Raw genomic sequence first — 42,778 nt, 5'->3', positions numbered from 1 at the left:
CAATGGCGACCTCTACCTGCAGATCAGCGTCCAGCCCAGCCAACGGTTCACCATGAAGGACAGGGATTTGGTCATGATCCTGCCGGTGACGGTAGCCGAAGCGGCTCTGGGGGCCAAGGTCCAGGCCCGGGACATCGATGACCAGATCGTCACCTTCAAGATTCCGGCTGGCTCCTCCAGCGGCGACGAGATTCGTATCGCCGGCAAGGGGGTTCAGGACCGGCGTGGCAAGGGCGACCTGGTGGGGCGCCTTGAGATCCGCATGCCCGGTCGGCTCGGCATGGCCCAGAAGAAGGCCATGCGCGACTTTGCCAAGGCAAGCGGTGACTTCGACGAGCAGATCGCCGGGGAGCGCATGAAGATATGACGATCCGGATGCCGGATCAAGTCGGAACGAGCAGCGGAAAGGAGTGATGATCATGGTCAGGGTGGATCCCGAGACCAGGCGGATTTATTTGGCCTGCGCTCGCGGTCTGGTGGCCGGGCACATCAGCCTGGATGCTGCTGACGATGCCGGTTTGGACATCGAGCTGCCGGTCTTCAGCGTTGGTCAGGTTGGGCAGTTGGCCAACATCCATCCGCAGACCCTGCGCCAATATGACAGGCTGGGTCTGATTGTGCCGGAACGGACCGAGGGGGGTGCGCGCCGATACTCCCTGCGTGATCTGGATCGGCTTGGTCAGGCTCAGCATCTGAGCCAGGACGAGTCCATCAACCTGGCCGGGGTGACCAGGATTCTGGCCCTGGCCGAGGAGAATCGTCAGTTGAGACGCCAGCTGCGTCGCTCCCACCAGTCACAGGGATCCAGCATGTTCGCAGCCGCTGCCGACGGCCGGGTCGTCGAGGTCAGGCGTTCCAGCAGGGCCCGGCTCTGGCGGCAGGACACAACGCATGACGAGGCCGACCCCACGGAGTCCAAATCGCTGATCGTCTGGAGCGTACGCTCCTGATATGGGTGAGGGGCCTGTGCTATGGTGTACAGGTTGGCCGCTTGCCCATGAGCGGCGGCTGATCGTCGCCTGAATGCTTTGAGTACGGGGAAACCGCTTGCGCGAAATTCGTCATTCTCTGCTTTGCACGCGGCCTGCGAACTGTCGACCGACAGTACCGTTTTCTTCCCTGTTGTGAAAGGTCATTGTGACTGCTTCATCCATGCCCGATTCCAATCCGTCCAATTCCGGCCAATCTGCCGTAGAACCTGTGACTTTCGATCAACTGGGGGTGCCTGAGCCCTTGGTCCGAGTCCTGCGCAAGGACGGCAAGACCAGCGCCTTCCCCATCCAACGGGACACCCTGCCTGATGCCCTGGCTGGCCGTGACATCCTGGGACGGGGGCGGACCGGTTCCGGCAAGACCTTGGCCTTCAGCATCCCCCTGGTGGCTCGACTAGCTGCCGGCGAAGGAGGACGGGCCCGTCATGGCCGCGGTGGTGCCGCCGGTTCAGGCAGTCTGCCACGCCCGAGCGGTCTTGTACTGGCTCCCACCCGAGAGCTGGCCAACCAGATCGACGAGGTTCTCAACCCCCTGGCTCAGGCCTACGGCATGCGGACCTGCACAATCTACGGAGGTGTTGGCCAGGGCCGTCAGGTCGATGCCCTTCGGCGCGGGGCCATGATTGTGGTGGCCTGCCCGGGTCGCTTGGAGGATTTGCTCCGCCAGCGCAAGCTCAGTCTGGAGGACGTGGAGATTGCCGTGCTGGACGAGGCTGACGAGATGGCCGACATGGGTTTCTTGCCCGCTGTGGAGCGGATTCTGGCCCAGGTTCGTCCGGGTGGTCAGCGCATGCTCTTCTCGGCCACCCTGGATCACGGTGTGGATGCCGTGGTCAAGCGCTTCCTCAAGGACCCCAAGATTCACGAGGTGGATTCGGCCACCCAGCATGTGGATCTGATGACCCACCACATCTTCCGGACTACCCAGGCTGCCAAGCACGATCTGGTGCGCAGGCTGGCCTCGGGCGCAGGACGCCGAATTCTCTTCACCCGGACCAAGTTCCAGGCCAAGAAGCTGGCCAAGAACCTGATTGACAATGGCATCCCGGCTGCACAGCTGCACGGAAACCTTTCCCAAAACCAGCGCGATCGCAACCTGGGGGCCTTCTCTCGAGGCGAAGTGAAAGTCCTGGTGGCTACCGACGTGGCCGCCCGCGGCGTGGACATTAGTGACGTAGACCTAGTAGTCCAGGTGGATCCACCAGCCGATCCCAAGTCTTTCCTGCACCGGTCTGGGCGTACGGCCCGGGCTGGCCTCTCCGGCGATGTGGTCACCCTGGTTCTTCCCGACCAGTGGCGTGACACCAGGCGGATGCTGCACATGGCCCATATCGATGCCAAGCCGGTTCAGGTGACTGCCGATTCGCCCGAGGTTACCGAGCTCGTAGGACCCGTGGCCAAGCCAATCTATGGCTGGTCCTTGCAGATTGCACAGCCGCAGGCCTCCGGTGGTCGTCCTGCTCGTGGCGGCCGCAGCGGACAACGGGGCCGTTCCCGCGCAGACAGGCGCTTTGATCGTGGTGGCCAGGGCCGGACTGCAGGCCGGGATCGGAATCATAGACCTTCCCGTTCCCAGCGACTCTCAGAGGACCAACCGGCATTCGATCGCGAGGATGGCCTTTTGGACGGCCGGACCAGAGGTCACCGTCATACTGGCAGCAGCGAGCGGACCGACCGTCATGGTCACGGTCATGGCCGTGGTCGAGCTGGCTCTCGTTTTGATGCCGACCGTCATGGATCCCGTCGTGGTTATCGCCGCCATCGTCGTGATAACAACCCCTTCCGCTCTGCATCCAGGCGCTGATTAATTGATGGGCGCATTTGCATAATGCGCCCATCTTGGTTATCGAAGCCGATTGTGATCGAATCTGCTTTGTCTTAGCCGCCGGAATGACAATGATATCTCGGTAGCTCAGTCGCGCGGCAACCCATCACAGTGGCAAAAAGATCCTTATATCAAGGTATTTTCTGAACTGCCGGTTTAGGGTCATGATTGCTGCAGACACAGCTGCAAGAGTGGAAGGATGTCGACGGGGGGGGGATCCGGCCGTTCAGACCGATTTGACAGCTAATCGTAGGGTTTCCTTTCGCTCCTGTAAATGCACAGTTAGGGCAGGTGTTCTGGTGATACAGTGTCAGTGGTCTCAATCAGCGGATGGAAGTCAAACGAATGTTGAGGATGGCTCCAATCGGAAGGTCAAGTCCATCGCAGTTACCGCTGAATCACAAGCAGTGTGAGCTCGGCAAGCCCTCACGTACCTCTGGTTATGGGTGGACAGCAATTGTTTGCGCAAAAAGTCTAGAACATCGTCCGGCACACACCGATTGAAGATAATTAGGCGATTGTTTTTTAGACATGCTGCCAATCAGCTGCGGAATGTTGCTGGTCTTTCCAAATATGTCGATGCTTATGAATAATATGCGTCTCTGAAGTCAGGATTCCAGATTGCATTCCTCTTCACTTCGTTGAAGTACAGAGGGTCGGAGCTGTCTTCCTGACTGTGCGGAGGGTTATTTGTGATGTTGCCGGAATCCTTGCTCATGAGTCCGAAGCCGCTGAACTGATAAAGCTAATCTTTGTCCGGCAGAAAGACGCCTAGTGTTTGACGCTCTACTTAGCAAGACGATTGGGGTCCCCATTAGAGAGATAGCCGAGCAGATTTGCTGTTTTTGAGACGTTTTCTTTCGTTTCCACTCACACCATGCTCAGAGTGCATCACACCCTGAAAAGGATAACTATGACCGGTCCGGTGTCTTGCCTGGCAGCATATGGTTGCTTGGCCATTCGACACCTGTTGGCCGATGGTTTCAACAGGTTGCCATGGCATCAGTTCTAAGTTCAAGATCGACGTTTCAATCGGTTCTAATAGTAGGCAGTACGATTCATCTCGCCGGCAATAACAGGGATCAAGCAGACATGCCCCTTCTTGTTCGTTACATCGATTTTGACATGCAAAGTCAGAATTAGTTCATAATGGTGCAGTCATGGAGAGCAAAGTTTACGTAGGCAGAAGTTTCAAGTTATGGTGAAATAATTATTCACTCGTACTATTGTAAAGTATAGACCATTTTAGTCAGCGGATCATCTGTTCCAGCGCATCCATATTCTGATGCAAGTCAAATCCAGAGTTTGGCACTTGAGCGTGCAGAATTGAAGTCTATAGCGACTTGTGCTAAGTGTGTTGACCCCCTTAGTCAGAGGGAATGGTGATAATAAGCTAGCTGTATGTGGCATATATATATACTTTGGTTTTATCTAGGATAGAGCAGCTTGTTAGACATATAAGAGTCGGCTTCAAAATCTATCTACCGGCTGTACTCTTGATCAAATGAATAAATGGTTAAAGCCTGTCTTAAACGTTACATAAATATTCAATCACATTAGCTCCCAATACGCTATGAGAGCGGCTTTTAGTATCCTTCGAGAAACATTGCATGCCTGGTACGCAGGTATAAGATCGCATTTTGAGGGCGAATCCATATTTTCGACAGCTTCCGCATAAAGAGATGGGTGGCAAAGCAGTAATTTATTAAGGACAATGGTATGTAAAAAATGAAGTCGAACAGTGCTTCAACGATGGCTTGGCGGCGATTTCAGCAGGGAAGTGCTCGGTTCTGGAACTGTTTTTCATGTGCTTCATCAGACTAAGCTATTGCCATAATATGGCAGTGAGTCAGAACCGTTATTCATAATGCGATTTGAGATCAGTAATTACGAAACAATCACAATCCGGACAGTAGATTTGTGTAGTTTTACTGAAATAAAGTAAATTTGCTAACTGTTTCTAAGTTGATTCAAAATTAGTTTTGCATTAAAAGCGTAGCAAAAGTATAATGCTATTACTTGTAGTAGTGCCGTGTTGCTTTTTGTTGATGAGGGGCGTAACCGTGTATATATCCCGGCTTTATTTGACTCATTTCCTTTGCCATCGTAATCTGGAGTTAAACCTATCTCAAGGAATCAATTTTTTTGTAGGGAATAATAACTCTGGTAAAACCAGCATATTGCGTGCTGTATCTTTTTTGCGGTCAGGGCTGGGGAGAGGACAGAATGCGTCTGACATTATCTTTCGAAGCAACGAGCCATGTTCTAACGCAGAATGCTGTGTAATGGCTATTATCACCTTTTCTCCGGGGGAAGTGACAGTAAATGATGACGAGAATCAGGGCCTGACGAATAAAACGATTTTGAATGATCATGCTTTTGATAAGCTCGGAAATTATCTATTCAAGAAAAATTCTTCTAATGTAAAAGAGCCGATCTACGAACTGAAAATTAAAAGGACGGCATCTGATTCCAAAAAAATATTAATATGCAAACCAGGATCAGAAAATGAACAAGCGGAATCAAAAGAAGAACAGACTTGGGAAAATCCGACAGGTATACCAGCACTCGTTCAAAGACTACTCGACCCGGTTTTCGTTTGGGCGGAGGACACCCCAGAAACTGTAGCTGACTTCTCTCCCAATAAGGCACTAGGCAAATTAATCGGTCAGCAGTTAGAGAGACTCAAACAGGGTAATCTGTGGCAAGAATTTCAAGTTGCCCATAAGAATCTTTTTGATAAGAATGATGATGAACATCCTGAAGAACAGAATTTTGCTGATTTGGTTGAAGACACTTTAACTGCTTTGAAAAACAAACTCGATGAGCAATATGGTGGAAATAATAGCGTTCGTTTCCAGTTTGATCCACCGTCGGTTGAGAGTTTTACCAAACAAGGAACAGTAATCCTAAGAGAAGAAAACGGTATTGAAACAGGTCTGGAGGAAAAAGGTACAGGTATGCAGCGGGCATTTGCGCTTGCTGTAATTGAGTTACTGGCAGATCAGACAACTGGCACGGGGAAAAATGAATTGTTTTGCCTGGATGAGCCCACCACCTACCTTCATCCAAGGGCACAGATTAAACTAGCCGCTGCTCTAGAGCACCTGAGCACCGAAAGGAACCAGCTGCTGATTACCACCCATTCTCCGTATATGATTAGGGGTATCAGCAAATATCGGGATACGCTTTTCATGTTAAGAGCTCATGACGAATTTACCAAGGTAATTATGCCTGAAAAGAGAGATGATAGACCCAGATCTTTATCTGAAATCACCTATTTTGCTTTTGACATACCAACTATTGAATACCATATAGAGCTTTTTGGGGATATTTATGAAATTCTCAATCGCCGTGAAGCTGCTAAAAGGCCCAAGGATGCAACGCCTAAGGATATGACTATTAAGGCCTGCGGCGACAAGATGGAGGAGATAGTTACCCAGAAGCTATCACTCCCGACCGAATATATAGGTCGATATGATGATAGAATCACTCAAAAACGTCGAGTGACAGAATTCCTACCTTTAGGCATACGTAATATGATTGATCATCCTCATAGAGATGATGATCCTCATAAGGACAATAAGTTTACAGATAATCAGTTAAAAAGCTCAATTGAGATAATGATCAATATACTGGTGTATCTGCAGCAAAATCCTGATACAAACTAATTTTAAAGATGAGAATCGCCTGAGCACTAAAAAATAGATTGCTGTTCTAAGGATAGTGAATGCGTCGTTTTATCTTCGATTCAGACCAGTGTTAATGGATATAGATTTATTGTGAGGCCCATCGGTATCATAACTAGGAAAAATAGCGGAGTGAAAGGTTGTTGAAAATTACCTGTTGAAATATGGGTGGACGCTGGTGGATTCTGAGTTTCGCCAGCATGAAGTTAGGATTGTTGCAGTTGCGCACTGTGCTCTGGAAGCTAACGGTCAAGATGGGATGTCAAATGTTGTAGCTTCTTTGAGTGTGGGGATAATAAATTGAATATAGACACAGTAAACGAATGTGACTCTCATGGTGTATGCATCGATTTCTATACATCTTAGACAAACAGAACGCAGAATGTGCTCAATAGCCAATTAATTAAGCGAAGAATATCGATAATCCGGCTATAGTCACGTGTAAATACACTGTTGCTATAACAAATAGGTATAGATTATTGAAAATATTCCGCATTATTGAGTGTGGAGTTTTTATGCGTAGGTGAGTGTTGCTAATCAGCGATCGGTATTTGGACTCTCAGGAGTTACATATAAGTATAAGCTGGAGTAATTTATTTATATTGCAAGAAGTGCTCGTTAAACAACCCGAGGTATTGAGAAGGTTGGTGTTGAATTCAATAAGGCGGTGTTGTTAACTTTCAAGAAAGGTCTTTTCTTCACTCCGATGGTATTCCACGATAAAGGGAAACATTTCTTCGATCAAAGAAATTCATTATTTGGTGCCTGCACGTAGGGTGATGAACAACGGTTGGCGATCAGCATTAGTCGGATCGGCATTGGTGGCACGGGTAAGGAAGCGCGCCAAAGCTTACTATTAGGGTTGACAAGTTATTGCATTCAAAACCACTATATTTAGATTCTTAAGGAGAGCTACAATATTATGAATATTTGGTAATTAAAGGATGTCAAATCTTAGCAGTAGATGGGACTCGAGTTCATTGGAGTTGAATTGTACAAACACATGGTTCAAATGAACATCGTGATGAGAACTACTACAGCTCACAGTTAGTCTCAAGGGGGTCGACACCACTGCTTTTGTATGGTGGCAAGCTAAAACGTGGATTTGGTTGAGGCAACGACCGCATGTGACTCGGTTTCCTTAATCTCGACCGTAGTAAACGCTTGTTGAATTGATAGATTGGTGCTGATTGAAGCCACTATCCGTTTATGCATAGAGTCTGCTATTGCTGGATCTGAGACTCTTCCTAAGAATTGCTGTGTAATCGTTGCGTACGTGTGAAATTTATAAGATGTAAGAATAGTTGCCAATTCAGACACATCTACTTCAGAGCGCTGCCTTATTGAGCTGGTATTCTCTTCAGATTGCAAAATTCGCGCCAACTTGTAGAGAGCTTTAAACGGAGAAAGCAAGATAGGAGTCTTAAGATATCCGGACTTGGAATCTGTCAGCTGTTCGTTGATACCAACATAGAAATAAAATTGAAAGGAAGATAGTTCTATGAGTATCCCCTCAACACTGTGGAGCTGAGGGTAGTCGAAACCCCGACCTCTTCGATGCGAACGAAGCGCTCTACCAACTGAGCTACAGCCCCATTCGTTGCCCGACCGTAGCCGAACAACAGACTGTACTGTATCGCAGGGTGGGCACAAACGCAATTTGGACGGTCTGTGCCATGACTCCGTGTTACGACCCATGGTTCGGTTTTTGCGGATGCCGGATGGGTTGTCATATTCAGTCGCTGAGGTTCTCGTCCTGGTCAGCGGCTACCTGAGCGGATTCGGCCCTTCTGCCCCTGCCTGCCCTGGCCTTGATCAGGCCGATGACGGTCGGCATGACGGATATGAGCAGAATAAGGATGATGACCAGTTCGAAATGCTCTTGGACGGCCGGGATACCGCCGAAGAAGTAACCCAGGAGGGTGAAGAGGGTGGACCAGACCAGGCCCCCCAGAACACTGAAGGGTGTGAACCGGGTCCACTTCATCCCCGAGATCCCCGAGATGAAAGGCATGAAGGTCCTGATGAAGGGGAAGAAGCGGCCTAGGAAAACAGCCAAGGGGCCCCACTTGTCTATCATTCCCTCTGTTTTGGCCAGCCGCTCCGGGGTCAAGGCCTTCACCCTGCCTGACCTGATGATGGCCCGTCCGAAAAAGTGCCCTATGAAGTAGTTGCTCTGGTCGCCGAGGATCGGAGCCAGGCAGACGACCGGCAGGAGGATGTCCAATGCCATCCCGCTGGTGGGGTCGTGTGCGAAGACGCCGGCCGCGAATAAGAGGGAGTCACCGGGCAGAAAGGGCATGAAGACCACGCCCGTCTCGATGAAGATGATCAGGAAGATGAATGCATATGTGGGCACCAGTCCCATGGCAATCCACCCCGCGATAGCGCTGCGCGGATCTTTGAGTAGGTTGATGAGCCAGTGTATGAATCCCATTTGTCAAAGACCGTCCTGTTATGTTGAAACACGAACCGCTTCAAACTGTAACAAGTCTGGTTCACGGCAGGTTGGCCTTCACCAGACCCTTGCGAGGAAGACACAACCGCCAGCCTCCGGCACAGGTCCTGTGCGAGGGAGGTAAATTGTTCCTATGGTGACTTAATTCGAAGGGTAACGGCTGGTGTCCATGGTCAAAGCCGTCATCAATGACTCCAGTCCAGCCAGCCGTCAGGTCCGCCTGATGGCCAGGTGGAAGGCGGTGGTCTGTCATGGGCTCCCGAGGCCTATCTGCGGATGCCGTACCTGACGGACTCCCTGATAGGGATAGCAAGAGGCGTTTCCTATTTGCGATTATTGGGATTCCCCTGCTAGTCTAATTGACATAAGAGGAATTGTTAATTTAATATCCTATTTATAGGGCTTTGGTAAAACCAAAGCGAAAATACATGGCTGTATTCCATTTGACCATGTACCGCATTCGAAGAAGCGAAGTGGCTGACCGAAGGAGGAAGGGTGCAGGTTAATCATCAAGATGCGAACGTCGTTTTGGATCGGGCCGTCGGGTCTCCCGCGTCCGAAGCGACGCTGTCTCATAGTGCGCGAGCGTCCGCGCCGAAAAGGAAAAGACGGTTTTCAGGGAAGGTAGAATCCTCCAAGCGCCACGGTTTCAATCTTTGGCTCCTCATCGTTCCCCTTCTCATTTTCGTAGTTCTCTTTAGTTATCTCCCTCTGTTCGGGTGGGTTTACGCCTTCTTCGACTACCAGCCCCCTATCCCTCTGTCGAAGAGCAAATTCGTGGGCCTCCAATGGTTCGAGATGATGATTCAGAACCCCGCTCAGCTCCGCGCGGTCTGGCAAGTGCTCATCAACACTTTCGGCATTAGCGGCCTGGGCATTCTGACCAGCATGTTCCCCCTCTTCTTCGCCATCGCTCTCAACGAGATCAGGGCCCGTTGGTTCAAGAACGTCGTTCAGACATTGACCACCCTGCCCAACTTCATCAGCTGGGTCCTGGTCTACGCCGTGGCATTCGCCATGTTCTCCTCCTCCGGAATGGTCAACGAGACCCTGATGGATCTCCATTTGATCACAGACCCCATCAAGTTCCTCGATTCCGACTCGCACACCTGGCTGAAGATGATGGCCTGGGGCTTGTGGAAGGGACTGGGCTGGGGGTCGATCATGTACCTGGCAGGTATCGCCGGCATTGATCCGGAGCTTTATGAGGCCGCCGAGGTGGATGGGGCCAACCGATTCCAGCAGATCATCCATGTGACGATTCCGCAGTTGATGCCCACCTACTTCGTGCTCCTGCTCCTGTCGGTCTCCAACTTCCTGAACAACGGGATGGATCAGTACTTCGTCTTCCAGAACGCCTTCAACCTCAAGCACATCCAGGTGCTTGACCTCTACGTCTACAACGTGGGCATGGGCCAGAACAGCCTCTCTCTCGCCACGGCCATATCCATGCTGAAATCCCTAGTCAGCGTGGTCCTCTTACTGAGTGTCAACGCACTGTCCAAACGTGTGCGCGGCGAGTCGATCATCTGAGGTCCCGAGCGGAAAAGGAGAGCTTAAATATGAGTGACGCCATCGACACATCTGCCGGGACATTGGACGGGTCCCACCTGATTCGCAGATCAAAAGGGGAGAAGGTCTACAATGTTTTTAACATCGCTTTCTTCGTCCTCTTTGCCTTCATCTGTACATATCCCTTCTACTACCTGATCATCAACAGCATCTCCGACAATGATGCGAGTGCGGCTGGTGATGTCAACTGGTTCCCCCAAGGTTTCCACCTGGAGAATTACAAGGCCGTCTTCAAACTGGAGGGTCTGGGGGATGCTGCCATGGTCTCCCTGGGTCGTACCGTGATCGGCACGGCCCTGACCGTCATGGCCAGCGCCTTCCTGGGCTTTATGTTCACTCAGAAGAAGATGTGGCACCGGTCCTTCTGGTATCGGTTCGTCATCATCACCATGTACTTCAATGCTGGTCTGATCCCTATGTTCATCACAATGAAGAACCTGGGTCTGACCAACAACTTCTGGGTGTACATCCTTCCGGCCATCGTGCAGCCTTTCAACATCATCCTGGTGAAGACCTACATCGAGTCCATCCCCTCCTCCCTTCAGGAGGCGGCCGAGGTGGACGGCGCTGGCACAATGACTGTTTTCAGAAAGATAATACTGCCTATGTGCACGCCGATCCTGGCCACGGTGGCTATCTTCTCGGCCGTAGGGCAGTGGAACTCTTTCCAGGACACCCTGCTTTACATGTCGGATTCCAAGCTCTACTCCCTGCAGTACGTGCTCTACCTCTACATCAACCAGGCGGCTGCCCTGGCCTCCTCGGTCAAGGCTAGCGGTACGGGTAGCGCTCTGAATGCGGCCGCCATGGCCACCCAGCAGACCCCGACATCAATTCGCATGACTGTTGCCGTGATCGTGGTGCTGCCCATCCTCTTCGTCTATCCCTTCTTCCAGCGCTACTTTGTCAAGGGTATGATGCTTGGCGCCGTCAAGGGGTGAACCGTATCCCCTTCCGCAAATCGGCATCCGGCCGGAAGGGAATTCGGTCGGACCTGCCTGTGGGAGGTGACGTTAACGAGGCAGATGGTTCCGGCCAATAAAGAAGGAAAAACAGAAAGGGAGAGCCGACTGGGGGGTGTCGACTTCCGGTCTTCCCCCGGGGGGCGGACCGCTCTGGAAGAACTAAATAATAAGAATCAAAAGTAGAAGAAAAAGGAGGAACAATGTCCCTCAAGAAGAAGGCATCAATGGCGATGGCCTTGATCCTGTCCTCGGCCATGGCCCTTGCAGGCTGCGGCGGTGAGAGCAGCAGCGAGGGTGCTGACGACAAAGGCCTGATGAATGTGGAGATGTTCTCCATGTCCGCCACCGCCCAGGGAGAGCAGAAGGGCTGGTTCGCCAAGATACTCAAGGACAAGTTCAATATGAAGATGAAGGTGGTTGCGCCTGCTCAGACGGGTAACGCGGAGACCATCTTCCAGACCAGGGCGGCCACTGGCAACCTGGGTGACCTGATTCTGACCAACACGGACAACGGTCGTCTGCAGAAGCTGGTCGATTCCAACCTGATTGCCGACATGACCCCTTACATGAAGAATGAGAAGAATCTAAAGAAGTTCCAGGGTGCCCTGGACAGGGTCACCAAGGTGGCGGGTAAGGATGGCGTCTGGGGGGCCCCGTCCGATGTGGCCACGCAGTCGCCCTCCAAGCCTTCCGCTGGTGACGAGCCTGGCACAGCCCCCCACATCCGCTGGGATTACTACCGCGAGGTGGGCTACCCCAAGATTAACAATCTGGATGACTTCCTCGACGTTCTCAAGCTCATGCAGGACAAGGCCCGTGAAGACACCGGGAAAAAGGACATCTATGCCCTCAGTCTCTTCAAGGACTGGGACCAGGAGATGATGAAGTACCCGATGGATATGGCCTCCTGGTACGGGTACAATCCCATGAACACGGTCCTTACCCGGGCCGACGGGAAGGACGACCAGCCTGTTACCAAGGAGGGTGGCATCTACGAGCAGATGCTGCGTTTCCTCAACAAGGCCTCCAGGATGGGCCTGGTGGATCCGGATTCCTCCACCCAGACCTGGGACAACATTTCCCAGAAGGTCCACCAGGGCAAGGTCCTGGCAGACATTTGGAGCTGGCTGGGCCAGCCAGCCGTCAATACCGTGGGCAACAAGGCCAAGGGGGTTGGATTCATGCTGGCCCCAGTACCCGGCCTGAAGGTCTACGCGGACGGGTTTATGCCCGACGGTCATGACCCGGTCATCGCCGTGGGTGCCAAGGCCAAGAACAAGCAGCGCCTGGTCGACTTCATCGACTGGCTCTACTCGCCCGAGGGTGTCTATGCCACGGCTACCGGTGCTATGGGACAGGCCTGCCCGGAGAAGATGTGCTGGGAGCGGACCAAGGACGGCAACAAGATGACCGACCTGGGTATCAGGGTCATGTTCGGGACTGATGAGGAAGATCCGAACAATACTCAACCGGTGCCTGCCAAGTTCGGCGGCGGTCAGTACGGCAAGGGAGTGTCGATGATGCACTTCACCGGCGTCCACAAGAACGACATCGACCCGACCACCAAGGAGACCTATAACCCCCAGCTGTGGAAATCTGAGCTGGCCAAGCCTGACGCCCTCAGGGATGACTGGTCCGCCCATATGGACGGTGCAAAGACCGCTCTTGAGTGGCTGCAGAAGCACGACGAGGCCATGGTTGCCGTCGGGGCAGGCTTCGTAGCTCCGACCGAGGACTCCTCCATCAAGGCCCTGCGTGGCCAGGTCAAGTCCGAGATCGTCTCCCAGTCCTGGAAGGCGGTCTATGCCAAGGATGACAACGAGTTTGACACCATCCTGAAGACCATGAGAGACAACCTGAAGGGGCTTGGATACGAGCAGGTCGAGAAGATCGACATGGCCAACGCCAAGGCCCAGACCAAGGCCCGTCAGAAGATCGTCAAGGAATGGGAGGAACAGCACGGCAAGTGATCCGGTCCGCTGAAAGATGGCCCGGGTTCTGACGGGGGCTGTACAGGCCCCCGTACGGCCGCGATGACCTCCCCGGTCCGACCAAGAAAATCCGATACAGATTTTCTTGGCCGGACCGGGGAGGTTGGACGGCGGTAAGAGACGCCACGGGTTGGGTGGCGGATGACAAAGAAGGAAGATAATCGATGAACCTCAAGAAGAAGGCAATGGCGGCGATCGCCGTCGCCATCACCGGTGCCATGTCCTTGGCGGGCTGTGGTGGCGGTGCTAATTCAAGCGATGGCCCGGACGACCACTCTGAAATGACCGTTGAGATGTTCTCCCAGGACGCCACGGCCCAGGGTATGCAGAAGGGCTGGTTTGCCAAGCTGATCAAGGACAAGTTCAACATCAAGCTCAAGGTCATCGCACCGGGTGTCACCGGCAACAGCGAGACTCTCTTCGAGACCCGTTCGGCAGCCGGGAACCTGGGCGACTTGATTCTGACCCACACCGGCAATGGCCGCCTGCAGAAGCTGGTTAAGGCCGATCTGATTACTGATCTGACCCCCTACATCAAGAACGAGAAGTACTTGAAGAAGTACAAAGGCGCCCTGGACAGGGTGACCAAGGTGGCGGGTAAGGATGGCGTCTGGGGTATCCCCGGAAACGTGTCCTCCCAGTCCCCGCTCAAGTCGAACGCTGGAGATGAGCCCGGCACGGCTCCCCACATCCGTTGGGACTACTATCGTGAGGTCGGTTACCCGGAGATTAAGAACCTGGATGACTTCCTCAACGTTATGAAGCTCATGCAGGACAAGGCCCGGGCCGACACCGGCCAGAAGGACATCTACGCTCTCAGCCTCTTCAAGGACTGGGATGGGGAGATGATGAAGTTCCCCATGGATATGGCCTCCTGGTATGGGTACAACACGATGAACTCGGTCCTGACCAAGGCTGACGGCTCCGATGACCAGACCCCCATCCAGGAGGGCGGCATCTACGAGAAGCTCCTGCGCTTCCTCAACAAGGCCCAGAGGATGGGCCTGATTGATCCGGATTCTTCCACTCAGACCTGGGACAACATCACCGCCAAGACCAGCCAGGGCAAGATGCTGGTAGACATCTGGTGCTGGCTGGGCCAACCCCGCATCAACTCTGCTGCCAACAAGGCCAAGGGAATCGGGTTCATGCTGGCGCCCCTGCAGGACATGGACATTTATTCAGACGGCTTCGCCCCCGATGGGGTGGATCCCATCCTGGCAATCGGTGCCAAGGCCAAGAACAAGCAGCGCCTGGTTGACTTCCTCAACTGGCTTTACTCGCCTGAGGGTGTCTATGCCACGGCCCAGAACGCCGGTGGCCCCGTCTGCCCAGAAAAGCTCTGCTGGACCAGGAGCTCTGAAGGCAACAAGATGACCGATTTCGGCCTCAAGGCCATGAATGAGGCCGACGGACTGAAGGTCCCCGCAGAGTTCGGCGGCGGTGACTACAACAAGGGCATCTCCATGATGCACTTCCAGGGGCTGAACCAGAACGACATCGACCCGACCACCAAGGAGACCTACAATCCGGCTCTGTGGAAGACCGAACTGGCCAAGCCCAATGCCCTCAGGGATGACTGGTCCGCTCATATGGACGGTGCCAAGACGGCCCTGGAGTATCTGGAGAAGCACAAGCAGATTGTGGTCGCCCCCGGCTCAGGATACATCCCGCCCGAGGAGGACTCCCAGATCACCGCAGTTCGCGGCCAGGTCAAGTCCGAGATCGTCTCCGAGTCCTGGAAGGCGGTCTATGCCAAGGATGACAACGAGTTCGACACCATCCTGAAGACCATGCGCAACAACGTGAAGGGGTTGGGCTACGAGAAGATCGAGAAGATCGACATGGCCAACGCCAAGGCTCAAACCAAGGCACGCCAGGACATTGTGAAGGAGTATGAGAACAGGACCAAGTGATTCCACGATTCCGGCCTGCCTGGCGGTCCATGATCCGCCAGTAGAGCCGGGGTCCTATCGGTAAGCGATGGGGCGGTGTCCGCCAGGTTTGGGGCCGGCGGACACCGCCTTTTTTGTACCCTATATGCCACTCTTGGCAATCTGGATGCAACTGCGGTTCATGCGAGCGACTTATGCCCTGTCAACCACGCGAAATGTGACGGCACCGCCTTGGTCACAGAGAACCGTTCTTATAGGTGGTCGTTGTATCTCCCTTGGCACCACGCTCGAAACGGTCGAAGGCCCGTAGATAGATCAGTGACTTGGCGTATGCCAGCCAGGAGAAGCCGAAGATTATGGCCATGACCCGCAGGAAGGGCACATAGTAGACGAGGAAGGCGAAGGCCACGTCGATGGCCAGGAGACAGATGGCGTAGAGGGGGATCCCCATGGGAACACCGACGGAGAGTTTGAAGAAACCCCAGACCGTATTGGTGTAGCGGGATTGCAGGGGGTAGAAGAACTCGTATGAGAGGACGAGCAGGACGGTTCCGATGATCAGGACAATGAGGGCGAGATAGGTCATTGCCCCCTTCATGCTCAGCCAGAAGGCCAGCGAATAAATGACGATGGCACCCAGCGCGACGTGGATGATGAAAGCGATTATGGACTGCTTGAACTCCCGGATGAAGCGTTGCAGGTACTGTCGGCAGAGGGGGATGTCGTCGTGGTCGTCATAGGCGAAAATCGTGCCATAGAGGGCGCTGCGGGCGGGCCCTATCGTGACCAGGGGTATGCAGGTGACGACGAAGAGCAGGTTCAGAGCTGTGAATCTGAGCAGGGTGTTCACGAACTGCCAGAAGGGGCTTTCGAGGTTGAAGTGCATAATCCGCCTTTCCTCTTTGACTCTACCTGTCAGTGCACCCGGCGGGGGCGGCGGCACGCGGGCAGGAGACTGGGTGCGGCCATCCTGTTGTTCTGTCTTCTGCTCCGTCGGCTACAGGAACAGCTGTCGGACGGGTCTGTCAGAAAGGTGACCGATCTTGCCTGGACCCATGGGTGGGAGCGGTCCTGTCTTACGTGGTGACATGCCTTGCAGCATACCGCGGCTTGACAGCTAAGTTAAATCGGTGTACTAATCTATTTACAAACATATAAATAAGCCTACTACGGTAAACACGGCGCCGAAAAGTAGTGGAAGCATTCGGCGCATGGCTGGCAACGCAATGGAGCGGGCTTATAGGAAAGACAGGAGGGCAGGATGTCAACTGGCGACATTCCGTTGAACGCCACCCGGCGGGGTAAGACTAAACGCCAAGGGGGCATAAGCGGCAAGAAGAGACACAGCATCAACCTCTTCCTCTTGACCGTCCCCTTTCTGATACTGGTCATCCTCTTCAGTTACTATCCACTGCTCGGATGGGTATATGCCTTCTATGACTATCAGCCACCCATTCCCCTTTCGGAGAGCCAATTCGTCGGCTTCCAGTGGTTCAAGATGATGATCCAGAATCCGGCCCAGCTGCATACGGTCGGCCAGGTCCTGATCAACACTTTCGTGATGAGCGGCCTGGGCATTCTGACATCATTCTTCCCGCTGTTCTTTGCCATCGGCCTCAATGAGATTCGCAGCAAGCACTTCAAGAACGTCATCCAGACCCTGACTACCCTGCCCAACTTCATCAGCTGGGTCCTGGTCTACGCCGTGGCATTCGCCATGTTCTCCTCCACTGGCATGGTCAACCAGCTCCTGCAGAACATCCACCTGATCTCACAGCCTATTCACTTCCTGGATTCCGATAGCGGGACCTACATCAAGATGCTCCTGTGGAGCCTGTGGAAGGGTCTGGGCTGGGGGTCCATCCTCTACCTGGCCGGCATATCCGGCATCGACCCCGAACTCTACGAGGCCGCCCAGGTGGATGGGGCCAACCGATTCCAGCAGATCATACACGTTACGATTCCGCAGCTCATGCCCACATACCTGGTCATGCTGATGCTGAGCGTCTCCAACTTCCTGAACAACGGGATGGATCAGTACTTTGTCTTCCAGAACGCCTTCAACCTCAAGCACATCCAGGTGCTTGACCTCTACGTCTACAACGTGGGCATGGGTCAGAACAGCCTCTCTCTTGCGACGGCCATATCCATGCTGAAATCCCTGGTCAGTGTGGTCCTTTTGTTCCTGGTCAATTGGGCCTCCAAGCGGACCCGTGGCGAGTCAATCATCTGAGCGTGAGGGGAAAACAATCATGAGCGACAGCATGGCAATCGAATCGAAGGGCGTCTCTCCCCTCCTGCAGCGGACCAAGGGCGAGAAGGTGTTCAATGTCTTCAACATCGTCTTCTTCATCCTCTTCGCCTTTATCTGTACATATCCTTTCTACTATCTGATCATCAACAGCATCTCCGACAACACCCTGAGTGCCGCCGGCAAGATCACCATTCTGCCCAAAGGAATCCACTGGAGCAACTATGTGGAGGTCTTCAAGCTGGAGGGCCTGGGCACAGCAGCCATGGTCTCCCTGGGACGTACCGTGATCGGCGCCGCCCTGACCGTACTGGCCAGCGCCTTCCTGGGCTTCCTCTTCACCCAGGAGGGAATGTGGCATCGCAAGCTCTGGTACCGCTTCATCATCGTGACCATGTACTTCAATGCTGGTCTGATCCCTATGTTCATCACGATGAAGAACCTGGGTCTGACCAACAACTTCTGGGTGTACATCCTGCCGGCCATCGTGCAGCCCTTCAATATTATTCTGGTGAAGACCTACATCGAGTCCATCCCCAAGTCTCTCCAGGAGGCGGCCGAGGTGGACGGCGCCGGCACACTGACGGTCTTCTTCAAGATCGTCCTGCCCATGTGCACGCCAATCTTGGCTACGGTGGCCATCTTCTCGGCCGTGGGGCAGTGGAACTCCTTCCAGGACACCTTGATCTACATGACTGATTCAAAGCTCTACTCTCTGCAGTATCTGCTCTATCAGTACATCAACCAGGCAAGCTCCTTGGCCAGTGCAGTCAAGGCCAGCGCGGGCGGCGCCCTGAATATGGCGGCCCTGGCCACCCAGCAGACCCCGACCTCGATTCGCATGACTGTTGCCGTGATCGTGGTGCTGCCCATCCTCTTTATCTACCCGCTCTTCCAGCGCTACTTCGTCAAGGGCATGATGCTCGGCGCCGTCAAGGGCTGATCGAGAGGAGGTGCAACCTAGCCGCCGTGCGGGCCTGATCCCACGCGGCGGCCAGGAAGCGTTCATGTCGATTCATCAAGGAGGACAAATCGATGAGAGATGCAAGACCGGCAGTGGCCCCGCCGGTCCGAAGGAGATCAACCACGGGGTTGACCATCACCGCTCACGGAGTCGTCGGCGGTGGGCAGGGGCCTGGGGGCCGGGAGCATGGACTGAGGAGGACCACGCAGGCCGTTGAGACAATCGTAAGAGACATAGGGATGTAAGCGGAAGTCAGAACCCTCCTGATGACCTGCAACCCGCCGACTTGCCGAAGGTGACAGGACGGGCCCAGGAGCCGGACGGTGTCTGGAAAGGGGAAACAATGCAAGCCAAGAAGCTGACGGCGGTGGCTGCCGCTGTCATAACCGTGTCCATGGCCCTGGCGGGCTGTGGCGGCGGAGACAATTCCGCCAACGAGAAGGACGACGGGTCGCTCATGCAGGTGGATGTCTTCGATGGTCTGGCCAACTACCAGGGCATCCAGAAGGGCTGGTTCGCCAAGATGGTCAAGGACAAGTTCAACCTCAAGTTGAACATCGTGGCCCCCAATGTGGCGGGCGGGGGTAGCACCCTCTTCGACACCCGTTCAGCAGCCGGGAACCTGGGTGACATCATTATCACCGGCTCCGGCTCCGGCCAGGCGGCCAAGCTGGTCAAGTCCCACCTGATCGAGGACATGACGCCGTACATGAAGAATGCGAAGAACATCAAGAAGTACAAGTCCGCCACCGACGCCCTCAACAAGGTGGCCGGGCAGACAAGCGGGGTCTGGGGGGTGCCCGGGTCGGTCACTTCTCTGCCGCCCACGGAGCCCTCCGAGGGGCTGGAGCCCACCTTCGGCCCCTACGTGCGGTGGGGCATCTACAAGGAGGTAGGCTATCCCAGGATCGCCAACATGGATGACCTGGTCAATGTCCTCAAGCAGATGCAGGACAAGGCCCGGGCCGATACCGGCGACAAGAGCATCTACGCCATGTCCCTCTTCAAGGACTGGGACGGCAACATGATGAACAACGCCAAGCAGCCCACCTGCTACTACGGTTATGACGAGATGGGCTTCGTTCTGGCCAAGGCCGATGGCTCTGACTACCAGTCGGTCACACAGAAGGGCGGGATGTACGAGAAGGCCCTCCAGTTCTTCAATAAGGCATCACAGGCTGGCCTGGTCGACCCCGAGTCGACCACCCAGAACTACGACACCATGTACGCCAAGTACCAGCAGGGCAAGATCCTCTTCTCCTTCTGGCCATGGCTGGGGCAGGCCGCCTACAACACCACGGACAACAAAGCACAGGGCAAAGGCTTCATGATCGCCCCGCTGGAGGACATGAAGATCTTCTCCTATGGCGCCACGCCTGATGGGGGCAGCACCTTCATCGCTCTGGGTTCCAAGGCCAAGAACAAGCAACGCTTGGTCAACTTCATCGACTGGCTTTACTCGCCTGAGGGGGTCTACGCCTCCGGTGCCCAAACCGGCGGATCCGCTGGTCCTAAGAACCTGAACTGGACGGTCAAGGACGGCAAGCCGGTTCTGACCGATTTCGGCGAGAAGGTCCTCTTCGGCAACGGTGCCAACGTGCCGGCGGATTGGGGTGGCGGCACTTATAAGGACGGGGTTTCGGCCTTGAACTACCCGACTGTGATCGTCCAGGACAAGGATCCCTCCACGGGCTACCCCTACAACGCCAGTATGTGGCCTTCGCAGCTGGCCAAAAACACGGACCCGCTGAGCACTGACTGGTCCGCCCACATGGGCGGGGCCAAGACCACCATGGAATATTTGAAGAAGAACGACAAGATCATGGTGGCCCCCGGTTCCAGCTACGTGACCCCGGACGAGTCCTCCCAGATCAAGACCCTCCGCGGCCAGGTGAAGACCGAGATCGTCAACGCCTCCTGGAAGGCCTCTTTCGCCAAGGATGACAACGAGTTCAATGCCCTCCTCGATGAGATGCGCTCCAAGGTTGACGGGATGGGCTACAAGCAGGTTCTCGATGTGGACATGAAGGACGCCAAGGACCAGAACACGGCCCGGGTAAACATCAAGAAGCAGTTCGAAGACAAGAAGTGAAGCAGAGTATGAGCGTCCGGCCCCCGTCGGGAGCCCCGGGGGGTTCGGGCCTCACATGAAGACTTGACCACCTTGCTGGGCCTGTGTCGAGCGACCGGCACGAGCCGACCAAGGGAGTCTGAAAATCAGACTATTGCAGAGAAAGGTAACAAGGAAACCATGAAGAAGAGCAAACTCGCAGTGGTGATGGCAGCGGTGCTGTCAGCCTCGCTGGCCTTGGCCGGCTGTGGCGGCGGAGGAGACAACTCGGCCAACGAGAAGGATGACGGCTCCTTGATGAAGGTGGACGTCTATGACGACCTGGCCAACTACCAGGGCATCCAGAAGGGCTGGTTCGCCAAGTTGATCAAGGACAAGTTCAACCTCAAGTTGAACATGATCTCGCCCAATGTGGCCGGCGGTGGCAGCACTCTCTTCGATACCCGTTCGGCAGCCGGGAACCTGGGCGATCTGGTCATCACCGGAGCTGGCAACGGCAGACTGACCAAGTTGATCAAGGCCCACCTGATCGATGACATGACACCGTACCTGAAGAATGCCAAGAACATCAAGAAGTACAAGTCCGCCACCGATGCCCTCAACAAACTGGCTGGGCAGAGCAGCGGGGTCTGGGGGGTGCCGCAGAGCGCCTCCACCAAGAGCCCGACCGACCCCTCCGAAGGTAACGAGCCTGTTTTCGGCCCTTACATCCGCTGGGACTACTACCGTGAGATCGGCTACCCCAAGTTCAACAACCTGGATGACTTCCTGCAGGTTCTCAAGCAGATGCAGGACAAGGCCCGGGCAGATACCGGCGACAAGAATGTCTATGCCTTCTCCCTCTTCAAGGACTGGGACGGCAACATGATGAACAACGCCAAGCAGCCCACAACCTACTTCGGTTACGACGAGATGGGCTTCGTTCTGGCCAAGGCCGATGGTTCTGACTACCAGTCGGTCACTCAGAAAGGCGGGATGTACGAGAAGGCCCTCCAGTTCTTCAACAAGGCCAACCAGATGGGCTTGGTCGACCCCGAGTCCTCCACCCAGAACTACGACACCATGTCGAACAAGTACAAGCAGGGTAAGATCCTCTTCTCCTTCTGGAGCTATCTTGGTCCTGCCGCTTACAACACCACGGAAAATAAGGCCCAAGGCAAGGGCTATATGCTGGCCCCCATGGGTGACATGAAGATCTTCTCCTACGGAGCCACCCCCAATGGCGGCGCCGCCATTATCGCCGTCGGGTCCAAGGCCAAGAACAAGCAACGCCTGGTGAACTTCATCGACTGGCTCTATTCCAAAGAGGGCGTCTATGCCATGGCCGGCAATGTCAAGGGTATGAACTTCGACATCAAGGACGGCAAGCCCGAGCTGACCGACTTCGGCAAGAAGCTTCAGAGCGACAAGTCCTCCAAGGTCCCCGCCCAGTTCGGCGGCGGCTCTTACGCCGACGGTGTATCTGCCCTGAACTTCACCACTGAGCTGGCCACTGACATCGATCCTGATACCAAGGAGCCATATGACTCCAGCATGTGGAAGTCCACCATCGACCAGTTCAGCAACTCGGCCCTGGACAAGGATTGGTCCGAGCATATGGACGGGGCCAAGACCTCCATGCAGTATTTGGAGAAGGCGAACAAGCTCATGATCGCCCCCGGCTCCAGCTTCATCCAGCCCGATGAGTCCTCCCAGATCTCTACCCTGCGTGGTCAGGTGAAGACCGAGATCGTCAACACCTCCTGGAAAGCAGTCTTCGCCAAGGATGACAACGAGTTCAACAGCCTAATGGACGAGATGCGTTCCAAGGTCGACGGACTGGGCTTCAAGCAGGTACTGGATGTGGACATGAAGAATGCCAAGGACCAGAACACGGCCCGTGTCAACATCAAGAAGCAGTTCGCCAATCGCGAGAAGTCGGAAAGCAACTGATTCCGCGCCGGACGGTGAGGCAGGGGAGCTCTGGTGACCCTGCCCGCCGTCAGGCATGTACTGGTGGGGAGCGTTAGTCGGGCGGGTGGTCAGCCACCCTCTGCCGCGCTCCCCTTGCCATGCCGGTGGCACAGTGGATGGTTCTACAGTCACCGGTGATGAAGCAGCATCGGTCCCAATCAGGGGCCGTGTTGCGAATGACAGAAAAAGACAGAGAAGGAAAACGAGGTGCGAGAGCTGCATGCTCCCATTTGAAAAAAATTCAAGGATTGTCTTCTGTGGAGACTCGGTCACTGATGTCAACCGTGATTACAAGGCCGTTCCAGCCGGCTGGGGCTCCTTCGGCGACGGCTATGTCAACCTGGTCCACGCCCTTCTTACCGCAGTCTATCCTGATCGGGAACTCATGATCATGAACGAGGGAGTCAGCGGAGACGACATCAAGTTGATGGCAGCCCGGTGGGACAGGGATGTGCTCGATCTGAAGCCCGACTACGTCTCCGTTATGATAGGAATCAATGATGTCTGGCGTCACTTCGACGGTCCCTTCCGCCAGGCGGATCTGGTCTCTTTGGATGAATTCGAACAGACCTACGAGAATCTGATGGGCAGGACCGAGCCTCGTGTCAAGGGCCTGATTGTCATGAGTCCCTTCATGATGGAGCCCAACAGGGATGATCCGATGAGGGCTATGGTCGACCGTTATGCCGAGGTGGCAAGGCAGGTGGCGGACCGGCATGGGGCCACCTACGTGGATGTCCAGGCCGCCATGGACCACTTCCTCGAGAAACAGAGCAGCTACATACTTAGCATGGACCGTTGCCACCCTGGGGTTGAGGGGCATATGCTGGTGGCTAGGACCTGGCTCCAAGCCGTCGGCTTTGATTGGGAAAGGACCACATTCGATGATGAAAAGTGAACAGGAGCCCCGTCCCCTGCGAGAAGACGTAGTCGGGGCCGACAATCTTTCGCGGGTGGATGACGAGATCAGCCGTGGCGCCTTCAAGGCCGATTGGGCCTCCCTGTGCGCCATGGAGCCCCCCACCTGGTTCGCCGATGCCAAGTTCGGCATCTTCACCCACTGGGGCCTATACAGCGTGCCCGCCTACAATAACGAGTGGTACTCGCGCAACATGTACATCAAGGGGTGCCCGGAGTTCGACCACCACGTGAAGACCTATGGACCCCAGAAGGAGTTCGGCTACAAGGACTTCATCCCCATGTTCAAGGCGGAGCGTTTCGACCCCGACCAGTGGCTGGACCTCTTCCGCCGGGCTGGCGCTCGCTACTACATGCCCGTGGCCGAGCACCACGACGGATTCCAGATGTACCGCAGCGAACTGTCGGAATGGAACGCCTTCGACAAGGGGCCCCACCGCGACCTGATAGGTGAGCTGCGGCGGGCCACTCTGGATCAGGGCCTTCACTTCGCCCTGTCCGACCACCGGGCTGAGCACTGGTGGTTCATGGGCCACGGGCAGGAGTTCGACAGCGACGTGCATCAGCCTATGAAGAGGGGCGACTTCTACTGGCCTGCCATGCCCGAGCCTGACAACCAGGACCTCTTCAGCAAGCCCTATCCCACCAAGGAGTACCTGGACGATTGGCTCCTTCGGGTCTGCGAGGTGATCGACGCCTATCGGCCCGAACTCCTCTATTTTGACTGGTGGGTCCAGCATGAGGCGTTCAAGCCTTATTTGCAGCGCCTTGCCGCTTACTACTACGACCGGTCCGTGGAGTGGGGGGCCCCGACCGCCATCTGTTACAAGATGGACGGCATGGCCTGGGGTTCGGGCATCGTAGACGTGGAGCGCGGCGGCTTCGCCAACCCCACCCCCTTCGTCTGGCAGACGGACACTGCCATCGCCCGCAACTCCTGGTGCCACACGACCACCCTGGATCACAAGTCGGTAGCTGAAATTCTGGCCGCCCTCCTCGACGCGGTCAGCAAGAACGGCAATCTCATGCTCAACATTGGTCCTTGCGCCGACGGATCCATCGACCCCGAGGAGGAGGAGATGTTGGAATCCATCGGTCGTTGGATGGATGTGAACGGGGAAGGAATCTATGGATCCCGCCCCTGGTGGATCGCTCAGGAGGGCCCCACCCACCCGGCAGAGGGGTCTTTCGCGGACCAGACCGAGGCCGTCTTCACCTCCGAGGATTTCCGGTTCACCTCAGCATCAGGAGCTATTTACGCCTACCAGCTCAAGCCTGCAGCAGACGGACGGGCCCTGATTAAGGCCTTCGCCCCACGCGGCAAGGAGGGGTCGGTCTTTCAGGGGATTGTCCGCCAGGTCAGCCAGTTGGGTGCAGGACCAGTTAACTACCAGCTGACGGACCAGGGACTGGAGGTTCGGGGCCTCAAGGACCCGGTCGGGGCCACAGCCACCGGCCTGCCTCTGGGCATCCGGATCGACGTGGAGTGAGATCCGCGTCCTGCAGGATTTCTGTCACCGGATCTAGGGCATAGTGGCCGACAATAACAAGGAAAGATAGGAAAACATGAAGTTTCTCAACGGAGAGTGGCTGGTGCGAGACGGTTTCGACGTCAAATATGCGGCCAACATCTACAGCGCGGACGTCGAAGAGAAGAGGCTGACCCTCTACGCCCCCTTCCAGGTGATCAGGAATCCCGGCATGACCCTGGACGGAGGGTTGCTCACCATCGAGGTGACATCCCCCCGTCCCGACATCATCACCACCCGGATCATCAACTACAGGCAGGACCACAGCCATGACCCCCGGTTCACGCTTGATCGGACCGATCCCCCGGTGAAGATTGAGGAGAGTGAGAAGGGATGGACCTTCACCAGTGGCAGGCTGGCCCTGAAGATCGCCAAGGGTGACGCCATCGATTTCGAGTATGAGTATGAGGGCCGTCCGTTGACCAAGTCGGCGTGGAGGGGCAAGGCCCTGGTGACCGATGACAATGGCAGGCCACACGTGGTCGAGTCCCTCAACCTGGGCGTGGGAGAGAAGATCTACGGTCTGGGCGAGCGTTTCACCAACTTCGTCAAGAATGGGCAGACAGTCACCATCTGGAATCAGGATGGCGGTACAGGCACGGCCCAGGCCTACAAGAACGTCCCCTTCTACATGAGCAACCGGGGGTACGGGGTCTTCGTGGATTCCACCGACAAGGTGGAATTCGAAATCGGTTCCGACGAGGTCTCCAAGGTCCAGTTCTCCGTCCCCGGCCAGGAGCTGACTTACTCGGTGATCGGCGGCCGGGACCTCAAAGGAGTGCTGAACACCTATACCGATCTGACCGGCAAACCCCCACTGGTTCCCGACTGGAGCTTTGGTTTGTGGTTGTCAACCTCCTTCACCACCGACTATGACGAGAAGACTGTCAACGAGTTCGTCGACGGTATGGCGGAGCGGGACATCCCCCTGTCGGTCTTCCACTTCGACTGTCGCTGGATGGACGACCTGGAATGGTGCAACTTCGAGTGGAAGCATTCCGCCTTCCCAGACCCCGAAGGGATGCTGGCCCGCCTCCACCAGAAGGGCCTCAAGGTCTGTGCCTGGATCAACCCCTACATCGCCCAGAAATCCAAGCTCTTCAAGGAAGGGGCCGAGAAGGGATACTTCATCAAGCGCACCGACGGCCAGGTCTGGCAGTGGGACAAGTGGCAGGCCGGCATGGCCATCGTCGACTTCACCAACCCCGAGGCAACGGTCTGGTACCAGAGTAAGCTCAGGCATCTGCTGGACCAGGGCGTGGACTGCTTCAAGACCGACTTCGGCGAACGTATTCCCACCGAGGACGTCGTCTATTACGATGGTTCCGACCCGGTCAAGATGCACAACTACTACACCCTCCTGTACAACAAGGCCGTCTATGACCTCCTGGTCGAGGTGAAGGGGGCCGACCAGGCCATCCTCTTTGCCCGCTCGGCGACGGTGGGCGGACAGTGCTATCCGGTCCACTGGGGCGGGGACTGCACCTCCAACTACCCCTCCATGGCTGAAAGTCTGAGGGCCGGCCTCTCCTTCGGTATGAGCGGATTCGGTTACTGGAGCCATGACATCGCCGGCTTCGAGGATCAGCCCACCCCCGACATCTACAAGCGCTGGACCCAGTTCGGTCTCCTTTCCTCGCACTCCCGCTATCACGGGTCCACCGCATATAAAGTTCCCTGGCTATACGGGGATGAGGCCGTCGAGGTCACCCGTGAGTTCGCCAAGCTCAAGCAGCGTCTTGTGCCCTATCTGATCAAGATGTCGCATGAGACCCATGAGACGGGCCTGCCCATGATGAGGGCCATGGTCCTGGAATTCCCCAGCGACCCGACCTGCGAGGACATCGACACCCAGTACATGCTGGGTGACGACATCCTGGTGGCCCCAATCTTCAACGAGGACGGGACCGCCCGCTTCTATGTGCCAGATGAGGGCACGGGCCGACCCTGGGCCAACATGCTGACCGGGAAGACCTATGAGCCTGGACGCTGGTACCAGGAGACCTACGACTACCACACCCTGCCGGTCCTGGTCAGGCCCGGCACCGATCCTCTCCACGTGTGAGCCAGATCCTAGTGCTACGTGCTACATGCGAGACCGGGTGCCGCTTTCGGCATCCGGCCCCTGTGCCCGGTGCGGTCCTCCCCGGACCAGTAGGTCAGGGGAGGACCTGGATTGCATAAATGAAAACGCTAATGGATGCATGTGCTCGTAGGCTTCCCCTCCGATTGGAGATCCTGCCGTCAGGGCGGTGCATCCCTTATCGATACAGCCTTATCGGCAGAAAGAAGTGGATGGTTCATGACGACCGCCCTTGAATTCGTCAGACAGTTGGGCCTGGGTTGGAACCTGGGCAACACCTTCGATGCTTTTCCCCTCCAAGGAGAGCATGAGAAGGCCGTGAATGAGGGTCGGACCTGGACCCCGGAGGATCAGGAGAAGCTCTGGTTCAACCAGCCCTTCACCCCTGAGTGCGCCCGCCTGGTCAAGCAGGCCGGGTTCGACACCATCCGCATCCCGGTGACCTGGGTGGAGTGGATTGACGGGGAGGGCCACGTGGACTCCATCTGGATGAACGCGGTCCGCCGGGCCGTCGACTGGAGCTTGGATGCCGGGCTCAAGGTGATAGTCAATGTCCATCACGATGGTGGTGAGGGTGATCTCCCTTGGATTCGTAAAGCGGACAAGGATCCGGATGGGGTATGCGGGCGGTTCGCCGGCCTCTGGCGTGAGATCGCCGACACGTTCAAGGATTACGGGCAGGACCTCATTCTGGAGGGTGGCAACGAGATTGGCTTCGATGGCATGGACCGGGACCAGGCCTATGCACTCTTGGAAAGGCTCAACCAGATTTTCGTTGACACGGTCAGGGCCAGTGGATCGCACAACGCCGACCGCTTCCTGCTGATTCCCGGTTACAACACCGACACGGCCATGACCTGTGACTCCCGTTACCACCTGCCTAAAGATAGCGTAGCGGACCGGCTGATCGTATCCATCCACTATTACTCCCCGGCCGACTTCGCCCTGGCAACACACGACACCACTTGGTGCAAACCAAGGCAGGAGTGGGGCAGTGAGGCGGACATCAAGGCAATGGAGGCCGATTTTGCCACCCAGCGCCGTCGCTTTGTCGATGCCGGCATCCCCGTGATCATCGGAGAGTACGGTCTGCTGACCGAGGCCGTGGACGGGAAGGACCATGCCAGTAACCTCAAGTGGATATCGACCGTTCTAAACTGCTGCCGCGAGAACGGATCCTGCCCGGTCCTCTGGGATACCTCCACCAAGGAGATGTGTTTCCTGGACCGGACCACTGGCCGCTTCTTCGACCCCGACATGGCCTCCTTATTCGCCCAGGCCAGTGCGGACCGCCAGTAGGGAGGTGCCGCGATGACCCTGTTCAACTGCAAACCCGCCCGCCGGATCGCCTCAGGATTCCACCCGGATCCGACCATCTGCCGTGCCCCCTCGGGCCGCTACTTCCTGGCCAACAGCTCTTTCGAGTATTTCCCGGGCCTTCCCATATACGAGAGTGGCGACGGGAAGCATTGGGCCCTGGTAGGGAACGCCATGGACCGCCCCTCCCAGTTTCCCTGCGAGGGCATGGGCAACAGCGGGGGCATCTATGCTCCCACCCTGCGCTGGCATGATGGCCTGTTCTACCTGATCGTCACCAACGTCAACAAGGGGACCATGATCATGACCACGCCGGACCCCCACCAGGGATGGTCCGATCCTCTGTGGATCAAGGGGTGGCCCGGTATCGACCCCACCCTTCTCTTCGATGACGATGGAACCGTCTACATCTGCGGCAATGAAAGCGACCAGGTTGACCAGGAAGGTCATAGGGAGGTCCCCGGTATCTATCTGTCCCGTCTGGATGTGGGCACGGGAACCGTCCTGTCTAAAAGGGAGAGAATCTGCGGAGGGACCACTGGGGCAAATCCTGAGGGGCCCCACATGTACAAGCGGGATGGCCTCTACTATCTGATGTGGGCGGAGGGAGGCACCGAGGCTGGTCACATGGAGAACATGGCCCGTTCCGCCTCGCCCACAGGCCCCTACGAGATGTGTCCGGGCAACCCCCTGATCACCAACCGGAGCACCCACCTGACCCTTCAGGCCATCGGCCACTGCGACTGCGCCGGATTCGATGAGGACCGCACCCTGATGGTCTTCCACGGAACCCGGAACAACCATGAGTATCCCGCCCAGGGTTGGCTGGGCAGGGAGTCCTATGCGGTCTGGTTCGCATGGAAGGATGGATGGCCCACCCTGGCCGACCAGTCCTACGATGTCCCCCTTCTGGGCAAGGGGGAGGCCCTTGAGGATCAGGTTGACTGGATCACCCCCTCCCTGGACAGGGCAGGTCGTTTTAGCGTGGCGGATTCGGGCGACCCAACGGCGACCCGCATACTTGTGGAGGCCGCAGGCCATGACTTCGGCCTGGACGACGGGGCGCCCATGATCGGGACCCGGCAGACCGACTTCCGCTGTACCTTCGAGGCCACCCTCCCCGAGCCGGCTCAGTTTGCTGATGGCCAGGCCGGATTGGCCGTCTATGCCAATGCCGACCATTACATGGATCTGTCGGTGGAACCTGCGCGCAATGGTCTGGTGCATGTCCAGGTCCAGGTACACAACGCCGGCCTGGTCAGCCTAGTGGGGTCCGCAGACCTGCCGGCCGGGGCGCCCATAGGCCTTGAGGTCAGGGGGGACGAGATGGGCTACGCTTTTCGCGCTTCGGGGCGGGACGGGAATCACGATCTGGGTCATGCACCGGGCAAGGTCCTCAGCTTCACCAACGCCGGCGGCTTCACCGGAATCCTTCTGGGGGTCTACGCCCATGGAGCCGGACGGGTCACCTTCGATCCGGTGGCCTACCGGGTCTGAGCAATCCCCATACATTCGCAAAAAACAACAAGAGAAGTCGCCCGCTATGGAGCCATTTGGTGCCCGTCGGACGACCTGAAGGAGATTGATCATGAAACCCACATTCAGCAGCTTCCTGTTCGGGGGCGATTGGAATCCGGAACAGTGGCCGGAGGACACCTGGGAACAGGACATCGAAAAACTCGAGGACGCCCACATCAACGAGGCCACCATCAACGTCTTCTCCTGGGCCCTTCTGCAACCTTCGGAAGACGGATATGACTTCTCCATGCTGGATAAGATTGTGGCCCTCCTGGTCAAGCACCGGTTCTACATCGTCATGGCTACGGGGACGGCGGCCCTGCCTGCCTGGATGGTCAGGACCCACCCAGAGGTGATCCGGACCGACCAGGAGGGCAGGCATCGCGTTTTCGGTGGGCGGCATAACTTCTGCCCCACCAGTGAATACTTCCGACAGGCATCCGGGGCTCTGGCAGACCACCTGGCCGAACGCTACGCCGCCACCCCGGGCCTGGTGGCCTGGCATGTGGGCAACGAGTACGGTGGCGGTGGCGGCCTGTGTTACTGCGAGGGCTGTGCCCGGGCCTTCCGTGTCTGGCTGAAGGAGAAGTACGGCACGGTCCAGGACCTCAACCAGGCCTGGTGCACCAACTTCTGGAGCCACACCATCTATGACTGGGCTGACGTGGTTCCACCCGTGACCTACGGGGATGGGATCGGTGAGAACAAGTGCGTGATCTCCGGCCTGCAGATGGATTACCGCCGCTTCCAGGAGCAGGCACAGCTGGCCTGCTTCACCAATGAGCGCGATGCCATCCGCCGTCACGACAGTTCCACGCCGATCACCACCAACCTGATGGGGACCTTCAAGGACCTGGACTACTTCGAGTGGGCCCAGCAGATGGACTTGGTCAGCTGGGACAACTATCCGGGCATGGACACCCCACCCAGTTTCACCGCAATGTCCCACGACCTTATGCGGGGGGTGGGCGGCGGCCGACCCTTCATGCTGATGGAGCAGACGCCCAACCAGCAGAACTGGTTCCCCTTCTGCAAGGTCAAGCGGCCCGGCGAGGTCCGCAAACTCAGTTGGCAGGCCGTGGCCCATGGGGCCGACACGGTGCAGTTCTTCCAGATGAAACAGTCCCGGGGTGGCTGCGAGCGCTTCCACGGGGCTGTCATAGACCACAGCGGCAGTGAGGAATCGCGGGTCTTCAAGGAGACCGCTGCCCTGGGGGCCGAGCTGGATCGGGTGGGGGCCCGTCTCATGGGTAGCCGAGTGGTGGCCAGGGTGGCCATCATGTTCGACTGGCAGAGCTACTGGTCTCTGGAAGGTTGCGTAGGGCCCACGGCAGGCTTCTCCTACCCCCAGGAGGTCCACCGCTTCTACCGCCCCCTTTACCGCCGCAACCTGGCTGTGGATTTCATCTCCAGCACGTCCCCGGTCGAGACACTGAAGAAGTATGACCTGATCCTGGCCCCGGCTCTGATTTCGCTATTGCCCGGTGTGGCAGACCACCTGGAGTCCTATGTGTCCGACGGGGGCACCTTCGTCACCGGCTATATGGCCGGTATTCATGACGAACGCGACCTGGTGGTTCCAGGCGGGTATCCGGGTGCCCTGAGGGGGCTGACCGGGGTCTGGGTCGAGGAGATCGATGCCCTGGCGCCTGACGAAACCATACCGGTGGAGGGCCTGGCAACTGCTGACGGCCAGCCTGCCGGTCAGATCGTGGCCAGCCTGATTCATTGCGAGGGAGCCAAACCCCTTGCCACCTACGGGGGCGGCGACTTCTACGCCGGCAGCCCCGCCCTGACGGTGAACGATTTCGGCAGGGGGAGGGCCTACTTCGTTGGCACTCCTTTGGACGAGGCTGGCATGGATGCCTTCATGGATCCCATCATTGACAGCCTGGGGCTTCCCGCGGTCGATACTCCCAAGGACGTCAGCCTTTCCGTCCGCCGATCGGATGACGGGACCCGATATGCCGTCGTGATCAACTCGGCCCGATCGCCAGTTACCGCCGACCTTCCGCTCCTGAGGGGCGGTGAGGACCTCTTGGCCGGCGGCCGCGTGTCTGGCCCACTGCATCTGCCTCCCTACGGGGTGGCTCTGGTCGCACTGGCCTGACCGGCCAACAGTGAACTTGAGTATCCGGGTCCTGTCATGGCTGGCATCAAGGAGGTGGCCGCACGAGCCGGCGTCTCCATCAGCACCGTATCCTATGCCATCAGCGGGAAACGGTCGGTCAGCGCCTCTACCAGGGCCAGGGTCATGCAGGCCGCCCGCGAACTGGGCTATGTACCTCGGTCGCATAGCCGTTTAGCCCGGGGTGCAGGGACTGGGATCATCGCCCTGAGCTCACCCATAGACGAGGGAACGGTCTACGGGGACTGGTCGCCTTTTTTCTTTGGGGTGGCCCGGCGCTCCCATCTGCGCGGATACGATGTTCTGGCCCTTATGGGGGAGGATGAGGACCTGGCTGCTCTGGCGGATTCAGGCCAGGTGGACGGGATTCTCCTGATGGATGTGACGGTGGACGATCCTCGCACGGCACAGGTCGCTTACTCGCGGGTTCCCGTGGTGTCCCTCGGTTGTCCGGACAGCCTGGACGGGGCCTACGCGGTGGATCTGGACTTCGAACAGATGGGCCGTTTGGCCGTCCACCGTATGGTCGTGGCCGGTCACACCCACATCCTCTTCTTGGGGGCCAACCCGGATGCCTATGAGGAGGGCGTCAATTTCCTGGTCCGGACCAGGAAGGCGGTCAGGTCGTCGGCCGTCGATGCTCATCTAGTTGTCACGGAGAAGTACCTCGATGGTGAGGGAGCCCACACCATGGACCGCCTGGTAAGTCGCGCCCTGGCCGCTGATCCGCAGATTTCGGCTGTTATAGGACAGGTGGACACGATGGGTATGTTCAACCTAGTCAGGGCCCTAGCTGCTTTAGGCAGACCGGTGGGATCGGCCATGTCGGTCATCCAGTTGGGCTCCTTCGGCAGGGGGGCCGTGTTGGACCCGCCTCTGGACGAAATCCCCCTGCGTCCCTACCCGGCATGCGGCCGTGCCGTCGATGTTCTGGTCGAGATGGTGGAGGGGAGGCGCCCCAGGCCTGGTAAGGGAATCAAGGAGTTGATTCCGGTAATCTACCTGGACCGGGGTTCGGTCAGGCCCCCGGGCAGGCCTGGTAAAGGGTAAGGCTCAGAGCGTGATCCGGGGACTGTCGAAATCCATCGAAATGATTCGTCCTCACGCTTTAGTCTCCTTTATGCTGATCAGTGCGTTCTTGCATGGTGATGAGGCCATGGCGTGTGGCTTGTGATGGAAGCGAGGTAGATATGCACAGTCAAAAGACGAGGAAGTCGACGATGTGGACCAGGCCGATGGCCGTTCTGGCCACTCTGGCAATCTCGATGAGCGTGGGGGCCTGTGGATCAGGCGGCGGATCGGAGGCCGAGGGGGCTGACGACGGATCACCGATGACGGTGGAGGTCTTCGACCAGCTGGCCAACTATCAGGGTAAGCAAAAGGGTTGGTTCGCCAAACTGGTAAAGGACAAGTTCAACATCACCCTCAACATCGTGGCTCCCAACGTGGCGGGCGGGGGCAACACGCTTTTCGACACTCGTTCTGCTGCTGGCAACCTTGGTGATCTGGTGGTCATAGGCTCCAACGGCGGTCAGGCCAAGAAGGTGGTCAAGGCAGGCCTGGTGGCCGACCTGACCCCTTATGTGAAAGATGCCAAACACCTTAAGACTTACCAGGGGGCCATGGATCAGCTCAGGGCCGATGCCGGCCGCAAGGACGGCACCTGGGGAATTCCTATCTCCGTCTCGGCCCTCTCGCCCACAGAGCCCAGTGAGGGGGTGGAGCCCACCTTCGGCCCCTTCGTCAGATGGGACTACTACAAGGAGGTCGGTTACCCCAAGGTTGCCACCCTGGAGGATCTTCTGCCCGTTCTGGAGAAGATGCAGGAGAGAGCCCGTCAGGAGACTGGTCGCAAGGACATCTACGCTTTGAGTCTCTTCAAGGACTGGGACGATCAAGCCATGCAAAACGGCTTCCAGTTGCCAGCCTTCTACGGTTATGCCGAGGGGACCGGGTATGTAATGAGCAATGCCGATGGGTCGGATGCCCAGTCCCTGATCGCTCCAGACGGGGTCTACGTGAGGGCCCTGAAGTTCTTCAACAAGGCGCAGAGGATGGGCCTGGTCGATCCTGATTCCACCACGCAGAACTATGACACCATGTTCGCCAAGTACCAGCAGGGCAAGATTCTCTTCTCCTTCTGGCCCTGGCTGGGGCAGGCGGCCTACAACACCGAGACCCACAGGAAGGAGGGGAAGGGGTTCATGATGCTCTCTATAGACGACATGAAGATCGCATCCAAGGGTGCACAGCCCAACGGGACCTCCACCTTCATCGGGGTGGGGGCCAAGGCGAAGAACAAGGCCCGTCTGGTTAGATTCATCGACTGGCTTTATTCGCCGGAAGGCATACAGGCCTCCGGCTCACAGACTAACGGAGCCGCCGGTCTCAAGGGGCTGACCTGGAAGGTAGAGGGGGGCCGACCGGTCCTGACGGATTTCGGTGTCAAAGCTCTGGCCGGTGAGAAGGTAAACGTCCCCGAGGAATACGGGGGAGGGGGCTATACAGATGGGGCTTCCCAACTCAATGTCAACACGGTCCTGAACAAGGGGTTGGATCCCGCCACTAAAGCCCCCTATAACTACCAGATGTGGGATTCGGAACTGGACAAGCGGACCACAGCCCTCGACAGGGACTGGCAGGCGCACATGGGCGGTGCTCGAACCACGATGGAGTATTTGGAGAAAGCGAAGAAGCTGGCCGTGATACCCGGGGCCAGCTATTCCACTCCCAAGGAGTCTTCCGTTATCTCGACCATCCGGGGACAGGTCAAGACCGCCGTGGTCAACGGCTGCTGGCAGGCTGTCTTCGCCAAGGATGACGAAGGGTTCGACTCGGTCTGGTCCTCCATGGTGAAAAACGTGGACGGGCTGGGCTTCCAGAAGGTATATCAGGTGGACATGGATAACACCCACAGTCTCTTCTCGGCGCGAAGGGCAATCGAGAAGCAGTATGCCGATCGGAAGTGAGCCCGGTCCACCCGATGCGGCACCAGGGTTCCAGTCCTTGATTGCAGGATCGGAACCCCGGGGAATGCGGATGGCAGGGACTTGTCACCTTCTTGGGGTGTGAGTGAGAGTCAGGCGTCCGGCTCCCCCTGCCCCCTGAAGGTCCGCTTGATCCAGGCGGCCGCGAGACGTGGCCAGATCTGTACGCAGGGTTCGATTCCATTGGTTCCTTGCCAGGCGGTCTCTTCGGTCCCCAGGCCCAGACCGTGGCCTCCGTGGGGGAAGAGGTGGGCTTCCACGCTGATGCCAGCCTGCTTGCACGCTTCTACTAGCATGAGGGTGTTCTCCGGAGGGACCAGGCCGTCCTCCATGGTGTGCCAGACGAATACGGGCGGGGTCTTGCTGTCTATGTGCTTTTCGATGGAGACCGCCTCCAGGGCTGCCGGGTCCTCCTTCTTGTCGCCCAGGAGGTGGTCGATGCTCCCTCGGTGGGCGAGGGGGCCGGAGGTGATGACCGGATAGCCCAGCATAAGACCGTCGGGGCGGACGGCGTCGGGGTCGTAGCCGTGGGCCCTGAGGTCCTGGTCTCCGGCGGTCGTGGCCAGGTTGGCTGCCAGGTGGCCGCCGGCTGAGAAGCCCATGATGCTGATGGCCTTGGGGTCCACGTGCCACTGCTCGGCGTGCTCACGGATGCGCTTCATGGCTTCAGCCGCTTCGACCAGGGCTGTCGGGTACACGGAGGGCCAGCAGGAATAGCGCAGGACGAAGGCATTGCAGCCAGCCGCCAGGAACTGCACTGCGATGGGTTCGGCCTCCCTGTCCGAGGTCATCTCATAGCCGCCCCCGGGGATGACCAGGACCGATGGGCGGACCCGGTCTGGCACTACCTCCTCGCTGTTATCCAGGCTGTAGCCGACGAACTTGGCCCGGCTGCCGTCAATCCCCTCAATCTCCTGCTCGAAATACTGCATCTGCTCTCATCCTCTTTGATACTTAGGGCCCTCAGGCCGTGACTCATTGTAAATCACCTGGTGGCTCGGCGGTCCTTCAGAAGGTCACGGTCACGTCTACGGGATTTTCACTGGTCTGGGGTGGTACTATCCCGCCACTTAGTTCGTGGCCGTCCAAGCTGACCGAACGTCTTCCAGTCCGCTTCATGGAAATCCGATAGGTGACCCCCCTCCAGGTCCTGCCGATGGTCAATTCGTTGAATTCGGTGGGCAGGTGGGGTTCGATAGCCAGCCCGTCCAAGGTGGGCCTGACCCCCAGCAGGTACTGGGAGACATCCACGAAGGACCAGGCGGCCGTGCCTGTCAGCCATGAGTTCTTTCCCTCGCCGGGGGTGGGGGACTCAGGACCGGCCATCATCTGGCAGTAGACGTAGGGTTCCACCTTGCGGATGTCAGACTTCTCCTCCAGGTAGGCCGGGCAGGTACGCTTGTAGACTGCAAAGGCCTCCTCGTCATCGCCGACCATGGCGTTGGCTATGGAGATCCAGGGGTTGACGTGGCAGAAGATGCCGCCATTCTCTTTGTAACCCTTGGGATAGGAGGAGATTTCGCCCAGTTCGATCCGGTAGGTGGAATAGGCGGGGGCCAGGATGGCGGTACCCCAGGAGGAGGTCAGCCTCTCCTTGACCGAGGTCAGAGCCTGTCGGGCCTTGCCGTCACCAAGACCAATACCGGCCATCACGCACATCCCCTGAGGTTCGATGTAGATCTGCCCCTCAGTGTCAGTGTGGGAACCGACAGGACGGGAGTAAGCATCGTAGGCCCTGAGGAACCACCGGCCGTCCCAGCCGGCACCCTCCACGGCATGGGTCATCTTCTCGATGGCCTGGCGGATCGTGGCAGTCTCCTGGGCCACAGCCTCCCTGCCCATCCCGCAATCCGTTCCGTAATGGTCCAGGATGTCGGCGTAGTGGCCGGCGTAGAGGACGAACATGCCCCCGATCAGAACCGACTCAGCCACGCCTGTGTCATTGTTCTCGACGGTCTGGAAACTCTCTCCCGGCGTATCGGAGAAGCAGTTGAGGTCAAGGCAGTCATTCCAATCGGCCCGTCCGATCAGGGGGAGCTTATGCGGACCCAGGTGGTTCATTGTGAACCCGACCGATCTGCGTAGGTGCTCCAGGAGGGGCTCTTCGGTCCCTTCCACATTGTTGAAGGGGACGGGCTCCTCCAGGATGGAGGAATCCCCGGTCTCGGCCAGGTAGGCGTAGGTACCGGCCACCAGCCAGAGAGGGTCATCGTTGAAGCCGCCGCCAATGTCGGCGTTCCCTCTCTTGGTCAGGGGCTGGTACTGATGCCAGGCCGACCCATCCTCCAGCTGGGTTGAGGCGATGTCGATGATGCGCTGACGGGCGCGGCCGGGGATCAGGTGGACGAAGCCCAGGAGGTCCTGGTTGGAGTCGCGGAAGCCCATTCCCCTCCCCGTGCCCGACTCGAAATAGGATGCCGAACGCGAAAGGTTGAAGGTGACCATGCACTGGTACTGATGCCAGATGTTGACCATCCGGTCCAGGCGAGGATCGCCGCTGTCCACGGTGAACCGACCCAGAAGGTCGGCCCAATAGGCCTTGAGGTCGGCGAAAGCCTGGTCGACCTGGTCGTCCCTTCTGAATCGGTCGAAGAGGGCGTGTGCGGGTTTCTTGTTGATGATTCCCACCTTGGCAGGGTCATCCGGGTCCTCCCACTTGTCTTCCTTGGGCAGCTGGACATAGCCCAGGATGAATACCAGGCTCTCCTCCTGGCCGGGGTCCAGGGATAGCCTGACCCTGTTGGCGGCTATGGGGAACCAGCCGTGCGCAACAGAGTTGTGGGCTCTGCCTTCGGTGATGGCCTGGGGAGTGTCCCAGCCGTTGAACCGACCCAGGAATTCGTCTCTGCTGGTGTCGAACCCGCAGGTATGTCGGTTGACGCCGAAGAAGGCGTAATGGTTCCGGCGTTCCTTGTACTCGGTCTTGTGGTAGAGAAGGGTGGCTTCTGGTCCCTGCTCGACCTCCACTTCGCCCGTAGACAGGTTGCGCTGGAAGTTGCTGGAGTCGTCCATGGCGTTCCACAGGCACCACTCCACGCAGCCGGTCACATCCAGGAGGACGGGAGAGTCGGTGGTGTTCCTGATTCTCAGACGGTTGATTTCGGCATCGGCATCCACGGGAACGAAGGCGGTCATGACCGTGTCGATCCCCTTGTAGGAGGATTCGAAGACGGTATATCCGGTCCCCTGGCGGCAGCTGTACCGGTCAAGGGGGGTCCTGGAGGGCAGGAAGGTGGGGGACCAGGTGGCTAGGGGGGCGGACTCTGGGTTGTCCCGATTCATGAGGCTCAGATAGTAGCTGCGGCTGCCGTTGTCGGCAGGTACCCCGTTGTATCGGTAACGGGTTATCCTCTGGAGCTTGGCGTCTTTATAAAAAGAATAACCGCCGCCTGTGTTGGAGATGAGGGAGAAGAAGTCCTGGTTGCCCAGATAGTTGATCCAGGGCAGCGGGGTGGCGGGTGTGTCGATGACATACTCCCTGGCTGCGTCGTCAAAATGACCGTATTGCATGTTCTCCCTATCCTCGATGCAACCTTGGCTCAGCCCCTTGGGTTTGGGCCGGTTGGGCAGGCCGCAGGCAGCCCTTCCGGTCTGTACCAGGGGTCACGACATCCTGAAGGCAACAGCGTTCGATTGGAATAGCTGCCGGAATCGTACCCCACTCCGGGAAGGACCGCTAGGCTGGCGACCCGCGTTTGTATTATCGTTTGACTAAGATGATAGCATTCATTAATAAACCTATAGATAAGCGTGTGTGGATTTCCTTTAATGGTTGAAATCATGCGGCGACTAACAGTTCGGAACCCCAAGGGTCGGGAATGTTGGAGGCGCTTGCAGTTATGATGGGGACCCACGAGGGCGGGCTGCAACCGCAGGGACGGGGTCCCCGCCCGCAAGGTGCCTGTGTAAAGGAGGTTCATGACCGGCGTAGAGGATTGGAACCAGTACCGGGCCGGCAAGAGGGTCACCGGATCCGGCCCAACGGTCGGATCCACTTTCTCGGAGAACCCTCGTGCTCGTCAGGTGTTTACCGGCAAGGCCTTCACCCGGCGCAAGCGGATGACTGCCGATGAACGCAGGGATCAGATTGTGAAGGCTGCCGTCAAGGTGATTGCCGTCAAAGGCTTTTGGGGGATGTCCCTGCAGGACGTGGCCGATCAGGTAGGCATCACAGAGGCCGCTCTCTACCATTACATCAACTCCAAGAACGACCTGTTCAGCATGGTCATGGAGCAGGCCTATGACTCCCCTGAAGCCGACGAATTCATCTACAAGACCTGTACGGGGACGGATGCGGACGGACACAGCCTCCTCTTCTTCCCCCGATTCTGCGCCAACAACGTTATTTTCAATGCTCGCAGGCCGGAGATGGTCAAGCTCTTCTCCATCCTGAACGGTGAGGCTCTCAGCCCTTCACACCCAGCTCACCGCTATTTCATAGGCCGCAACCAGAAGTTCTGGCAGACCATCAAGTCACTGAACTGGTGCCTGCCCAGAGGGTACGACCTGGACCGTTTCCACCACATGTGGATGCTGTGCATGTCGGCCATGGATGGCCTGCAATACCGCTGGCTGGCGGACGGGTCAGCCGACCTGGTGGCCGAGTGGCTCGCCTTCTCCGACGAGCTCTTCCCCCAGGAGAAGTGGCATGGGTTCATGGACCCCAGTGACATCGACCCGGATTCTGAAGAATGCCTGGCTTCCTACGGCCTTATCACGGGTGGGGGGCAGACGGCTTAGGAACGGCAGCTTCGTTCAGACGGCGTCTGCAGTGGGGCGGCGGCCGCCAAGGGTATCCGTCGGCCGAAGGACAGCAAATGATTGCAAGCGGGTAAAGCGCTATGGATATGAAAGAAACGAAAGAGAGGATTGACATGGGCCAAGAGAGCAAGTTCATCTTCCCGTCCGATTTCACTTGGGGAACGGCCACGGCCGCCTTCCAGGTGGAAGGGGCGGCACATGAGGATGGCAGGACGGATTCCATCTGGGACACATATTGCGCCCGACCGGGCGTAGTCGTCGACGGATCCAACGGTGATGTGGCCTGCGATCAGTATCACCGCTACCCGGAAGACATAGCCCTGATGAAGCAGATGGGTGTCGGCGCCTACCGCATGTCCATATCCTGGTCCCGTATTTTTCCTACAGCCGGTGGTCCGGTGAACCAAGCCGGGCTGGACCACTACCTGAAGGTCCTTGATATGTTGCGTGACAATGGAATCAGGCCCGTCGTCACCCTATACCACTGGGACCTTCCCCAGTACCTACAGGATGCCGGAGGTTGGCCCAGCAGGGACACAGCTCTCCGTTTTGGCGACTACGCCTCCGCCCTGGCCGCTTCCTTCGGCGATCGGGTGAACACCTGGACCACCCTGAACGAGCCTTGGTGCGCGGCTTACCTGGGTTATGGGAACGGGGCCCATGCCCCCGGGATCAAGGACTACGACCAGGCCTTGGCCGCCGTCCACCATCTGAACCTGGCCCATGGACTGGCCTGCCAGGCCATCAGGGCCCAGGTTGGGCAGGATGCCCGACTCTCGGTCACCCTCAACCTTCAGGTGACCCGGGCGGCCTCGGACAGCCCGGAGGACCTCGCCGCCAAGAAGAGGGCCGACCTCTTCGCCAACGAGGTCTTCCTGGCCCCCATGCTGGAGGGTGCCTATCCGGAAGGTGTCAGTCAGGCGGCGAGGGGGGACACCGACTGGCGCTTCGTGCAGGACGGTGACCTGGAAACCATCCACCAGCCCCTTGACGTTCTAGGACTGAACTACTATGCCACCACATATGTAAAGGCCAGGAGGGCTGATGGTGAATCCGCCGATGCCTCGGTCGGTCCCGAGGGCAAGCTGGTCGATCGCAATGCCAACGCCATGCCGGCCCAGGATAGCGTGGAGGGGCAGGCCCCGCAGGGAGAGCTGACGGGAATGGGCTGGAATCAGGAACCCCAGGGTCTGACCGATGTGCTGGTGGAGATGGGCCGACGTTTCCCCGACATGGAACTCATGGTGACCGAGAACGGCTCCGCCTGGGATGACCAGGTCAGTCAGGATCCGGACGCGCCCGGCGGGAAGATCGTCCACGACCCCAAGCGGGTGGCCTATCTGGAAGAGCATGTCAAGGCTGTGGCCAAGGCCATTCAGGCCGGGTGTCGGGTGACCGGCTACTTTGCCTGGTCCCTGCTGGACAACTTTGAGTGGGCCCTGGGCTACACCAAGCGCTTTGGGTTGATCAGGGTCGACTATGACACCCAGGAGCGGATCTGGAAGGATTCAGGTCTGCGTTACGCGCAAATCATCCGTGATCGCGCAGTCTGAGCAAGACGGCATACAAAGGCAAACAAAGGTTACTGCAAGACGGTTGGGCATCGCTGTCCGACCGCCTTCTTTGTCTTAGATCCAGCTGGACAGCCACATGTGCATGCGCCAGAAGTCATAGGGGATGGGCATGGCGGTCCACAGCGGGTAGAAGAAGACTGAGGTCAGGCCCAGCAGGGTCAGGCCCATGATCATGGTCTGCCGGTAGAGGACGATGTCCGAGTTCTGCCGCAGCCAGTTGACCACGTAGCAGATGGCCAGGATCATCCAGGGCAGGATGACGATGGAATAGAAAGTGAAGGTGGTCCGGTTCATGTATTGGATCCAGGGTAGCCAGCCGGCCAGCATGCCTGCCAGGACCCCCCAGATCCGCCAATCTCCGTGCTTGATCACGACGGCGATGACGATGGCTAGGATCATGCAGATGCTGCCCAGCCACCAGGTCAGAGGATTGCCCAAGGATGTGACTGCGGCTACGCAGGGAGAGTCCTTGGCCAGTCCGCACAGGCCGGGGAAGCCCGTGAGCTTCTGCCAGTAGAAACTGGTGGGCCTGATCTGCAAGGGCCAAGTCAGGGGGTTGGCCATGTATGGGTGGCGGGTATGCAGGGTGGTGTGGAAGCGCCACATCTGCCGGTGGTATTCAGCCAGGGACCGTAGTCCCTCCGGCAGCCAGGTCAGGCCTTGGCCAGGGTGCTGGGCCGCCCAATTGTGCATGAAGGAATCGTCGTGCAGGAACCATCCCGTCCAGGATGCCAGATAGGTGCCCGCCCAGACGGGGATCATAAGCAAGGCCGCTGGCAGCCCGTCTCTGAACACAGCGCTCTGCAGCCAGGATCCATACCCTGCCTGATGACGCTCCCAGCCATCCCAGAGGACCGAGATCAGGGCGAAGACGGCGAAGAAGTAGGCGCCCGACCACTTGGTCCCCGTGGCTAGGCCCAGTAGCAGGGCGGCTCCGGTCCGCCACCAGGACCAGGCAATGAAGGGGCCGGTGGTGGCCACGGGCAGTTCGACACGGCTTTTCTGCCCTGGCTGTCCCTGTGACTGAATGACCTTCACCCGGTAGTGCAGACGGAAATCAGCCCGGTCCTTGGCCCAGGATTGTCGTAGTCTGGCCCTGGCCCAGTCCCGATGGCCCATCAGGCACAGCCAGGCTCCCAGAACGAAGATCATGACGAAGTTGTCCAGCAGGCCGGTACGGCTCATGACGATGCCCAGACCGTCAATGGCCATGAGGAAGCCGGCCGTCAGGGCGATGGGCAGGTTGTGGAAGAGGCGCAAAGCTACACGGCAGAGCAGCAGTATGGCGATGGTGCCGGCCAGAGCAGTGGCCACTCGCCAGGCAAAGGGATTGCCTG

27 protein-coding genes, 1 tRNA gene and 1 pseudogene are annotated in these 42,778 nt (G+C 57.6%); 22 read left to right on the top strand and 7 right to left on the bottom strand.

The features are described from left to right. The 4 genes and pseudogenes from AC0AP0_RS00540 to AC0AP0_RS00525 all read left to right on the top strand — a co-directional run. Positions 1-367, top strand: a 367-nt coding sequence (locus AC0AP0_RS00540) for a DnaJ C-terminal domain-containing protein (protein WP_490428844.1), incomplete at its 5' end; no start/stop codon positions are given. A gap of 52 nt (positions 368-419) precedes the next feature. Further along, complete coding sequence (locus tag AC0AP0_RS00535) at positions 420-950, top strand: heat shock protein transcriptional repressor HspR (RefSeq protein ID WP_110424916.1); 531 nt, start codon at positions 420-422, stop codon at positions 948-950. A gap of 202 nt (positions 951-1,152) precedes the next feature. Then, positions 1,153-2,655, top strand: a pseudogene (locus AC0AP0_RS00530) (DEAD/DEAH box helicase); the annotation flags it as partial. Between the two features lie 2,171 nt (positions 2,656-4,826). After that, on the top strand, positions 4,827-6,488 hold the full coding sequence (locus AC0AP0_RS00525; RefSeq protein ID WP_490428842.1) for an ATP-dependent nuclease: 1,662 nt from the start codon (positions 4,827-4,829) through the stop codon (positions 6,486-6,488). Positions 6,489-8,028: 1,540 nt separating this feature from the next. Here the strand turns inward: AC0AP0_RS00525 and AC0AP0_RS00520 are convergent. From AC0AP0_RS00520 to AC0AP0_RS00510, 3 genes are all read right to left on the bottom strand, one after another. Next, positions 8,029-8,101, bottom strand: a tRNA-Ala gene (locus AC0AP0_RS00520). Positions 8,102-8,241: 140 nt separating this feature from the next. Further along, positions 8,242-8,943 carry a VTT domain-containing protein gene (locus AC0AP0_RS00515; protein WP_490428840.1) on the bottom strand — a complete coding sequence of 234 codons (702 nt, stop codon included), beginning with the start codon at positions 8,941-8,943 and terminating at the stop codon, positions 8,242-8,244. Positions 8,944-9,579: 636 nt separating this feature from the next. Further along, positions 9,580-9,753: a hypothetical protein gene (locus AC0AP0_RS00510; RefSeq protein ID WP_490428839.1), complete on the bottom strand. Its 174-nt coding sequence runs from the start codon at positions 9,751-9,753 to the stop codon at positions 9,580-9,582. Positions 9,754-9,762: 9 nt separating this feature from the next. Between AC0AP0_RS00510 and AC0AP0_RS00505 the strand changes: the two genes are divergently transcribed. The 4 genes from AC0AP0_RS00505 to AC0AP0_RS00490 all read left to right on the top strand — a co-directional run bounded on the left by AC0AP0_RS00505 (position 9,763) and on the right by AC0AP0_RS00490 (position 15,408). Further along, positions 9,763-10,497, top strand: coding sequence for an ABC transporter permease subunit (locus AC0AP0_RS00505; protein WP_490428837.1), 735 nt, complete (start codon positions 9,763-9,765; stop codon positions 10,495-10,497). Positions 10,498-10,526: 29 nt separating this feature from the next. Continuing rightward, positions 10,527-11,477, top strand: coding sequence for a carbohydrate ABC transporter permease (locus AC0AP0_RS00500; RefSeq protein WP_144178249.1), 951 nt, complete (start codon positions 10,527-10,529; stop codon positions 11,475-11,477). Between the two features lie 224 nt (positions 11,478-11,701). Next, positions 11,702-13,471: an ABC transporter substrate-binding protein gene (locus tag AC0AP0_RS00495; protein WP_490428835.1), complete on the top strand. Its 1,770-nt coding sequence runs from the start codon at positions 11,702-11,704 to the stop codon at positions 13,469-13,471. A 185-nt stretch (positions 13,472-13,656) separates the two neighbouring features. Next, a complete protein-coding gene (locus tag AC0AP0_RS00490) occupies positions 13,657-15,408 on the top strand; it encodes an ABC transporter substrate-binding protein (RefSeq protein ID WP_490428833.1) in 1,752 nt (583 codons plus the stop codon). Between the two features lie 214 nt (positions 15,409-15,622). Here AC0AP0_RS00490 and AC0AP0_RS00485 read toward each other — a convergent pair whose 3' ends face one another. Further along, positions 15,623-16,273 carry a YesL family protein gene (locus AC0AP0_RS00485; RefSeq protein WP_198230265.1) on the bottom strand — a complete coding sequence of 217 codons (651 nt, stop codon included), beginning with the start codon at positions 16,271-16,273 and terminating at the stop codon, positions 15,623-15,625. Between the two features lie 375 nt (positions 16,274-16,648). Here AC0AP0_RS00485 and AC0AP0_RS00480 point away from each other — a divergent pair, with 375 nt between their 5' ends. The 12 genes from AC0AP0_RS00480 (at position 16,649) to AC0AP0_RS00425 (ending at position 35,088) form a co-directional block, all read left to right on the top strand. Continuing rightward, a complete protein-coding gene (locus AC0AP0_RS00480) occupies positions 16,649-17,620 on the top strand; it encodes an ABC transporter permease (protein WP_198191597.1) in 972 nt (323 codons plus the stop codon). Positions 17,621-17,639: 19 nt separating this feature from the next. Beyond that, positions 17,640-18,581, top strand: a complete 942-nt coding sequence (locus tag AC0AP0_RS00475; protein WP_232339520.1) for a carbohydrate ABC transporter permease — start codon at positions 17,640-17,642, stop codon at positions 18,579-18,581. A gap of 364 nt (positions 18,582-18,945) precedes the next feature. Next, a complete protein-coding gene (locus tag AC0AP0_RS00470) occupies positions 18,946-20,694 on the top strand; it encodes a type 2 periplasmic-binding domain-containing protein (protein ID WP_490428830.1) in 1,749 nt (582 codons plus the stop codon). Between the two features lie 159 nt (positions 20,695-20,853). Continuing rightward, positions 20,854-22,605, top strand: coding sequence for a type 2 periplasmic-binding domain-containing protein (locus AC0AP0_RS00465; protein WP_490428828.1), 1,752 nt, complete (start codon positions 20,854-20,856; stop codon positions 22,603-22,605). 241 nt (positions 22,606-22,846) lie between these two features. Then, positions 22,847-23,524, top strand: coding sequence for an SGNH/GDSL hydrolase family protein (locus AC0AP0_RS00460; RefSeq protein ID WP_490428827.1), 678 nt, complete (start codon positions 22,847-22,849; stop codon positions 23,522-23,524). After that, on the top strand, positions 23,511-25,034 hold the full coding sequence (locus AC0AP0_RS00455; RefSeq protein ID WP_490428825.1) for an alpha-L-fucosidase: 1,524 nt from the start codon (positions 23,511-23,513) through the stop codon (positions 25,032-25,034). Before AC0AP0_RS00460 ends, AC0AP0_RS00455 begins: the two co-directional genes overlap by 14 nt. A gap of 76 nt (positions 25,035-25,110) precedes the next feature. Beyond that, positions 25,111-27,138 (top strand): alpha-xylosidase, encoded by a 2,028-nt coding sequence (gene yicI, locus AC0AP0_RS00450; RefSeq protein ID WP_490428824.1) that lies wholly within the window; start codon positions 25,111-25,113, stop codon positions 27,136-27,138. Positions 27,139-27,375: 237 nt separating this feature from the next. Continuing rightward, positions 27,376-28,455 carry a glycoside hydrolase family 5 protein gene (locus AC0AP0_RS00445; protein ID WP_490428823.1) on the top strand — a complete coding sequence of 360 codons (1,080 nt, stop codon included), beginning with the start codon at positions 27,376-27,378 and terminating at the stop codon, positions 28,453-28,455. A 12-nt stretch (positions 28,456-28,467) separates the two neighbouring features. Then, positions 28,468-29,970 (top strand): glycoside hydrolase family 43 protein, encoded by a 1,503-nt coding sequence (locus AC0AP0_RS00440; RefSeq protein WP_490428822.1) that lies wholly within the window; start codon positions 28,468-28,470, stop codon positions 29,968-29,970. 91 nt (positions 29,971-30,061) lie between these two features. Continuing rightward, on the top strand, positions 30,062-32,101 hold the full coding sequence (locus AC0AP0_RS00435; RefSeq protein ID WP_490428820.1) for a beta-galactosidase: 2,040 nt from the start codon (positions 30,062-30,064) through the stop codon (positions 32,099-32,101). 36 nt (positions 32,102-32,137) lie between these two features. Continuing rightward, positions 32,138-33,169 carry a LacI family DNA-binding transcriptional regulator gene (locus AC0AP0_RS00430; RefSeq protein WP_490428819.1) on the top strand — a complete coding sequence of 344 codons (1,032 nt, stop codon included), beginning with the start codon at positions 32,138-32,140 and terminating at the stop codon, positions 33,167-33,169. Positions 33,170-33,354: 185 nt separating this feature from the next. Further along, a complete protein-coding gene (locus AC0AP0_RS00425) occupies positions 33,355-35,088 on the top strand; it encodes an extracellular solute-binding protein (protein ID WP_490428845.1) in 1,734 nt (577 codons plus the stop codon). A 110-nt stretch (positions 35,089-35,198) separates the two neighbouring features. Here AC0AP0_RS00425 and AC0AP0_RS00420 read toward each other — a convergent pair whose 3' ends face one another. Both AC0AP0_RS00420 and AC0AP0_RS00415 read right to left on the bottom strand, forming a co-directional pair. Next, positions 35,199-36,038: an alpha/beta hydrolase gene (locus AC0AP0_RS00420; RefSeq protein ID WP_490428818.1), complete on the bottom strand. Its 840-nt coding sequence runs from the start codon at positions 36,036-36,038 to the stop codon at positions 35,199-35,201. A 76-nt stretch (positions 36,039-36,114) separates the two neighbouring features. Further along, positions 36,115-38,616: a glycoside hydrolase family 94 protein gene (locus tag AC0AP0_RS00415; protein ID WP_490428816.1), complete on the bottom strand. Its 2,502-nt coding sequence runs from the start codon at positions 38,614-38,616 to the stop codon at positions 36,115-36,117. A gap of 408 nt (positions 38,617-39,024) precedes the next feature. On the opposite strand from AC0AP0_RS00415, the gene AC0AP0_RS00410 reads away from it, so the two are divergent. Beyond that, positions 39,025-39,846 (top strand): TetR/AcrR family transcriptional regulator, encoded by an 822-nt coding sequence (locus AC0AP0_RS00410; protein ID WP_110424761.1) that lies wholly within the window; start codon positions 39,025-39,027, stop codon positions 39,844-39,846. A gap of 107 nt (positions 39,847-39,953) precedes the next feature. Beyond that, entirely contained in the window at positions 39,954-41,420 is a 1,467-nt protein-coding gene (locus AC0AP0_RS00405) for a glycoside hydrolase family 1 protein (RefSeq protein ID WP_490428815.1), read from the top strand. 75 nt (positions 41,421-41,495) lie between these two features. Here the strand turns inward: AC0AP0_RS00405 and AC0AP0_RS00400 are convergent. Next, positions 41,496-42,778, bottom strand: a 1,283-nt coding sequence (locus AC0AP0_RS00400) for a dolichyl-phosphate-mannose--protein mannosyltransferase (RefSeq protein WP_490428814.1), incomplete at its 5' end; no start/stop codon positions are given.

The organism is Bifidobacterium sp. POST2/T3 (B1) (assembly GCF_058197115.1).
The sequence above is the reverse complement of the archived record's forward strand: the minus strand, read 5'-3'. Positions and strand labels throughout refer to the sequence as shown.

Excerpts from the sequence above, each read along its gene's own strand:
- AC0AP0_RS00535 (WP_110424916.1), top strand. The coding sequence starts at position 420 with ATGGTCAGGGTGGATCCCGAGACCAGGCGGATTTATTTGGCCTGCGCT.
- AC0AP0_RS00525 (WP_490428842.1), top strand. The coding sequence starts at position 4,827 with ATGCTATTACTTGTAGTAGTGCCGTGTTGCTTTTTGTTGATGAGGGGC.
- AC0AP0_RS00515 (WP_490428840.1), bottom strand. The coding sequence starts at position 8,943 with ATGGGATTCATACACTGGCTCATCAACCTACTCAAAGATCCGCGCAGC.
- AC0AP0_RS00505 (WP_490428837.1), top strand. The coding sequence starts at position 9,763 with ATGATGATTCAGAACCCCGCTCAGCTCCGCGCGGTCTGGCAAGTGCTC.
- AC0AP0_RS00500 (WP_144178249.1), top strand. The coding sequence starts at position 10,527 with ATGAGTGACGCCATCGACACATCTGCCGGGACATTGGACGGGTCCCAC.
- AC0AP0_RS00495 (WP_490428835.1), top strand. The coding sequence starts at position 11,702 with ATGTCCCTCAAGAAGAAGGCATCAATGGCGATGGCCTTGATCCTGTCC.
- AC0AP0_RS00490 (WP_490428833.1), top strand. The coding sequence starts at position 13,657 with ATGAACCTCAAGAAGAAGGCAATGGCGGCGATCGCCGTCGCCATCACC.
- AC0AP0_RS00485 (WP_198230265.1), bottom strand. The coding sequence starts at position 16,273 with ATGCACTTCAACCTCGAAAGCCCCTTCTGGCAGTTCGTGAACACCCTG.
- AC0AP0_RS00480 (WP_198191597.1), top strand. The coding sequence starts at position 16,649 with ATGTCAACTGGCGACATTCCGTTGAACGCCACCCGGCGGGGTAAGACT.
- AC0AP0_RS00475 (WP_232339520.1), top strand. The coding sequence starts at position 17,640 with ATGAGCGACAGCATGGCAATCGAATCGAAGGGCGTCTCTCCCCTCCTG.
- AC0AP0_RS00470 (WP_490428830.1), top strand. The coding sequence starts at position 18,946 with ATGCAAGCCAAGAAGCTGACGGCGGTGGCTGCCGCTGTCATAACCGTG.
- AC0AP0_RS00465 (WP_490428828.1), top strand. The coding sequence starts at position 20,854 with ATGAAGAAGAGCAAACTCGCAGTGGTGATGGCAGCGGTGCTGTCAGCC.
- AC0AP0_RS00460 (WP_490428827.1), top strand. The coding sequence starts at position 22,847 with ATGCTCCCATTTGAAAAAAATTCAAGGATTGTCTTCTGTGGAGACTCG.
- AC0AP0_RS00455 (WP_490428825.1), top strand. The coding sequence starts at position 23,511 with ATGATGAAAAGTGAACAGGAGCCCCGTCCCCTGCGAGAAGACGTAGTC.
- yicI (WP_490428824.1), top strand. The coding sequence starts at position 25,111 with ATGAAGTTTCTCAACGGAGAGTGGCTGGTGCGAGACGGTTTCGACGTC.
- AC0AP0_RS00445 (WP_490428823.1), top strand. The coding sequence starts at position 27,376 with ATGACGACCGCCCTTGAATTCGTCAGACAGTTGGGCCTGGGTTGGAAC.
- AC0AP0_RS00440 (WP_490428822.1), top strand. The coding sequence starts at position 28,468 with ATGACCCTGTTCAACTGCAAACCCGCCCGCCGGATCGCCTCAGGATTC.
- AC0AP0_RS00435 (WP_490428820.1), top strand. The coding sequence starts at position 30,062 with ATGAAACCCACATTCAGCAGCTTCCTGTTCGGGGGCGATTGGAATCCG.
- AC0AP0_RS00430 (WP_490428819.1), top strand. The coding sequence starts at position 32,138 with ATGGCTGGCATCAAGGAGGTGGCCGCACGAGCCGGCGTCTCCATCAGC.
- AC0AP0_RS00425 (WP_490428845.1), top strand. The coding sequence starts at position 33,355 with ATGGCCGTTCTGGCCACTCTGGCAATCTCGATGAGCGTGGGGGCCTGT.
- AC0AP0_RS00420 (WP_490428818.1), bottom strand. The coding sequence starts at position 36,038 with ATGCAGTATTTCGAGCAGGAGATTGAGGGGATTGACGGCAGCCGGGCC.
- AC0AP0_RS00415 (WP_490428816.1), bottom strand. The coding sequence starts at position 38,616 with ATGCAATACGGTCATTTTGACGACGCAGCCAGGGAGTATGTCATCGAC.
- AC0AP0_RS00410 (WP_110424761.1), top strand. The coding sequence starts at position 39,025 with ATGACCGGCGTAGAGGATTGGAACCAGTACCGGGCCGGCAAGAGGGTC.
- AC0AP0_RS00405 (WP_490428815.1), top strand. The coding sequence starts at position 39,954 with ATGAAAGAAACGAAAGAGAGGATTGACATGGGCCAAGAGAGCAAGTTC.